Here is a 57,125-nt window from a genome sequence, read left to right as displayed (position 1 = left end):
TCTCCCGGACCGCCGGGTACGGCTTCACCACCCAGCAGGTCCACGGCGGTGACGAGGGACTCCACGGGTCCAGCCCCCACGGAGACCGCGTCGCCCCGATCCACGTCTCCGCCGGGTTCCGCTTCGAGGACTCCGCGGCCGCCGCGGCCCGCTTCACCGGCGAGGAGGACGGGTTCGTCTACTCCCGCATCGCCAACCCGACGACGGCGGCCCTGGAGCGGCGGCTCGCCGTGCTCGAAGGCGGAGCGGAGGCACTCGTGGTCGGCTCGGGGCAGGCCGCCATCACCACCGCGCTGCTCGGCCTACTGCAGGCCGGAGACCACCTGCTCGCCTCCGACCACCTCTACGAGGGCTCGCGCGGCCTGTTCGCGGAGAACTTCGCGCGGTTCGGTATCGCGGTGGACTTCGTCCACGACCACGCCGACCCGGCCGCCTGGCAGCGCCTGCTGCGCCCCACCACCCGGGCGCTGTTCGCGGAGTCGCTGTCCAACCCGCGCAACGAGGTGCTCGACGTCGCGGCCGTCGCAGAGGTGGCGCACGCCCACGGCGTGCCGCTCGTCGTCGACAACACCCTCGCCACGCCGTACCTCATGCGCCCGCTCGAGCACGGCGCCGACGTCGTCGTCCACTCGGCCAGCAAGTTCCTCTCCGGCCACGGCACCGCCCTCGGTGGGGCCGTCGTCGGCGGCCGGGGCTTCGCCTGGGACCGGCTCGACGCCGCCGGCGCCCCACTGTTCCCGCAGCTCGCCGGGGCGAGCGCGGTGCTTGGCGGTCGGAGCTGGGTGGACCTGCACGGCGAGCGCGCCTACGTCGAGCACGCCCGCCACGGCATCGCCGCACGGTTCGGACCGACCCTGTCGCCGTTCAACGCCTTCCTCGTGCAGCAGGGCGTGGAGACCCTCTCGTTGCGGATGGCGCAGCACTCCCGCAGCGCGGCGCTGCTGGCCGGCTGGCTCGAACGTCAGCCGGCGGTGCTGCGCGTCGACCATGCCAGCCTCGCCTCCAGCCCCTCCGCCGAGCGGGCCCGCCGGTACCTGCCGCGGGGCTCCGGGGCGGTGCTGGCGGTGACCCTGCGCGGTGGCGCCCCGGCGGCGCGGCGCTTCATCGAGGCGCTGCAGCTGTTCAGCCACATGACCCACCTCGGCGACGTGCGCTCGCTCGTGGTCCACCCCGCCTCGACCACGCACGCCCACCGCACCGAGGCCGAGCGCGAGCGGGCCGGCATCGGCCCTGGCACGGTGCGCCTGTCCGTCGGCATCGAGGACGTCGAGGACCTGCAAGCCGACCTGCGCCGCGCCCTGGTGGCCGCGGAGCTGGCCACCCCGCACGACGCGAGCCTCGAAGGTTCGCGTGTGGACGGTGCCGCGTGAGCCGTCTGCAGCACGTGGGGTACTTCTTCTCCCGCGGCTTCGGGCCGCAGGGCTGGGGCCGCCCCGACTGGGCGTGGGGCTGGGACTGGCGCCGTCCCGACGTCTACCAGCAGGCGGTGCGCGAGCTGGAGCGGGCCGGCGTCGACCTGGTGGTCATGGAGGACGCGGTGTCCCTCGGCAACCCCGAGACCCTCGACCTGCGGGTGCGCGGCGCCTACGGCGGACCCAAGCACGACCCGCTGCTGCTGGCGCCGTACCTGTTCGCCGCGACATCGAGGATCGGGCTGGCCCCCACGGTCAACGCCGGCATCACCCCGCCCTACCTCGCCGCCCGGCAGGCAGCCACGCTGCAGCACCTCTCCGGGGGCCGCTTCGGTCTCAACGTGGTCACCGACACCGGCAGTGCCCGGCACGTGAGCGGTGCACCTGCGCTCGATCATGACGCCGCGTACGACCGCGCCGACGAGTGGACCTCGCTGGTCAAGGACCTGTGGCGCTCCTGGGAGGACGGTGCCCTGGTCGCGGCCGACGGCCGATACGCCGACGGCACCCGTATCCGCGCTCAGCGCCACCAGGGTCGCTACTTCGACGTCACCGGTCCCCTCAACGCCGCTCCCTTCGACGACGGGCGGGACGGCGAACCGCTCGTGATCTCACCCGGCGGATCCCCGCGCGGCCTCGCCTTCGCCGGGGCGTACTCCGACGTCCAGCTGGCGTACGCCCCCCTCGACGTCGCGAGCATCCGGGCCTACCGCGCCCGCGTGCACGAGGCGGCTCGCGCCGCCGGCCGCCGGCCCGAGAACGTACGGGTGCTGTTCTGGGTCAAGGCCGAGGTGGCGGCCTCCCGCGAGGAGGCCGAGCGCGTGGTGGCGGCGTCCCTGCACCCCACCGACGCGGACCTGCTCACCATCGCGGCGCACTGGTCCAGCGACCTCGAGACCGACCTCACCGCCCACGATCTGGACGCGCCGCTGCCGCCGGACGCCTTCGGCCAGCACGTCTCGCGGGGCACCCTCAAGGGTCTGTTCGCCGGCATCGACGATCCCGCCAGCACCCCGCTGCGCGACGTGCTGGGCCGCCGGGCCCGCAAGGGCCTGGTCGCGAAGCGCGAGGGCCTGGTCGGCACCGCCGAGGAGATCGCGGACCTGATCGAGGAGTTAGGGGAGGAGGCCGACAACGACGGGGTGCTGCTCTCCGGTGACCTGCACCCGGTGACGCTGCACCGTCTCTTCGACGAGCTGGTGCCCGTGCTGCGCCGTCGCGGCGTGCTGCGGCACGAGTTCGGTGACGGCGGAGCCCGCGCGAACCTCTTCGATTTCTAGGTCGACTTCTAGGTCGACGTCCAGCGCGCTCAGGTTCTCGCCCCCTTGAGCCGATGGAGTGAGGACAGCCGAGCCGCGACGCGGCCCCGGTGAACGCAGGAGCCGGAGGTGTCCGTGGTCACCGTTCTCGTGGTGGAGGACGACGACGTCACGCGGGAGCTCATCGCCTCGCGTCTGGAGTTGGCGGGCCACGACGTCGTGGCTGTCGCGTCCGCGCCTGACGCGCGCGAGCAGCTCGGCGAGGATCTCCCCGACGTCATGGTCAGCGACATGTTCATGCCCGGCGGGAGCGCGCTGGCGCTCGTCGCCGAGCTGCGCGGCAACCCGGAGACGACACAGGTGCCTGTCGTGCTCCTGTCCGGGCGGGCGTTGCCTGCCGACGCCGAGGCTGGCCGCGCCCTCGGGTGCAGCTACCTCAGCAAGCCGTTCGCCCCCAAGGCGCTGCTGCGGGCCGTCGGTGAGGCCGCCGAGGCCCCCACCCGCATGGTGGCCAGCTCGGTGCGGGACCGTCTCGCCGAACTTGGCGACGTCGGCGACCCCGCCGAGCGCGCGCTCTTCTCCCGTCTCCTGCTCTCCTTCGCCGCGCAGGCGCCGGTGTCCCTGGTCGAGCTGACCTCCGCAGCAGCCTGCGGAGACGACAGGGCCACGCGCGCCGTCGCGCACAAGCTGGCCGGGAGCGCCGCCAACCTGGGGGTGCTGCAGCTGGCCGACGGGCTCCGGGAGGTGGAGCAGGTCGCGGAGCACGGTGACGTGCAGGCCCTCGATCTGCGGAAGCTGCGGCACGAGGGAGCCATCGCCCGTCGTGCGGTGACCACCGTCGCCCACGAGCTGCACGAGGCCGCCTCGGACGAGGCCGACGGCGCCTGACGAAGAGCTCGGGGACGGCGATGTGCGCGAGGCGGTGACCGTGCGCGACGATCGTCGGGTGAGTCCCGACCGCGCTCGTGAGGCCGGCGACGGCGTGACCGCCGTCGCCGAGGACTACCTCAAGACCATCTGGTCGGCCCAGGAGTGGGACGACGCTCCCGTCACCACCTCCGCTCTGGCCGCCCGCCTGGGGCTGGCCCCGTCCACGGTGTCCGAGCAGGTCAAACGCCTCGTCGACGCTGGGCTCGTGGTGCCCGCGCCGTACCGCCCGGTGGAGCTCACCGAGGCGGGGCGGACCCGCGCTCTGCGTGTGGTGCGCCGCCATCGCCTGCTCGAGACCTACCTGGTGGAGCACCTCGGCTATGGCTGGGACCAGGTGCACGAGGAAGCGGAGGTGCTGGAGCACGTGGTGTCGGAGCTCTTCCTCGAGCGCATCGACGGACTGCTCGGCCACCCCTCGCGCGATCCCCACGGCGACCCGATCCCCGCCGCCGACGGCGCCTACTCCCGCCCCGCGGCCGTGCTGCTCACCGGCTGCGGCGAGGGCGTCCGGGTGCGCGTGGCGCGGATCTCCGACGACGACCCCGCGGTGCTCCGTTGGCTGGCGGACTCCGGAGTGGTGCTTGACGCCGTCCTCGTGCTGGTGCGCGCCTCGTCCGACGACGGTGACCTGCTCGTGCTGACCGAGAGCCGCACCGAGCTCCTGCTGCCGCGCGCGGCCGCGGCGGCCTTGCGTGTCGTGCTCGAGGCGGGCGCGTGACCGAGTTGTCGCCAGGTCCAGGCATCACCGGGGAGACCGGCGCGGCGGAGTCGGGGACGCGGGAGCTCCCCATCACCTACCGTGGGCGACTCAGCCGACCCGACCCCCCGAGGCAGGCAGAGCAGCAGATGGGCGACGACAGCGCCGCCGTGCGGGCGTGGGAGCAGGACGCGCACGTCGTCTCACCTCCCTACCCCGCGCAGCTCGAGGCCGTCCGCCTGGCGCGGCGCTTCGTCATGTCCGTGCTGGACGCCGTCGAACTCGGCGGCTGTGCCGACGACGCCGGCCTGCTGGTCTCCGAACTGGCAGCCAACGCCGTCCTCCACGCTCGCAGCGGCTTCTCCGTGCACCTGCGCCCCACCCTTGAGGGTGGGGTGCGCGTCGAGGTGGAGGACGCCTCGCCGTTGCCCCCCGTGCACACGCCCCACTCGGCCAGCGCCATGAGCGGGCGGGGCCTCGACCTCGTCGCCTGCACTGCCGTGCGCTGGGGCAGCCACCCGCACGGGCAGGGGAAGGCCGTGTGGTTCGAGGTGGAGGCCACCGCGCCGGTGGCCCCGCCCGACCTGGATACCGCGCAGCTGCTGGCCCTTTGGAGCGACGACGACGCCGGCCCCGACCTGCCGGCTGGACACCCCTCCGCCCCCGTACGTGGTCTGCCCGGGGGCCCGTCGGGCGCCCGCGGCACGGCGGCGCCCCACACCCCGACGGCGGGCATCATCACCTCCTCGATGGTCGCCGTCGAGGTGACGCGCGCCATCGAGCTGAGGGCCCTTCCCGTCGCCGCGATGATCGCCGCCGAGGAAGCTATGGACGACTTGCTGCGCGAGCTGCAGCTGGTGCTGCTCGCCACGCCCGCGGCAGGTATCGCGGCCTCCCAGCTTGGAGGGGCGTCGGCGCTGGAGCACAACCGACCGCAGCACCAGGCAGAGCTGGAGCTGGCCGCGCGGCTCGACGCCGCCGCGAGAGGCTTCGAGGCCGGCAGGCGGCAGCTGCGGGAGCAGGTGACGGCCGCGGCGGTCCGCGGTGAGCGCGAGGTCACGGTGCGTCTCAACCTTCCCGCCTCGGCGCGGCGAGCTGCGGTGGCCTACCGCGACGCCGTCGAGCAGACCGCCCAGCTGGACGGCACGGACCAGCTGCTGGCCACCGCCGACGGGCTCGGTCAGCACGCCGCCCTGCGCCGGGCCTACCTCAACGAGGTCGTGCAGCAGCTCAGCAGCTCCTGAGCCCGCTGTTCTCCAGGTAGGTCCGGGAGACGTTTTCCCGGTCTGTTGCTGGAGAGACGCGAGGGGCCTGTCGGCGCACTGGAGGGAGTTCCGGGCGGGGGAGCCACCGTGCGGTCCACCCTGCCCTGCGCGTCACCCCCACCAGGTGCTGGGCTCGTCGCAGCCGAGTTGGACGGGCCGGTCGGGCTTCGACGGGTCCGCGGACGGTTCGGGCAGTTCGGCTTCGGTGGCTGGGGCCGGGGCGGTGGGGGCCACGGGGGCGGCTGCGCCTCGCAGGTCGACGACGTCGGCGCGCAGGTCCACCTCGGGGACGACGGCGAGGTCGTGCCGATCAACGGGGTGCCGATCAACGGGGTGCTGGTCAACGGGACGCCGCGGGGAGGGCACGTCAGCGGTGCGCAGCACCGTGTCGCCGGGAGCGAGTCGCGGGTCGCCCGCATGCCAGTGGTCCTCCGGCAGCGGACCGGGGGAGGTTTCCAGCACGAGGTCCGGAGCGGCCCCAAGGAGGGCTGACCTGTCGCTGCGGCGTGAGCGGGAGCGGAGCCTGTCGATGAAGGACGGCGTGGACACGGCGCACCTGGCTCTCTCAGGGTCGACGACGAGGTCGACAACGGGGGCGATGACGACGTTGATGCGGGAGAGGCTTATGGGGCCTCCGTGAATGAAGATACGAGTGAGGGAGGAGTGATTGGGGCGCGACGCGCCGAGCGACGATCACGGGAGTGCGGTTAGCGTCGAGCGCGTGAGCACGCCGTCGTCCGCCGTTGTCCCCTCGTCGCTCCCGACCTCCTCCCCGTCGGCGCAGGGCGTCGACGCTCGGGGCGTGCTGGCGTTCCTGGACGCCGTGGAGGCGCACCCCCTCATCGACCCGCACAGCGTCGTCCTCGTGCGCCATGGCCACGTCGTGGCCAGAGGCTGGTGGGCGCCCTACGCGCCTGAACAGCCACACCTGCTGTACTCGCTGAGCAAGAGCTTCACCGCGACCGCGCTGGGCATGGCCGTGGCCGACGGGGTGCTCTCACTGGACGACCGGCTCGTGGACGTCCTTCCCGGCCTCGCCGACGCCGCGACGAGCGAGCGGGCGCGCTCGCTGACGCTGCGGCACCTCGTCGGCATGGGAAGCGGCCACCTCAGCGAGACGTGGGACCGCGCTCAGGCGGCCGACCCCGACGAGCCGCTGCGCGGCTTCCTCGGCATCGAGCCGGAGCGCGAGCCGGGGACGGTCTTCGCGTACAACCAGCCGTGCACGTACGCGGTGGGCGCCGCAGTCCAGCACGCCCGCGGCGAGACACTGCTCGACCACCTGCACTCACGCGTGTTCGAGCCGCTCGGCGTCACCGGCACCGAGTGCTTCGGCTGGCAGCAGCACCCCGCGGGCCGCGACCTCGGCTTCACCGGGCTGCACGCCACCACCGACGCGGTCGCGGCACTCGGTGTGCTCCTCCTGCAGCGCGGCCGCTGGGGAGGAGAGCAGTTGCTGCCGGCCGCCTGGGTGGACGAGGCATCCCGCGCCCACCTGCCCACCCCGCACCAGCCCGAGGTCGACTGGCGCCAGGGCTACGGCTTCCAGCTGTGGCGCCAGCGGCACGGTTACCGCGGGGACGGGGCCTTCGGGCAGTTCATGCTCGTGCTGCCCGAGCACGACGCCGTCGTCGCCATCACGAGTGACACTCCGGACATGCAGGCGGTCCTCGACGCCGTGTGGACCCACCTGCTGCCCGCTCTCGACGACGACGAGCGCGCCCGGTCGGCCAGTAGCGCGGACGCGGACGACGAGCTCGCGCAGCGGCTCGTCGCGCTGGCGTTGCCGCCGGCTGACGGCGCCGCCGAACCGTCCGACGAGCTGGCCTGGGACGGGCTGTTGCTCACCCCGTCCGCCCTGCTCCAGCCCGGCGACGCTGCGCTGAGCGACGTCCGCGTGGAGCGGCGCGCCAGCGGCTGGTGGTTGGTAGTGCAGGAGTCCGCAGTACCCGAGGGCTGGCGGTTCGAGGTCCCCGTGGCCGCGGGGGAGTGGCGCTTGCACGATGCACCGGTGCCGGAGGATCTCGGCCGGACCGGCGGCGGGGTGGTGCCGCTGGCGGTGAGCGGCGGCTGGGTCAGGGCCGTGGGCGGGACGGAGTCGCTGCAGGTGGAGGTCCGCTTCCTGCAGACGCCGCACCGCCTGGTGATCAGCGGCGAGGCCGCCTCGGCGAGCCTGCGCGCCCGCTGGGTGACCCCACCGCTGCGGGCCGGGTCCCTCGCCGAGCTGCGCAGCCCCGCGCTCGCCCGCCCGTCGACGCCCTGACGCCGAGGTGGCGGAAGCCCATGATCACGAACGGTGGGTCGTGATCATGGGCTTCCGCCACCGGCGGTGGCTCAGGTGTAGAGCGTGAACTCCGGGTGGGTGCCGTTGAGGAAGTGGTCACCCACCTCGCGCGCCTTGTACTGCACCGGGTCGTGGAGGGTGTGCGTGCGCACGTTGCGCCAGAACCGGTCCAGGCCCACGCGGTTGCTCGTGGCCCGGGCGCCCGTCACCTCGAACACCGCCGACGTCGCCTCGACCGCCAGGTCGGAGGAGACCACCTTGAGCGCCGCGACGAGTTCGGCCAGCTCGCCGCGCTCGTCCCAGGTCAGCGCGTCACCGGCGGCGTCGGCGGCGGTGAGCGCCTCACCCGCGGAGTCCGCCAGCGCCTCGGCGGCACGCAGCCGCGCCACGAGCCGCCCGTAGGTGGCCAGCACGTACGGGTCCTGCGCAGCGCTGGGCGAGTCCGACAGCAGCCACGCCCTCGACGTCGTCCTCGTGTACTCCGCCGCGGTCTGCAGTGCACCGCGCACCACGCCGACGTAGAAGTTGCCGAACACCGCCTGGATCGCCGGGGTCACCAGGGAGGCGCGCGGGGTGGCGGCGTCGCCGTCGAGGAAGCCCAGTACGTTCTCGGCCGGTACCTCGACGTCGGTGAAGGTGACGCTGCCGGAGGCCGAGAGGCGCTGCCCGAGGTTGTCCCAGTCGCCGCCGGGCTGCACGCCGGCAGCGCCGCGCTCGACGACGACGAGCACGTGGCGCCCGGTCGCCGAGTCCTGGCCGGACACCACGGACACGTCACCGCTGCTGACGCCGGTGGCGAAGCTCTTGCGGCCGTTGAGGCGGTAACCGCCCTGACCCGCCGGGGTGAGCGTGAGGTCGGGGTCGACGGGGTTGACCGCGTCACCCCACAGCCACTGCGCGGCGCCGGAGCGCCGCTGCCAGCGCTCGCGGGTCGCCGCGTCGGCCACCCAGTCGAGGTTGGCCTGGTTGACGTAGTGGTAACCCAGAAGCTGCGCGATGGAGCCGTCGGCCACGGCCACCTCGCGCACGGCCCGCAGTGCGTCGGCCCACGTCCCGCCGCCACCGCCGACCTCGACGGGCAGCAGCAGGCCCGGCAGGCGGTGCTCGCGCAGTAGCTGGGCCTCCGCGAGGGGTTCAGCGTTGGCGCGGTCTCGCTCGAGGGCGTCGACCGCGAGCTTCGCGGCGGCGTCGCGGGCGGCCAGGGTCCAGTCGGTGGTGCTCATCGGGGCGCAACTTCCTTGAACGTCGCGGACGGGGGAGTGGCGGTGGTGGTGGGGTCCTCCGCAGCCGCGCGGGCCGCGGCCTTGGCCTGCAGGGCGCGGCGGTGCACGGCCGCGGGGTGGTCCTCGGCGATGCGGCGCCTGCCCACGCCGTAGATCGCCTCACGCAGCGTGGTCCCGGCGGGCAGCGCGTCGCGCTCGTCCTGGGTGGGGATCAGCCCGCGGCGGCGCAGCTCGGGCACGACGTGCTCGACGATGTCCTCGAAGGTGCCCGGCGTCGTCGCGTACGCGAGGTTGAAGCCGTCGACGTCGGCGTCACGCACCCACCGCTCCAGCTCGTCGGCGACGGTCTGCGGACCCCCGACGACGACAACACCCATGCCGCCGATGCCCACCCACGCGGCGATGTCGCGCGGAGTCCACTGCCGGTCGGGATCGGCGGTGGAGAACGCGGCCACCGCGGAGCGCACGGCCTGCGTCTCGGCGTACTCCAGCGGCTCGTCCGGCGGGTACGTCGACAGGTCCAGCCCGCTCCAGCCGGCGTAGAGGGTCAGCGCGCCGTCGTAGGAGACGTAGCTCTTCAGCTGCTCGTACTTCGCCCACGCCTCCTCGTCGGTGGCGGCCGTCACCACGGTGAGCAGCGAGAACACCTTGATGCTGCGCGGGTCACGACCGGCCTTCGCCGCCTCGGCGCGCAGCGCGTCGACCTGGGGCCGCATGACCTCGGTGCGGCTGGCGGTGTTGAACACGGCCTCGGCGTGCCGCGCGGCGAACCGCACGCCCCGCGGGGAGGCGCCGGCCTGGAAGACGAACGGCGTGCGCTGCGGGCTCGGCTCCGTCAGCGCGATGCCCGGCACGTCGTAGTAGCGGCCGTGGTGCTCGATCGGGTGCACGCGCGCCGGATCGGTGTAGACGCCGCGCGCGGCGTCGCGCACCACGGCGCCGTCCTCCCAGGAGCCCTCCCACAGCTGGTAGGTGACGTCGAGGAACTCCTCGGCGACCTCGTAGCGCTGGTCGTGCTCGACCTGCGTGTCGAGGCCGAGGTTCTTCGCCGCGCTCTCCAGGTAGGACGTCACGACGTTCCAGCCGACGCGGCCCTTCGTGTAGTGGTCGAGGGTGGCGAAGTCTCGGGCGAGCGCGTAGGGCTTCTCGTACGTCAGCGACACCGTGAGGGCGAAGCCGAGGCGTTCGGTGACCGCGGCCATCGCCGAGACGGCGAGCAGCGGGTCACCGACGGGCACCTGCGTGCCCTCGGTGAGCGCTGTCTCCGGGCCGCCCTTGTAGACGTCGTAGATGCCGAGCACGTCGGCGATGAACAGCACGTCGAAGCCACCACGGTCGAGCAGCTTCGCCAGGTCGGTCCAGTAGGACAGGTCGTTGTAGCGGTGGCTCTGGTCACCGGGCACCCGCCACAGGCCCGGCGACTGGTGCGCCACGCACGTCATGTCGAAGGCGTTGAGGAAGATCCTGTCCTTGGGGCGGGGCTCTGGGCTGGACGAGGTCACTTGAGGGCTCCTTGCGACAGGCCGCCGACCAGCCAGCGCTGGGCGACGACGGCGAGCACGTACACGGGGACGACGCCCACCAGCGCGGCGGCGGCCTGCTGGCCGAACTGCACGGTGCGGTCGCCCTGGAAGAGCGACAGGCCCACGGTCAGCGGCTGGCTGGCGGTGGTCTGCGCGAAGGAGACGGCGAAGAGGAACTCCCCGTACGCGAGGAACGTGCACACCAGCAGCGCCGCCACGAGGCCGGGCGCGATGAGCGGGAGCACGATGCGGCGCAGCCCGCCGGCCACGGACAGCCCGTCCAGCCAGGCGGCCTCCTCCAGCTCCACCGGCACGCGGCGAACGAAGGAGTCGAGCAGCCACACGGCCACCGGCGCGTTGGCCAGGCCGTTGACGAGCGCCAGACCCACCACGCTGTTGGTGAGGCCGACCTCCTTGAGGAGGAAGAACAGCGGGAGGACGGCGACGACGGGCGGCGCGCAGTACCCCGCGAGCAGCGCAGCACTCAGGCGCGCACCGCGCTTGCCGGCGCGGGCGGTGACGTAAGCGCCCGGCACCGCGACGACGGCCGTGACCAGCGCTGACCCGAGCGCCACGAGCCAGGAGTTGGCGAGCATGTGCGCCAGTGGGATGGTCCGGAAGGCCGCGCTCCAGTTGCCCCAGGCGAGTTCACCGAACCCTCCGGGCAGCCAGGAGCCGGTGAGGACGTCGTCGGTGGAGCGCACCGACAGCGATACGAGGAACGCGACCGGTGCAAGCGCGACGACGGCGACGAGCGCCAGCGCCAGGCGCACACCGACCTGCGCCAGCGGCGAGCGGCGGTGCGGCCCGCGAGGCCGCGCTCGGCGCAGCTGCTCGAGCTCGGCGGCGCTCGTCGTCGTCGAGCTGCTGTTCACGGCGGGATCCACGGCGGCCTCCTGCGCTGCAGCGATCGGGCGCTGGTCGGCGAGCTGCGTCATGCGTCGGCCCCCGCGGCGCGGGTGCGCAGCGCCGAGACACCAGCGGTCACAGCCCCGACGAGCAGGCCCAGCACGAGGGTCATGGCGGCGGCGGTGCCGACGTCGTAGTCGCCGCGCAGGCCGGTGCGGAACACCTCGAAGCTCGCCACGACCGTCGACAGGCCGGGTCCGCCGGAGGTGACCACGGCGACCAGGTCGAACACCTTGAAGCCGACCACCAGCTCCAGGAACAGCACCGACAGGACCGTCGGGGCGACGACGGGCCAGGTCACCGCGGTGAAGGTGTGCAGCGCGCCGGCGCCGTCGAGGGACGCCGCCTCGAGCAGCTCGTCGGGCACGCCGAGCAGAGCGGCGAAGACGAGTAGCACCACGAGCGGCGTCCACTGCCACACGTGGATGAGCACGAGAGTGCCCAACGCCGTGCTCGACGAGCCGAGCGGGTTCACCGGGGACCCGACGAGGGAGCTGAAGGTGCTGGTCAGCGCGCCGCCCGCGGGTGCGAGCAGCAGCTTCCACGCGACGCCCACCATGACCGGCGGCGTGACCAGCGGCAGCAGCAGGAGCGTGCCGAGCACGCCGAAGCCGCCCTCTCCTCGACCCGTCCGAGCCCGCAGCAGCAGCGCCACCGCCGTACCGATGGCCGTCGCGAGGACGGCGGCGCTCACCGCGAACACCAGCGTGCGCACGAGAGAGCCCGCGAACGCCTCGGTCTGCAGCGCCGACGTGAGGTTGGCGAAGCCGGTCCACTCCTGCAGCGGGCGGGCCAGCGTCGTCCTCGTGAAGCTCGCCGCGACGACGAACACCGTGGGGTAGACCAGCAGGACGACGATCGCCACCAGCGGCGGCAGCGACAGCCACCGCGGGACGTGGCGCACGGCCGGCGTCGTCGTGCTCATGCGCTCTTCTCCCAGGCCTCCTGCGCCTTGGACAGCGAGGTCTCGACGTCCTGGGAGCCGGACAGGGCCAGCGCCAGCTGGTCGACGAGGTCCTGCAGGCGCTTGGGCGACTGGGCGTCGGTGGGCCACGGCAGGGGGTTGCCGCGCAGGCCGGTGGCGATGACCTCGGTGGCCGGCGCGCTGGCCTTGGCGTAGCCGGGGGAGTCGAGCACGCTGGTGCGGTTGGGGTCGATGCCCGAGCCGCCGTAGCTGGCCAGGAGCAGGTTGCGGGTGCTGTCAGTCGCCCACGCCACGAACGCCGCCGCGGCCTCCCGCTCCTTGCTCGCGGTCGACACGCCCAGGCCGAAGCCCGCGTTGAGCGCCGTGCGCGGCGTGGTGTTCGACCCGCCGACGGGCAGCGGGACGACGCCCCAGCCGTTGACGATCTTCGAGTTTGCCGGGTCGTTGGCGCGCAGGCCCAGGTCGGTCCAGGTGTCGATCATCGCCGCGGTGCCCTGGAGGAAGGCGCTGTTGGACTCGTCGAAGCCCACCTGCAGCGGCGTCGGCAGCGCGTAGGGCTGCACGTCGATGAGGTGCTGCAGGGACGCCTTGGCCGCGTCGGTGGTCAGGGTGGGGTTGCCCCCGGCGTCGACCAGGGTGCCGCCGTAGCCGGCGAGGCGGTTGATGAAGGAGCAGCCGAGGATCATCGGCACCTGCTGGCCGAGCACCGCGGCGCCGTAGACCTTCCCGCCGCCGGCCTCGGTGATGGCCTTGGCCACGGCGTCGTACTCGTCCCAGGTCTTCGGCGGCTGCTGGCCGTACTGCTCCAGCAGCGCGACGTTGTAGTAGAGGACGTGGGTGTCGCCGTCGAACGGCAGGCCGTACCGCTTGCCGTCGATCTGGGTGTAGACGTCGTAGATCGACGGCAGGAAGTCGTCGGTCTTGATGTTCGCGTCGCCGCCGATGTAGTCGGTGAGGTCGACGAGGGCACCGGCGTCGACGAGGGCACCGAGGCCGAAGTAGAAGTAGTCGAAGACGTCGAACTCTCCCGCGCCGCCCTGGACGTCGAGGATCTGCTTGCTGGTCAGCTGGTCGTAGGGGATGGCGGTGACCTCGAGCTTCCCGCCGAACTGCTTGGCGAACTCCGGCGCCAGCAGGTCGCGGAAGGCCACCACGTGCGGCTGGTTGACCATGAGCTTGAGTGTCTTGCCCTGCAGCGCGCTGGTCGGGTCGCCACTGGGGGCTGCGAGCGCCTCCCCGCCGCCGCCGGAGCCGCAGGCAGCCAGGGATCCGGCGGTGGCGGCGGCCCCGCCGAGCAGCACGCCGGCGCGCAGCAGCTGGCGACGTGACAGCGCCGCGGCTTCCGCGAGGGAGGACGACGAAGGGGAGCGGCGGAGCAGGGACACGGGACTCTCCAGGCAGACGAAGGCGAGCGAGGGCGCGGGTGAGTTACTGCCGCCCATCAGCGGGCGTGAGGCAGCGGCCCGGTGATCCGGGGCGCGGTGGTGCGAGGGGGAGCGCTGGCGGTGGCGCTGCGCGGGTAGCGCCGACGGCTCAGCGCTGGGGCATACAGGCAGACACGGTGACCTCCATCGGTCCCGGCGGTAGCACCTGCCCTGCGAGGGGTGGTTGCTGTGGCGTCAACGAGCCGGGTCTCTCAGCCACTCTGGATGGTGTGGCGGGAGACTAGCGCACCGGTCCCGCTGTCTACAGGCGCGAGATCGTCGCGTCGTCCGGATGGCCGCCGTACCAGTGGTCGAGCACGGCGGTGAAGACCTGCTCCTGAGGTGCCGCCGCGGCGAACAGCGTGGCGCTGGAGCGGACCTTGACCGCGTCGATGGAACCCAGTACGCGCACCGGGTCGGTCTCGGGCAGACCGGCAAGCACCTCGAAGCACTCGCGCAGCCGCGGTCCGAGGACGGGGTGGGCAAGGTAGGCGCGGGCCTCGGCGAGCCCGGTGACGCCGTAGTGCTGGCTGGTGGCACTCAGCCCGAGGCCGCGCATCTGCGGGAGCACGAACCAGATCCAGTGGCCTCGTTTGCGCCCGGCGCGCAGTTCCGCCAGGGCGGCCTCGTAGGTACCGCCCGCCTGGGCGTCGAGGAAGCGCTGCAGGTCGAAGGGATCGCTCTCAGAGGCAGTGGTCATGCCGTCCCCTTCCCCGCAGGCACGTCCGCCACGCGGTGGCTGTTCTGGAAGTCCATGATCACGGGGAGAGGTGGGTGAACGCCTCCTGCAGCGCCGCGAGCACGAGCCGCACCGACTCCCGCTCAGCCGCCGTCGCCCTGACGAGGGCAACCACGCGACGCTGGGCGCCGCCGCCGGCGGGATCGGGCAGTGGCGCGGTGTCGCAGCGCGTGGGGCGCAGCGCCAGCATGAGGGGCGTCGCCAGCGTCAGGCCCGCCCCCGACTCGGCCAGGGCCAGCGACACCGCGGTGTCGGTCACCGTGTGCCGCACCGACGGGGCGATCCCAGCCCGCGCGCACGCGGTGCGCGCCGCCCGCCCGAAGGCGGTGTCGAGGGGTGGCAGCACCCAGTCCGCCTGCTGCAGCACCCCGCGGAGTGCCTCGGTCCCCACCGGGAGGGACCCGACCGCCCCGACCACGGCGTACTGCTCGACCAGCAGCGGCACCGCGGTGACCCCCGCCACCGGTGGTGACGGGGAGTCGGGGTGCTCCAGGCCGAGCGCCACGTCGAGCGCGGAGCTTCCTGGTCCTGGCACCACCGCGTCGATCGCTCGCTCGACGTCGACCTCCACCGCCCGCACGTCCACCCATGGCGCCCGCTGCCGCAGCAGCGCCGTCGTCGGCCCGAACGCTGCGCTTGCGGCGGACCCGAAGACTCCCAGGGTGACGACGGCGCGCCGGTCGGCCCGGGGCGCGGCAAGGGCCGAGCGGGCGCGTTCGTCGGCAGCCAGCACCTCCCGTGCGCCCGCGAGCAGCAGCAGCCCGTCATCGGTGAGCTCTACCCGCCGGCCGACCCGCACGAGGAGCGGACGGCCCGCCGCCGCGGCCAGCGTGGCCATCTGCTGGGAGACCGCCCCCGGGGTGTAGCCCAGCTCAGCCGCGGCGGCGGCCATGGTGCCGGCGTCGGCGAGGGCCGCGAGCGTGCGCAGCTGCTCCAGCGTCCAACCCATTAGCACTCCTGACGACAGAACCGTGACTCTGTCGATAGTGCCTGACGGCTACTGTCAGGTGGCGTGGGACGGCGTTCTCTTCGGAATTGAGCCCGCCAGGTGGTGTGCAGGAGCCTCGTTTGCTGTCACACTGGTCTGTGGTGCACCAGGTCATGACCTGAGCGCCGGATACGTACACGAAGATGACGGAGACTGTGGGATGCCCCAGGGCGTAGTGAAGTGGTTCAACGCAGAGAAGGGTTTCGGCTTCATCGAGCCGGACGACGGCGGGCCTGACCTGTTCGTCCACTTCTCGGCCATCGCGAGCAGCGGATACCGCTCGCTCGACGAGGGGCAGCCGGTCGAGTACTCCGAGGGTCGTGGCCAGCGCGGGCCGCAGGCCGAGGACGTCACCCCCGTGGGTTCCGCTCCGGCGGCTCCCCGCGGCGGCGGCCGTGACAGCGGTGGTTTCGGTGGCGGTCGCGGCGGCCGTGACAGCGGTGGTTTCGGTGGCGGCGGTGGCTACGGCCGCCAGGCCGCTCCGGCCCCGCAGCGCGGCGGCGGCGCTGCTGGCGAGGGCACCGTCAAGTGGTTCAACGCGGAGAAGGGCTTCGGTTTCATCGAGCCCTCCGACGGTGGCCCGGACGTGTTCGTGCACTTCTCGGCCATCGCCGACCAGGGCGGCTACCGCGAGCTGGCCGAGGGCCAGCCCGTGGAGTTCGAGGCCAGCCCGGGCCAGCGCGGCCCGCAGGCCGACTGGGTCCAGGCCCTCGGCCCGGCCCCGGCGGCTCCTGCTCGCGCTCCGCGTGAGCCCCGCGCCGCTGCCGGCGGCGGTCGTGGCGCCGAGCGCCCCCGCGGCGGTGGCGGCCCGATCATCGCTGAGGGCCAGGCGACCGTGAAGTGGTTCAACGCCGAGAAGGGCTTCGGCTTTCTCGAGCCCGACGACGGCGGCCCGGACGTCTTCGTCCACTACTCGGCCATCGCCGACCAGGGCGGCTACCGCGAGCTGACCGAGGGTCAGCGCGTGGAGTTCCAGGCCAGCCAGGGCCAGCGCGGCCCGCAGGCCGACACGGTTCAGCCCATCTGAGCTGACCGCTCGCACTGACAGGAGCCCCCGACCGCACCAGCGGTCGGGGGCTCCTGCGTGTCAGTGCGAGTCACGAGCGCTCGACGGACTCCTCCAGGACGGTGCGGCCCAGCGCCGCGTACGTCTCCGGCCGCACGCTGCGCAGCCACAGCGCTCCCAGCGCCGGCAGCACGAAGCACGCCCCGACGATGTACGGGATGGCCGTGAAGAACGGCGACACCGACGCCGGCCCTCCGGCGAAGCTGATGTTGGAGAAGAGCAGGTAGACGACGTAGAGCATGCCGATGCCACCGAGGGCCGGGATGATGCCGGTGGTCCACAGGCCGCCCGGGTGCGCCTTCTTGACGTGGAAGTAGACGATCACCGCGAACGAGCAGATGGCCTGCACGATGAGGATCGCCATGGTGCCCATCAGTGCCAGCAGGCTGTACAGGTAGTAGTACGCACCCTGGCTCACGTCGCTGCCGTGGGTGGTGAGCACGTAGAAGCCGATGACGAACAGCGCTGTGATGGCCGTCTGCACCAGCGAGGCGATGTGCGGTGAGCCGTGCTTGGCGTGCACCGCGCCGAGCGACCCCCGCAGCGCCGGCAGGTCACGCCCCATGGCGAACAGGTACCGCGACGCCGCGTTGTGGAAGGCCTGGGCGCAGGCGAAGGACCCGGCGACGATGAGGAACAGGTAGACGTCCGCCACCCACTCTCCACCGAGGTTGGCGGCGGCGAGGCCGGTGAACATCGACGTCGGGTCCGTCGCGGACAGGGTGATGGCCTGCTGGGCACCGTTGCCGGCGATGACCAGCCAGGAGACCAGCACGTAGAAGACGCCCAGGCCGACCACGGCCAGGAGCGTGGCCCGCGGCACCATGCGCCGCGGGTTCTTGGACTCCTCGCCGTACACCGCGGTGGTCTCGAAGCCCACCCACGACCAGAACGCGAAGAACAGGCCGATCGCGCCGCTGCCGGCCGCCAGCAGGGCGGGCGGGTCGCCCGAGGTGATGTCGAAGCCGCCGCCCTCCGGCAGACCGGTGAACGCCCCGATCGGGTCGAGGGAGCCGAGCTGCCATCCGTCGGCCGGCCCGCGGACCACGACGGACACCGCGAGCGCCGTGAGCAGCACGACCTCGCACACGAGGAAGAAGCCCATGACGACGGCGGCCAGGCTGATGTCGAAGTAGCCGAGCACTCCCACGATGAGCACGCAGGCCGCGGCGAGGACGAGCCAGTTCACCCCCACCCCGAACCACTGGTCCAGAGCATCGGAGGCGAAGTAGCTGAAGATGCCCACCAGCGACGCCTCGAAGACGACGTAGGCCATGGTGGCCAGCGCCCCCGAGGCGGTGCCCCAGATGGTGCCCAGGCCGTGCGTGATGAAGCCATAGAAGGCGCCGGCGGTAGTGATGTGCCTGGCCATCGAGACGAACCCGATGGCGAACAGGGTGAGGATCACCGTGGCGACGGCGAAACCCGCCGGAGCCTGCAGCCCGTTGCCGTAGGCGATGGCGATCGGGACGTTGGCGGTGATGGCGGTGATGGGAGCCGCGTTGGCCACCGCCATGAACAGGACGGCGACCAGGCCCAGCGAGCCGGCCTTGAGGGCCGCCGGCGGCGAGTTGGTCGTGGAGCTCGTTGTCGACGAGCCCCGCTGCGGCGGGACGGTGGGTGTCGTGCCGGTGGTCTCGGTGGCCACGTCAGGCCTCCTGGGAGGAGTGGATAGGGGGCGCCCCCGTGGTGGGCACGCTCGGTGCGCGAGATTCCTCCGGTTGCACGGCACGGGCGTCACCGGCATGTGACCAGCGTGTTTCATGTTCCCCGCGGGCGGGAGCAGTGCGCTGGGGTGCACGCATGAGCACCTCGTTCTCCTCCTTCGACGGCGTGCGCGTCGCCGTCACCGGCGCCAGCCGCGGCATCGGCCTGGGCATCGCGCGCGGATTCGCGCGGGCGGGAGCGCGCGTGCTGCTCACCGCCCGTGGGGAGCAGCACCTCGCCGAGGTCGCCCATGCCCTGCGCGCCGAAGGGGGCGACGTGCAGCACGCGGCGCTCGACGTCTCCACGGGCGCCGGCTGCGCCGCCCTGGCGGCGGCCGTGGCCGATCAGCTGGGCGGCCTCGACGTGCTGTGCGCCAACGCCGGCATCTTTCCCAAGGCAGAGCTGACCGCCATGACGGAGGCAGACCTCGACGAGGTGCTCTCGGTCAACGTCAAGGGCACCGTCCTGGCCGTCGCGGCGTGCGCACCGCTGCTCAGCGCCTCCCCCCGCGGTCGTGTGGTGCTCACCTCCTCGATCACCGGCCCGATCACCGGCGACGCCGGCTGGTCGCACTACGGCGCATCCAAGGCCGCCCAGCTCGGCTTCATGAGGACGGCGGCGATCGAGCTGGCACCCCACGGGGTGACGGTGAACGCGGTGCTCCCCGGGAACGTGCTCACCGAGGGCCTGCACGAGCTGGGCGCCGAGTACCTGCAGACGATGGCCGACGCCGTGCCGCTGGGCCGGCTCGGCACCGTCGACGACATCGCCGCTGCGGCTCTCTTCTTCGCCAGCGAGCAGGCGGGGTACGTCACCGGCCAGAGCCTCGTCGTGGACGGCGGGCAGGTGCTCCCCGAGGGGTAGCTGGCAGGCTGCGCGTCGTGCCCAGCAGCGCCGCGCAGCCGTCGTCGTCGTCCTCGTCCTTGGCCGTGGGGGTGGTCGTTCGCCCGCAGCAGCCACCGGAGGTGCTGCGCGAGCACGCCACCGCCGCAGAGCAGGCAGGTGCGCACGAGCTGTGGCTGTGGGAGGACTGCTTCTGGGCCGGTGGGCTCACCTCGTCCGCGCTCGCGCTGGCGTGGACCTCGACGATCCACGTGGGCCTGGGGCTCATGCCCGTGCCGCTGCGGAACCCGGCGCTGACGGCCATGGAGGTCGCCGCGTTGGCTCGGGCCTTCCCCGGGCGGTTCCTGCCCGGTGTCGGGCACGGCGTGCTCGACTGGATGGGGCAGGTCGGCGCCCGGGAGGCCTCCCCGATGACGCTGCTGCGCGAGCACCTCGAGGTGTTGGCGCCGCTGCTGCGCGGTGAGCGCGTCGGCGCTGACGGCCGTTACGTCCACCTCGACGACGTGCGGCTCGACCACCCGCCGCACGTGGTGCCGCCCCTGCTGGTGGGCGCCCGCGGGCCGAAGACGCTGGCGCTGGCGGGGGAGCGGTCCGACGGCGTCATCCTCGACGCCGGGCCGTCGCCGGAGCAGGTCGCCGCTTCCGTCCGGCACACGGGGCGTGTCGGCGACCCGACGTTCCACGTGGTGGTCTTTGTGCCGTCGGCGGTGGGAGAGCGGGCGCGCGAGCGCATCGACGTCGAGGCCGACGGCTGGGGCAACGCCCGCCCGGCCACGCCGCTCGTGGGGACGCCCGAGGAGGTCGCAGCCCTGGTCCGCGCCTACGGCGAGGCTGGCGCGACGTCGGTGGTGCTCCAGCCGGTCGGCGACGGCGACGACGCGCTCGACGTCGTGCGGCTCGCGGGGGCCGTCGCGGGCCTGGTCTGAGCCGGCGCTTGTCGACGGCAGGTGTAGACCGGCCACAGCGGGGTAACGCTCAGGTCGTGAGCGAGACGACGCAGAAAACTGTCCCGACGATCACCCTCAACGACGGGCGCACCATCCCGCAGCTCGGCTTCGGGGTGTTCCAGGTGCCGCCGGAGGACACCGCGGAGGTGACCGGGCGCGCCATCGAGATCGGCTACCGGCACATCGACACCGCGCAGATGTACGGCAACGAGAAGGGCGTCGGTGAGGCGGTCCGCGCGTCCGGCCTCGACCGCGACGACTTCTTCATCACGAGCAAGCTCAACAACGGCTTCCACCGCCCCGACGACGCGCGGCGGGCCTTCGACGGCACGCTCGAGGCGCTCGGGATGGAGCAGGTGGACCTGTTCCTCATCCACTGGCCGCTGCCGACCCTGTACGACGGCGACTTCTCCGCCACCTGGCGGGTGCTAGAGGAGTTCTACCGCGACGGGCGCGCCCGCTCGATCGGCGTCTCGAACTTCACGCCGTCCCACCTGCGCCGCCTGGCCGCCGAGACCGAGATCACCCCCGCGGTGAACCAGATCGAGGTGCACCCCTACTTCACCAACGACGCCACCCGTGCCTACGGAGCGGAGCACCAGATCGCCACCGAGGCGTGGTCGCCGATCGCCCAGGGCCGCGTCCTGGACGACCCGACCATCAGCGAGATCGCCGAGCGAGTCGGAAAGTCGACCGCCCAGGTCACCCTGCGCTGGCACATCGAGCGCGGCGACATCGTCTTCCCCAAGTCGGTGACCACCGAGCGCATGCAGGCCAACTTCGAGATCTTCGACTTCGAGCTGGCCGACTCCGATGTCGCCGCCATCACCGCCCTCGACAAGGGCGAGCAGGGGCGCACCGGTCCGAACCCCGAGACGTTCGACTACGTGCCCGGCTGACCTTCAAGGCGTGCGCACCGCCAGCACGACGACGTCGTCGGCGGGGCGCACGGGCAGGGCCTGGGCGAGCAGCGCGTCGAGCATGGCCTCCAGCGGGCGGTCGGCGTACGCGGCGGCCAGCGGCCCCAGCAGCGCCGCCAGCTCGGCGGTGCCGTCGTCCAGGTCGCGGTCGCGCCGCTCCACCAAGCCATCGGAGTGCAGCAGGAGCACCGACCCCGAGGGCACCGTCACCACATGGTCGGTGCGCTCGGTGGTCGGGTCGATGCCGATGAGAAGTTCCGGGCGCCGCGCCAGCACCCGCGCCCGGCCGCCCGCCGTCGCCAGCAGGGGCGGGGGATGACCGGCATTCGCCCAGCGCCAGCTGCGCGCGCCGCCCGCCCCGGGGGGTGTCAGAACCCCCGCCACCACGGTCGCGGGGGCCGGCACGTCGAGGCGGAAGAACGCGTCGTCGATGGCGGTGAGCGCGCGCGACGGCAACCCGTCGACGGCCAGGAGGAACGACCGCAGGGAGCTGCTGGCGCGCCCCATCACCGCGGCGGCCTCGATGTCATGGCCCGCGACGTCTCCCACGACGAGGGCGAGGCGGTCTCCGTCGAGGGGGACGGCGTCGTGCCAGTCGCCCCCGACGTGGTCGCGGTGACCCGCAGGCAGGTAGCGCGCGGCGACCTCGACGTCGAGCCCTTTCGGCAGTGGTGCGAGCAGCGCGCGCTGCAGCACCTCCGCCGCGCTGGCCCGGTCTGCCAGGAGCAGCGCCCGCCGCACCGCCTGCCCGGCCGCCACGGCGCTGGCGCGCACGACGTCGAGAACGCCGGCGGTGGCCTGTCCCTCGGCCACGAAGCCGACGGTGAGCGCTCCGACCACGGTGTCTTCGGTCACCAGCGGCACCACGACACCAGACCGCAGCCCCGACCTGCGGATGCGCTGCTCGACGGCGGGGAAGCGCGCCTCGATCTCCTCCAGGGAGCTGAAGACGAGCTCCTCGCCGGTGCGGCAGACATAGGGGGCGGGACCCTCGTGCTCAAGGGGCAGGTCGGCCCAGACCTCCTCGACCTCGGGGTCGATCTGGGCCCGGGAGGCGGTCCGCACACGACCGGCGGTCCTGTCGACCACCGACAGGCCGCCGTAGTCGGCCTTGAGCTGCTCGGTGGCCACCGCGACCACGGCGGCGGCCACCTCGTCGAGGGTGCGTGCGGCGCCCAGCTGCGTGGACACCTCCAGCACGAGACGGGTGCGCTCCAGCATCGCGGCGAGCTCCGCCGCAGCCGCCCGCCGCTCGTCGGAACTGCGCGCCACCACGAGCAGCAACCCGTCCAGGGGCACCGCCTGCAGCTCGTACCAGTGGGGCCCCCCGATGCGGGCCTCCCACGTGGTGGTGGTGCCGGTGCGGGCGGCCCGACGCAGCGGCTCCTCGCTCGTGGCCGTGCCAGGCACCACGTCCCACAGCACACGGCCCAGCACTGTCGCCGGATCGAGGCCGCTGGCGGTGGACGCCATGGGGCTCACCCAGAGCACTTCCCAGTCGGGCCCGAGCACGGCCACGGGATCGGGGAAGCTCGCGAGGGCCCGCTGCCACCAGCCGGGCGGCACCGCAGCGCCAGCGCTGCCGGCACCGGCGCCGTCGTCGTGCACCGACCGATAGAACACCGACCGATAGAACCACGCGGGGAAGCCGGCCGTCACAGCGTCAGGGGCGCCGGGAGCGAGACCGTTCCGTACGGGACACGACGGCGAGCGCGATGATCGCCAGCGCCGCCCCGAGGGACGCACCGGCCCATGCCGAAGCGGTGAGGAAGGCCCCACTGCCGCCCTTGGGACCGACGAAGTAGCCTGAGAAACCACCGGCGAACGCCAGCGCGACTCCCAGCAGCACGGCCGTCGACCCCGCGGGGCGGCGCCGACGAGATGCCAGGAGGAGGCCTGCGACACCCGCGACCGCGCCGAGGACGACGAGGGTCGCAACGCCGATCACCACGCGCTCCACACGGCCACGCTAGACGGTGGCTCGGGTGAGCCGCGTTGACAGGCGGCTGTCGGGCGGGAGACGATCTGAGACGCCCATCCAGAGCGGCCGAGAGATCTGGCTCGTCGACGCCGCAGCAACCAGCCCGTCCGCGGACGAGGCAGGTGCTCCCGCCAGGACCGATGGAGGAGATCCCGCCATGACCTGCACCGCCGCTGCCACCGCGCCCGTCGTCGACCTGCCCGGCGCCTTCCGGACCGTCGCGTCCAGCGCCTGGGTGGTCACCACCCGCTCCGGAGACCGTCCCGTCGGCTTCACCGCCATCTCGGTGGCCTCGGTGTCCCTGCAGCCGCCGCTCCTGTCGTTCAACGTCTCACGCAGCTCCTCGAGCATCGACGCGCTGCTGTCCGAGCGCCGTGCCGCCGTCCACCTGCTCGCGGACGGCCAGGAGCACCTCGCGCGGCGCTTCGCTGCCTCCGCGGCGGGACGGTTCCCCGAGGACGGGTCATGGACCTGGGACGAGACCGGCCTACCCGAGCTGCCAGGTGTGGTCGCGCGACTGGCCGGGCCCGTCCACGAGGTGATCGAGGCCGGTGACAGCGTGGTGCTGCTCGTGCGCCCCGAGGTCACCGCCGTGGCGGGTGGCACGCCGCTGGTGCACCACGCTCGCGCGTACCACCGCCTCGAAGCGCTCTAGCGCTGCCCGCTACCGCCGCGGGGCTGTGCGGGTCGCGTCGTCGCGGAGGTCGATGACCGCGCCGTCGTCCAGGCCCGTCACCGGGGTGGAGCCTGCCGGGGCTGACGAGCCACCCGACAGCGTCGCCAGCATCTGGCGCACGTTGGCCAGCTGAGCGTTGATGCTGTCGCGGCGTGCCGTGGCGGCCGCCAGCTCACGCTGCGACTCCGAGCGGACCTCGTCGGCGCGGCGGCGTGCCTCCTCCAGGAGGGCAGCGGCCTGCTGGCGGGCGGAGGAGAGCAGCTCCTCGGTGCGGTCGGCGACCTCCTGCTCGATGGCGTCGGCCCGGTCCCGGGCCTGAGCCACCAGGCGCTCGGCGTGCTCCAGCTCCTCCGCCTGCTCGCGGGCACGCTCCGAGGCCTCCACCTCGGTGCGGTGCCGCCGCGTCGCGAGCGCGAGCTCGAAGTCGGCCGCGGCCTGCGCGGCCCTCGACCGCGCCTCCTCCCAGGCAGCCTCCGCCTCCTCGCGGCGAGCCGCGGCGTGGCGCTCCGCGGCGTCGAGCACGTCATCGGCCCGGCGCTGAGCATCGGCGAGCACCCGCTGCGCCTCCACGGCGGCGTCGGCGCGCACCGCGGTGTCGTATCGATCGGCGTCCGCGCGGACCAGCCGCGCGTGCGCCTCAGCTTCGCTGCGTAGCGCCTCGGCGTCCGCCTCGGCGCGCGCGACCACCTCCAGCGCCTCCTCCTCGGAGAGCGCGAGGATCTGCGCGACACGCGCGCCCAGGTCGGCGTGAGACAGACGCAGCGCGTCGGGGCGCACCACCTCGGCGGCGTCCTCCGCGGCGCGCTCGGTCAGACGCCGCTCGAGCGCCTGCACCTGCTCCGCCAGCTCGGCGCACACCTCGCGCGACTCCGCGAGAGCTCCTTCGACGTGCTGGAGGTGCTGGTCGACCTGGAGAGGGTCGTACCCACGCAGGACGGTGCGGAACGCGCCGGTGTCAGACATCGTGCCTCCGGGGAGTCATCAGCGGTCGACGCGACCGAGGCGGCCGCCCCTACCGTGGCAGGGAGGATCGCGGGCCGCTCGCCGAAGTGGCGTCGACAGGGTCAGGGAAGTGCGCGGAGCCGCTGCGACGCCTCGCGGCGAGCGCCTCGATGATGCCCGACAGCTGCCCGAGCTCCGCAGCCGCCGACTCACGCAGGCGCGTGAGGTCGGCCACCTCCGCGGCCAGGCGGTCGCGCTCGGCGACGGCGGCAGCGCGCTCACGGTCGGCCTCGCTGCGGGCGTCGAGTACGAGGCGCAGAGCCTCTGAGCGGGCCTCGCGGCGGGCGTCCTGAGCCTCGCGCTGCGCCCGGGCGACCTCCTCGGCCACACGGGCGCGCAGTGCGCGCGCACCGTTCTCGGCCTCCTCGACACGGCGCAGGGAGCGGTCGCGCGCCGTGGACTCGGCAGCACCGGCGGCCGTGAGCACGCGGTCGGCGTCCTCACGGGCGGCGCGCACGAGGCGCACGGCCTCGCCGCGGGCCCGCTCCAGCTCTGCAGCGGCGGCCAGGCGCAGCACCTGCGCCTCCTCTTCGAGACCGCCCAGGCGCGCACGCACCCGCCGGCTCGCGGAGCCCAAGACGCCCTGGAGCTGCTGACGCGCCTTGCGGACCACCTGTGCCGCCTCGGCGTGCCCGCGGCTGCGGACGGCGCGGGCCTCTTCCTGTGCAGCAGCGAGCAGCGCTTCCACCGTGCTGGCGGTCCAGGCCGTCTGCTCGGCGGACGCGGTGAGCTCCTTCTCGGCCTGGGCCCGGGCCTGGGCTCGCACCTGGCGCGCCTCCTGCTCGGCGGCCTCGCGAGCGCGGGAGGCCTCCCGGCGCGCCTCGGCCAGCAGCTCCTCGGAGGTGCGGCGGCACGTGGCGGCGTCTTCCGTGGCGGCGGCCAGCAGACGCTCGGCCTGGGCGTACGCCTCGGCGGTGGCGCGCTGTGCCTCCAGGTGACCGGTCTCGCGCACCGTGTCGGCCTCGGCCATGGCCTCGGAACGCTCGCGCCCCGCGGCCTCCCGTGCCGCGGCGAGCAGCTGGTCGGCCTCGGCGCGTCGCCCGGCGAGCAGGCGGTCGCCCTCCTCGACGGCGCGCTGGCGGGCGTTGCGGGCCAGCTCCTCGGCGTCAGCCCGCTCGGCCATCGCCTGCGCGACCATGACGTCGGCGGTCTCCGCCGCAGCGTGCACCACCATGGAGGCCTGCTCGGCGGCGTCCTCGACGATCTGCTGTGCCTCGGCCTGTGCCTCGGCCATCACCGTGGCGGACCGCTCGCGCAGGCTGGCGACGACGGCACTGACCTCGGTGTGCTCGCTGCGCAGCGAGGTCACCGCCGCCGACAGGTCGGTGGCTTCGCGACGCAGGCGCGTCGCCTCCTCGTGGAGCGACGTGGCCCGACGCTCCGCCTCTTCCAGCGACTCGCGGGAGGCGGCGTCGGCGCCGCGTCGGACCTGCGCGGCGTGGGCCTCGGCGGCAGCCCGAACGGCGTCGGCGTCGCGGCGGGCGCGTTCGGCGAGCTCGTCGGCTTCCCGCAGCGCCTGCTCCGGGAGCTCGCGGCTGCGGCGCTCGGCCTCGGCGCGCAGTTCGGCGGCCTCCGCGCGGGCTCGTGACAGCAGAGCCGCGGCCTCCCGCTGGGCCTCGAGGCGCAGCTTCTCGGCCTCCGCGGCGGTGGAGCGGCGCAGAGCGGCGGCATCGGCCTCAGCGGCTGCACGCACCCGCTCGGCATGGTCCTGCGCGAGGCCGAGGAGGTGGACGGCGCGTTCAGGAGCCTCGGGTCTCACGGCCGGCGCCTGGCCCGCAGGCGGCAGCACGACGGGGGAGGCCAGGGGGCGGCCAGCCTGACGAGCACGCAGTGCCCGCTCGGACACGGCGGGCCGCTCGACGGGCCCGCTGAGCGCCGCGTGAGGGATGCCGGAGGGCGAGGCGGAGCTCAGGAGGACGCCGTCGGCGACATCCGGCGTCGCGGCTGCCGTGCTCCCGGGGTGGCCGGAGAGCTGCTGCAGCCGGTCGGTCGTCATAGCAGCGATGGTGGCACGCAGACCCCCTTCGAGAGGCCGATTGCCCTGCGATCGGCAGGGTGTGTCGCACCCGCCCGAGCGCGGTCGTCTGGCGGTCGTCCCCTCCGAATGTCACCCGTCCAACGGCAGCGGTTCGGGCCGCTTCGCGGTCACACCGTCACCGCTGGAACGCCCCTCGATCCTGCGCCGCACCCACGGCGCCAGATAGGTGCGCGCCCACTGCGCGTCGGCGCGCGCCCGCGCGACCCGGCCGGGCGCCGGGTGCGGAGGCAGCGGCGCCGCCCACTCGCGCTCCGCTGCGCCCAACGCCCCGCCGTGCAGGCCCCGGACGGTCGCGGCGGCGAGCAGCGCCACCCGCGCGTGGCCCTCCGGCGCCAGGTGGATCCGGTCCGGCGCCCAGAGCCTGGCGTCGTACAGCGCCCGCATCGACCACAGGTCGAGCACCAGGGCGTCGTGGCGCTGGGCGATGGACCACACGTGCAGGTTGAACGCGGCGACCCGGCCCCGCGTCCAGCGCACCACCGGGAGGCCGCCGGGGTCGAAGCCGGTAGCCAGGAGCACGTCGGCGCCGACGGCGCGAAGGCGGGCGACGGCGTTGTCCAGGTCCGTCGCGAGCGCGTCGACGTCCGTCCCCGGGCGCAGGATGTCGTTGCCTCCGGCGCAGAAGCTCACCAGGTCGGGGTGCAGCGACACCGCGGTGTCGAGCTGCTCGGCGACGACCTGGCCGAGCTTGCGCCCGCGGACGGCGAGGTTGGCGTACTCCAGCCGCCCACCGGCGGCGCGGGCGTCGGCGTCGAGCACCTCCGCGAGGCGGTCCGCCCAGCCGCGGTGCCGCCCGGGGGTCGCGGGGTCGGGGTCGTCGATGCCTTCGGTGAAGGAGTCTCCGACGGCGACGTAGCGGCGGAAGACGCGCCGCGGTTCCCCAGACACCCGGGCACGCTAACTCGGTCGCTCCGCAGGCAGCGACCAGTCGAGTGGGTCGCTGCCCTGCTCGGCGAGGGCGGCGTTGACGGCGCTGAAGGGGCGCGAGCCGTGGAAGCCGCGCGCCGCGGACAGCGGGCTCGGATGCACGCCGGTGATGACCGCGGTGCCGGCCAGCAGCGGTGCGGCGGTCTGGGCGTCCCTGCCCCACAGCACGGACACCAGTGGGCCTCCCCGCTGGGCGAGGGCCCGCACGGCGGCGTCGGTGACGCGCTCCCATCCCAGGCGCCGGTGGGAGCCCGAGGCTCCGGCACGCACCGTCAGCACGCGGTTGAGGAGCAGCACCCCGCGCTCGCTCCATGGCGAGAGGTCCCCCGAGGCGGGCGCGGGAACCCCTGTGTCGGCGACGAGCTCGCGCAGGAGGTTGCGCAGCGTCGGGGGCAACGGGCGCACGTCGGGGGCCACGGAGAACGCCAGCCCCACGGCGTGCCCGGGGCGGGGGTAGGGGTCCTGACCGAGCAGCAGCACCCGCACCGCGTCGAGCGGCTGCTCGAAGGCCCGAAGAACCTTCTCGGGTGCCGGCAGCACCTCCTCGCCAGCGGATCGCCGCGCCGTCAGCTCGGTGTCCAACCGGGCGAGGTCGTCCGCCACCGGGGCGAGGGCTTCCTGCCAGGACGGGTGGACGGCGGCGAGCGGCGAGGCGGTCACGGCCCCACGCTGCCCTGCCCGGCCGGGCCGCGCTCTGGCAGGGTGGGCCGGTGGCGCTGTCGCAGCGGGACCTGGCGGTGCTCGCCCTGGAGCGGCGGACCTTCCGCCGACGCGGTGAGAAGGAGCAGGCGGTCCGGGACGAGCTCGACATGTCCGCCGTCCGCTACTACCAGCGTCTCAACGCTCTTCTCGACGATCCCGAGGCGCTTGCCGCCGACCCCGCCTTGGTCCACCGGTTGCGGCGCCTGCGGGCCGAGCGCACCGCTGCCTGGAACGGCGACGACGACTGACGGGCGGACGCGGCGCGTCCTCCGTTCTCCCCTCGCCGCGAGGCCTTAGCACGTACCGTCGGAGCGTGAGCTCGCCGTACCCGCGTGACGACTTCGACGCCGTCACCCCGCCCCGCGACGGACGTCGGGGCGCGCACCGCGCGGCCCCCCGCCGCAGCGGGGGCGCGCTCGCGCCGGTCGTCATCGTCCTCGTCGTCGCGGCGGCCCTCGGAGCCGGCTGGATGGCCTGGACCACCACGAGCAACCCCGCCTCGGCGGGTCCCAAGGTGGAGGCCTCTGCCGCACCCGCCGCGGGCGCGGACCAGCCAGCCGACGATGCGTCGGCGCCAAGCACTGCGAGCTCACCGAGCGATCCCAGTGCGCCGAGCGACGCTGCGACGCCCGACCGCAGCACCCCCGTCGTCGTCCTCAACGGCACCGGGACCCAGGGCCTCGCGGCGAAGCGGGCCGAGGCGCTGAAGGCCGACGGCTGGACGGTCGCGAGCACCGGCAACGCCACCGCGGCGCAGCGATCGGCGCACCAGGGCATCACCGTGCTGCACCCCACCGAGGAACTCCAGGGCGCTGCGGAAGCCCTCGCGGCCGAGATCGGCGGCACCGCGGTGCTCGACCCCAAAGCCGAGGCGCGCTCACTCACTGTCGTCCTTCGATAACCCAGATCGACACGCGGTGTCCACCTCCGGGGGGACACCCAACTGTGGGGCATCGAGGGCTTCGTGGCGCCCTGTATGTGTGACCCCGCAGGTCGGGCCTGATCACGCGTCCCCAGAAGGGGGGCGCCTGGCCCCGCGGAAGCCATTCCATGGCGCTGACCTGGCCTTGAGCCTCGCTCGCCGTGCTCACTGACCGCTACCCTGCGGCTCGGTCGATCAGTTCAGTGACGGTCAGTTCAGCGACACAGGGCTCCCCGCTCGTCGAGGACGCCGATCGGGGCCGCCAGGCCCACGGACTCCAGACCCGGGGTCGGGCGCCACTGCCCTTCCTCGACCACCGCACTGCAGGAGCACGCACCATGGCACTAGGAACCGTGAAGTGGTTCAACGCTGAGAAGGGCTACGGGTTCATCACCGTCGACGGTGGGCCCGACGTCTTCGTCCACTGGTCCGCGATCCAGATGGACGGCTACCGCTCCCTCGAGGAGGGGCAGGCCGTCGAGTTCGAGGTCGGCACCGGCCAGAAGGGCCCCCAGGCCGAGGCTGTCCGCCTCGCCTGAGGTCCACCCCCACGCGCCTGACGGCGCCGCCCCCTCGGGGCGGCGCCGTCGTTGCGTTGGGGGAGGGCGTCCGGGAGGGTGTTTGAGGCGCAGCGTGTTTGCACTCGGCGGGCGAGAGTGCCAATCTGGTACCTGGCACTCGGTGACCCCGAGTGCCAGCACAGGACCTGGGAGCCCCGCGCTCCCCGGCCGTGCTGGGCGAGTCGCAGGCCCCGGGTGCAGGCCCGGTGCGCCGGCGGCGTCCGTCGCGGGCGCCCGGCCGGTCGGCAGCACCATCCGATACGTCTGATCCGCCACCCGTTCCGGAGGAGCACCGCTCATGGCGAAGACCATTTCCTTCAACGAGGAGGCCCGCCGCGGTCTCGAGCGGGGCATGAACACCCTCGCCGACGCCGTCAAGGTCACCCTCGGGCCCAAGGGCCGCAACGTCGTGCTGGAGAAGAAGTGGGGCGCCCCCACGATCACCAACGACGGCGTCTCGATCGCCAAGGAGATCGAGCTCGAGGACCCGTACGAGAAGATCGGGGCCGAGCTCGTCAAGGAGGTCGCCAAGAAGACCGACGACGTCGCCGGTGACGGGACGACGACCGCCACCGTGCTTGCTCAGGCGATGGTCCGCGAGGGCCTGCGCAACGTGGCCGCCGGTGCCAACCCGATGGCCCTCAAGCGCGGCATCGAGGCGGCCGTCGCCGCCGTGTCCGCGCAGCTGCTGGCCAACGCCGTCGACGTGGAGACCCGCGAGCAGATCGCGGCCACCGCCTCCATCTCCGCCGCCGACCCCGCCATTGGCGAGCTCATCGCCGAGGCGATGGACAAGGTCGGCAAGGAGGGCGTCATCACGGTCGAGGAGAGCAACACCTTCGGCCTGGAGCTCGAGCTCACCGAGGGCATGCGCTTCGACAAGGGCTACATCTCGCCCTACTTCGTCACCGACGGTGAGCGCATGGAGGCGGTGCTGGAGGACCCGTACATCCTCATCGCCAACTCCAAGATCTCCTCGATCAAGGACCTGCTGCCCCTGCTGGAGAAGGTCACCCAGTCGGGCAAGCCCCTGGTGATCATCGCTGAGGACGTCGAGGGCGAGGCCCTGGCCACGCTCGTCGTCAACAAGATCCGCGGCATCTTCCGCTCCGCCGCCGTCAAGGCGCCGGGCTTCGGCGACCGCCGCAAGGCGATGCTGCAGGACATCGCGATCCTGTCCGGTGGCCAGGTCATCTCCGAGGAGGTCGGCCTCAAGCTCGACACCGCGGGCCTGGACCTGCTGGGCCGCGCCCGCAAGGTCGTCATCACCAAGGACGAGACCACCATCGTCGAGGGCGCTGGCGACGCCGACCAGATCGCTGGTCGCGTCAACCAGATCCGCACCGAGATCGAGCGGTCCGACTCCGACTACGACCGCGAGAAGCTCCAGGAGCGCCTGGCCAAGCTCGCCGGCGGCGTGGCCGTCATCAAGGCGGGTGCGGCCACCGAGGTCGAGCTCAAGGAGCGCAAGCACCGCATCGAGGACGCCGTCCGCAACGCGAAGGCTGCCGTCGAGGAGGGCATCGTCGCCGGTGGTGGCGTGGCCCTCATCCAGGCCGGCTCCAAGGCCTTCACCGACCTGCAGCTCTCGGGTGACGAGGCGACCGGCGCGAACATCGTCAAGGTCGCCATCGAGGCCCCGCTGAAGCAGATCGCGATCAACGCCGGCCTCGAGGGCGGCGTCGTGGCGGAGAAGGTGCGCAACCTCCCCGTCGGCCAGGGCCTCAACGCCGCGACCAACGAGTACGTCGACATGGTCGCCACCGGCATCATCGACCCGGCCAAGGTGACCCGCTCGGCGCTGCAGAACGCAGCCTCGATCGCGGCCCTGTTCCTCACCACTGAGGCCGTCATCGCCGACAAGCCGGAGAAGGCCCCCGCGGCCCCGGCCGGTGGCGACGGCGGCATGGGCGGCATGGACTTCTGATCCCGCCGCTCAGCCGCCTCGGCTGAGAGCACGAAGGGCGGTACCCCCTCGGGGGTGCCGCCCTTCGTCGTCCCGTAGCTCCGGCAGAGTGAGCGGGTGAGACCCCACTGGTTCGAGCAGCACAACCCCGCCCAGGGGGTGCTCCCCGCACGCGCTGCCCTGCGCTCGGACGCCCCCGAGCTCGACCTGGCCGGCGACTGGCGCTTCCGCTGGAGCCCGCGCGCCGATGTCGAGGAGTCCTTCGCGCAGCCCGGCTTCGACGACTCCGCCTGGGACCTGTTGACCGTCCCCGGCCACTGGCAGCTCGCGCCCCACAACACCGACGGCCGCTACGGCCGGCCGGCGTACACCAACCTGCAGTACCCGTTTCCCGTCGATCCGCCCTTCGTGCCGGACGAGAACCCGACAGGCGACCACCGGCTCGCCGTCGTCGTCCCCGATGACCTCGCCGCCGTCGTCGCCGCCGGAGGCCGCGCGGTGCTGCGCTTCGAGGGCGTCGACTCCGCCTTCCGGGTCTGGGTGGATGGCGCGGACGTGGGGAGGTCGGTCGGCTCTCGGCTCGCGTCCGAGTTCGACGTCACCGATCACCTCCCCGCCGCGGGCGAGCAGGTGGTCGTTGCGGTGCGGGTGCACCAATGGTCTTCGGGCTCCTACCTGGAGGACCAGGACATGTGGTGGCTGTCGGGGATCTTCCGCGACGTGCGGCTGCTCGGACGTCCCGCGGGTGGGGTCGACGATGTGCACGTCCACGCCGGCTACGACCACGCCGCCGGCACCGGGTCCCTGCGCGTCGAGGTGGACAGCACGGCGGCAGCCCGCGTGCTCGTGCCCGAGCTCGGCCTCGACCTCGCACCGGGCGAGGAAGCGGTGGTCCCGGTCGACCCGTGGAGCGCGGAGTCCCCGCGCCTGTACGACGCCGAGGTGGCCACCGCCACCGAGCGCGTGCGCCTGCGGATCGGCTTCCGGACCGTCGCGATCGTCCCCTCCACCACGGGCGACTGGGACGTCTTCACCGTCAACGGTGCCCGGACACTGATGCGCGGCGTCAACCGCCACGAGGTCTCCGCCGACCGCGGCCGCTCCACCACGCCCGCCGAGGACCTCGCCGATGTGCTGCTCATGAAGCAGCACGGCATCAACGCCGTCCGCACCAGCCACTACCCGCCGCACCCACGGTTCCTCGACCTGTGTGACGAGTACGGGCTCTACGTCGTCGACGAGTGCGACCTGGAAACGCACGGCTTCTACTTCAACGGGTGGCGCCGCAACCCCTCCGACGACCCGGCATGGGAGGCGCCCATGGTCGACCGGATGGTCCGCACGGTGCACCGCGACAAGAACCATGCCAGCGTCATCATGTGGTCCCTCGGCAACGAGAGCGGCGTCGGGCGCAACCTGTCCGCCATGGCCCGCGCCGCCCGCGAGGTCGGCACGGGACTGCCCCTGCACTACGAGCACGACTGGGGCTACCACGACGTCGACGTCTACAGCCGCATGTACGCCTCCCACGCCGAGGTCGAGCGCATCGCCCGCGGCGCGGAGGCGCACCTCGGCAGTGACGAGGCCCTCGAGGACGACGGGCAGACCGCCGGCCCCCGTGACGACGCCGCCGACGCGCGCCGTCGTCGTCTGCCCTTCGTGCAGTGCGAGTACGTGCACGCCATGGGCCTGGGCCCGGGCGGCGTGGCCGAGTACCAAGACCTGTTCGAGTCCTCCGACCGCGTCATGGGCGGGTTCGTGTGGGAGTGGATCGACCACGGCCTACGCCAGGTCGTTGATGGCCGGGAGCGGTGGGCGTACGGCGGCGACTTTGGCGAGGTCGTCCACGATGGCAACTTCGTGGCCGACGGGCTCGTCTTCCCCGACCGCACGCCGTCGCCCGGGCTGCTCGACGTCGCGGTCGCCTACGCCCCGGTGAAGATCGTTCCGGTGGGTGGCGGCGGCGCGCCCGCGGTGAGGATCACCAACCGCTATGACGTGCGAGACCTGTCCGACGTCTCCCTGCGGTGGGTGAGGGAGGACGACGGCGAGCCGGTGGCCAGCGGCGAGCTCGCCACGCCGGCGCTCGGGCCCTGGGAGTCCGCTGACGTCGTGCTCCCGGCCGCGGCCCTGGTACCCGCACGCGGTGGTGCGTCGGAGCGGTGGGTCACGGTCACCGCCGTCTCGCGCAAGGACGAGCCGTGGGCGCCCGCCGGGCACGCGCTCGGCTCCGGGCAGGTCGCGCTGGACCCGTTGCCGTCGTCGTCGTTGTCCAGCCCCCACATCGCGCCGGTGCGTCGCGGAGCCGACCTGCTCCTCGGCGGCGCGGCCTTCGACGCGTGCACCGGTGCGCTGCACCGCCTGGGCGGATTGCCGGTGCACGGACTCCGTCTCGACCTGTGGCGTGCACCCACCGACAACGACGAGGGCGACAACGGCAACCTCGCCGAGGCGTGGCGCGAGGCGAAGCTGCACCAGCTCACCCACCAGGTCCGCGACGTGCGGGTCGAGGGGGGCATGCTCCTGGTGACGACGAGGGTCGCGCCGCCGCTGCACGACCACGGCGTCCTGACCACCTTTCGGTGGACCGCCCTCGAGCCCGACGCCGCCGGAGGTGCCGCCGTGCGCCTCGACGTGCACGTGCAGCCCCAGGGGGAGCAGCCCCTGCCGTGGCCGCGCCTCGGGGTGCGCCTGCACCTGCCGCGCGCCCTCGACCGGGTTGCGTGGTTCGGCCGCGGACCCGGCGAGGCCTACCCGGACACGGGCCTTGCCGCGCGTGTCGGGCGGTTCAGCGCCACCGTGGCGGAGCTGCAGACGCCGTACGTCATGCCGCAGGAGAACGGCCACCGCGCCGACGTTCGCTGGCTGGAGCTGACCGGCGGCCAGCAGCTCGGGGTGCCTCGCACGCCGGGGCTGCGCGTGGAGGGGGCGCCGACCACGGGCTTCACCGCCCGCCGGTGGACCACCGAGCAGCTGGCCGCGGCCCGCCACGACGCCGAGCTCGTGCCCGGGCCCGACCTCGTGGTGACCCTCGACGCCGCGCTGCACGGCACCGGCACCGCTTCGTGCGGACCGGCCGTGCTCCCGCAGTACGTGCTGCACCCGGAGGCGCGGTCGTTCTCCGTCACGCTGCGGGAGCTGCCAGCCTGAGAAACAGCGGGGCCGGTGGCGGCAAGGAGTGAGGTGTGAGCCCACCCCAAACCCCAGACGACGCCGAGCAGCGCTTCCGCGCGCTGTACGCGGACGTTCACGCCGACGTCCTCAGGTTCGTGCGGCGCCGATCGCCCGCCGAGGCGGTGAGCAGCGCGGAGGACGTCGTCGCCGACGCGATGCTCGTCGCGTGGCGCCGCTTCGACGACGCCCCGCGACGCCTCGACGCCCAGCGCGCCTGGGTGTTCGGCATCGCCCGCAACTGCCTGCTGACTGCCCGGCGCGGGAGCGGGCGGCGGGAAGCGCTCGCGGTGCGCGTCAGCGACGCCACCGAGGCTGGCGGCGCCGCGGCGACGACGGACCCGCACGACGACGTCGTCGCGGGGCTCGACCTTGCGGCCGCCTGGCGACGCCTCTCGCCGGCCGAGCAGGAGGTGCTAGCCCTCACGGTCTTCGAGGACCTCACCTCCGTGCAGGCGGCGCTGGTGCTCGGCACGACCCCCACCGGCTACCGGCTGCGCCTCATGCGTGCCCGCCGCGCGCTGCGCTCCCACCTGTCCGACGACGACGCCGCGGAGCCCGCTCCCCGCCCGAACCCCCACGCCCTGGAGGCGACCCGATGAGCCAGACCCGCATCCCCGACGCCCGCCTCGACGCCGCGCTGCGCTCGCTCGACGCCGCACCGGCCGTAACCCTCGACGATGTCGCCCGCGTCCGCGCCGCCGCGGCACTGGAGCAGACGCTCATCATCGGCCGCTTCCCCGACGAGCGGGCCTCCCTGCGCCGTGATCCCCTCGTGCCCCGTCGCAGGCGCACGGGCATGCGCGTGGCGATGCTCGGCGCGGCGGCGGCCGCCGTCGCGGTGGGCATCGGCGTGACCCAGGTGCTCGGAGGCGGCACGACCGCCTACGCCGACTCCTGGGAGCCGGTGCCGGTGCCTGCCAGCGCCGCCGACATCGCCGCCGCCCAGACAGCGTGTGCCGACTCTGCCTCTCACATGGGGGGCATCAAAATTTCTGCGCTGCTGCCTCAGCTGGCTGAGCGTCGCGGCGACCTCGTGCTCCTGGTCATGGATGACGGCACTGCGGAGCCGGTGTCATTGACGTGCATGGTCGCGCTACCTCCAGGGGAGGACCGCGCGCACTGGATCGCCGCGAGCGGAGGTGGCGGAGGGCCCCGTCCCGCCCCCGGGGAGATCCTTCCTGGGGGTGAGTTCGAGCAGGCGACTCCCGGCGATGAGCTGTCTGTCGTCGATGGTGATGTGGGGGACGGAGTCACGGCGGTGACGGTCCACACCGAGGAGGGGCTGACAGTGCAGGCAACGGTGCAGAACGGACACTTCGCGGCGTGGTGGCCGGGCCGCCTCATGCGGATGACCTCCGAGCCGTACCCGTCAGGTCAGTCCGGAGGGTGCGCCGGGAACTGCGACGGCGGTCGTCCGGTGTCGACGTACACGCTGGACTTCACCCGTGCTGACGGCACCGTGGTGACGGGCATCGCTCCGAACCGCTGAACCAGGAACTCTCCCCTCCGTTGGCGCACTTTCCGCGGCAAGTGCGCCAACGGAGGGCGTCTTTTCCGCACTTGCCGCGGAAAGTTCGGGATAGAGGGCGGTCAGGTGGTCCAGGCCTCGAGGTGCGCGAGCGCTGAGCGGCCAGGGGAGTCCAGTTGCCCCCACCACGCGCGCAGGTCCGCGCGGGTGGGGGCGCTGCTGGCCCCACCGGCGCGTCGCACGGACAGCGCCGAGCACACCACCGCAGCCTGGAGCTGCTCCCGCATGGACCAGTCCTCGAGCCCTGCGGCCATGAAGGTGGCCACGAACACGTCGCCGGCGCCGGTCGTGTCGACGACGGGTTCGTCGAACAGGCCACCCAGTTCCGTCCGTCCGGCGCCGCCGACCTCGACGCGTGTACCGCCGTCGCAGGCGACCACGCCGCGCGCGCCGCGCGTCACTACCGCCAGCGCCACCTGCTCCGCCAGCGCCGCTGCCGCAGCCTCCGCTCCGTCCGCGCCAGTGGCGCGCTGCGCCTCGTCGTCGTTGGGGACGAAGACGTCGACGTCGGCGAGGTGGGACCGCACCTGCGCGCCCCAGCCGGGGGTGTCGACGTAGCCGATGCCTCCGACCACGGTGCAGCCGCGCTGGCGCAGGCCCCCGACCCACAGCGGGACCGGCGCGGCGACGTCCACGTGCAGGGCGCGCGGCAGGTAGCGCCGCCCTGGCTGCTGGGTGAGCTGGCGCCACCGGGGCACCTCGTGGGTGACGAACGTGCGGTCTCCACCGGCGACGACGGCGACCGACACCGGCGTCCCGACGGCCTCGCTGCGCTCCGCGCCGTCGAGCACCAGGCCGGGCTCGGCGCTCAGCGCCGCGACCAACCGGTCGCCCCACTCGTCGGTGCCGAACCGGGTGAGCAGTGCCGTGCGCGCACCGACGCGCGCCGCAGCGACGGCGCGGGTGGCGGTGCCGCCGGGGCTGACGTCGAGGGAGGTCGCGTAGACCTCGCTGCCCAGCGTCGGCAGGGCGTTCACCCCGCCCATGACGAGGTCGAGGTAGACGGGGCCGAGGAAGGCCAGGTCGACGTCGTCGGTCTGCGTCATGACGCGCGATCCTGGCACACCTGCGCACTTTCGCGCATCAGGCATCCCCGTCACGATCGATTGACTGAAAACGCGCACTACGGTTGACTGGATCCGTGCAGACGCGCCAGCGCCACGAGCAGATCCTCGAACGGCTCGACGCCGACCGCTTCGCCTCCGTCAACGACCTCGCCGAGGCCCTGCAGGTCAGCCCCTCCACCGTGCGGCGCGACCTCCAGCAGCTCGGCGCCAGCGGCGAGCTGCGCCGCACGCACGGCGGCGCCGTCGTCCTCGATCGACCGGCAGACCGCACGTCCGACGGCGCGCTCGAGCACCCCTACGCCACCACTGCCCAGGCCGACGCCGACCTCAAGGCCGCCATGGGCCGCGCCGCGGCCGACCTCGTGCCCGACGGCGCCGTCGTCGCCCTCGACATCGGCACGACGACGCCGCTGGTCGCGCGCCACCTCGCGGGCCGACCCGTCACCGTCATCACGAGCAACCTCGCCGTGCTCGACGAGCTCCGCGACGACCCCGCCGTCGACCTCGTCCTCCTCGGCGGCAGCGTCCGCCGCAACTTCCAGACCCTGGTCGGCGCGCTGACCCTGCAGGCGCTCGCCAGCATCAGCTGCGACGTCGCCGTCCTGTCCTGCACCGGAGTGCGACCCGATGGCCGGGTCGTCGACGACATGTCGGTCGAGGCACCGACGAAGGAGGGCCTCTTGGCCGCTGCAACGCAGACCGTGCTGCTGGCGTCGCACGCGAAGTTCCCGGGGACGGGCTCGCTGCAGACGACGTCGCTGGAGGCCGTCGACGTGCTCGTCACCACGACTGGAGCCCCGCAGGAGGCCCTCGACAGGGTCGCCGCGGCCGGCGGACGGGTGGTCGTGGCGTGAAGCTCACCATCATCGGCGGCGGCGGGTTCCGCGTGCCCGACGTCTACCGCGCGCTCCTGGCCGATACCGGCAGCCCCCGCATCACCGAGGTGTGGCTCTACGACGTCGGCGCCGACCGCCTCGAGGCCGTACGCACCATCCTGGCCTCGGCGGCGCGCCGGGCCCAGCTCCACGGCACCGACGCCGCCTCCATCCCGGTGGTGCACGCCACCACCGACCTCGACGTCGCCCTGGCCGACGCCGACTTCGTCTTCTCCGCGATCCGCGTCGGTGGGTTGGCCGGCCGTGTGGCCGACGAGCGCGTGGCGCTCTCCCTGGGCGTGCTCGGCCAGGAGACCGTCGGCCCCGGCGGCATCTCCTACGGCCTGCGCACCGTGCCGGTGATGACCGCCGTCGCCGAGCGCATTGCCGCTGTGGCGCCGCGCGCCGTCCTTATCAACTTCACCAACCCGGCCGGCATGATCACCGAGGCGCTGCAGCGGGTGCTCGGTGACCGCGCCGTCGGTATCTGCGACACCCCGTCCGGCCTCGGCCGACGCATCGCCGCTGGTCTCGGCATCGATCCCCGCGAGGTGCAGCTCGACTACGCGGGCCTCAACCACCTCGGCTGGCTGCGCCGCGTGCTGCACCGCGGTGAGGACGTGCTGCCGCGCGTGCTCGCCGACGACGTCCTGCTCGGCTCCCTCGAGGAGGGCGCCGTCTTCGGCGTGGACGCGCTGCGCACGCTAGGGAACATCCCCAACGAGTACCTCTACTACTACTACTGCAACCGCGACGCCGTGCCCGCCATCCTCGAGCGGCCCCGCACCCGCGGTGAGCAGCTGGTGGTGGACCAGGCCGACTTCTTCGCACGCGTCCGCACCGCCGAGGACCCGTGGCAGCTGTGGCAGGACACCTCCGCCGCCCGCAGCGCCACGTACATGGCCGAGGCCAAGCCCGACGACCACGTCGCCGATGCCGAGGACAGCCCCTTCCAGGGCGACGACGGCTACGCCGGCGTGGCGCTGTCGGTGATGCGGGCCGTGGCGCGCGACGAGCCGGCCACGCTCATCCTCAACGTCCGCAACGGCGACACGATCCCGGGCATGCCTGCGGACGCCGTCGTCGAGGTCCCCGTGCGTGTGTCGGCGGCGGGCATGGTCAGGCAGCAGGTCACGCAGCCCGACCTGCACCAGCTGGGCCTCATGCAGCAGCTGAAGGCCTGCGAGCGCTACACGATCGACGCCGCGCTGTCCGGCTCGCGCGCGGCAGCGGAGAAGGCGTTCGCGCTGCACCCGCTGGTGCAGTCGCTGCCGCGGGCGAAGGCCCTGCTCGACGGCTACACCCGGGAGATCCCCGAGGTGGCGGCGGCACTGGCGGCTGCACACACCTGCTGAGGCGTCAGGGGTGGCGGCGGGGGAGCTCCACGACGAGGGGCCCCGCCGCCTCCGCCACCACGGGGAGGTCGACGACGACGCCGCCGTCCACGGCCTGTGCCGCCACGGGCCCACCGCCCAGCACACGGGCAGCGTCGATCTGCAGCGCATCGGCCCGCGCTGCGAGCGCCACCTGCCCCGCCGGACCGTCGACGACGGCGAACGCGTGCGCGCCGTCGCGGCTCGCCGTCCACCGGACCCAGCGCCCGTCGTCGTCCCCGTCGGAACCGGCCGCGACGTCAGCCGGCAACGGCCGCGTGTCGTGCACGGCGGGGCTGTTCACCGCCATCCACGCCGCCAGCCCCTCCAGGCACCGCAGCTGCAGCTCCGGGATCCGCCCCGCGGCGTCCGGACCGACGTTGAGCAGCAGGTTGCCGCCGCGCGAGACGACGTCCACGAGGTGGCGGACCGCTGCCGGCCCGTCGAGGTGGTGCTCCGGGCCCTCGTTCCGGTTGTACCCGAACGACAGCCCGATCCCGCGGCAGTTCTCCCACGCCTGGTCGCCCTCGAGGGCGGTCCCGGCCTGGTACTCGCTGGTGCGGAAGTCCCAGTGGGTCAGGCCCCACCGGTCGTTGACGACCCCCTCGGGGCACCTCGCGTAGAAGGCGTCGAGCAGGTGCGTGAAGGACAGCGGGCCCTCGGGCTTGCCGGCGTCGGGCCAGTCGATGTCACCCCAGAGCACATCGGGGGCGTAGCGCTCGATGAGGTCGCGCACCTGGGCGGAGGCGTAGGCGGCGTACGCGGCGTCCAGCGGACGGGCGCCGGAGTCGTCGTCGGCGTCCCAGATGGGCCCGGTGTCGGCGGCGTGCCAGTCGAGGCCGCCGGAGTAGTACACGCCGAACCGCAGCCCGGCCGCCCGCGTCGCCCGCTCGAACTCGCGCACCAGGTCGCGGCGCGGGCCACGGGCCACGGTGTTGCGCGTGCCCGTGCCGGGCGCGTCCCAGAGGGTGATGCCGTCGTGGTGCTTGGTGGTGGGCACCACGTAGCGGGCGCCGACGCGCGCGAACAGGGCCACGAGCGCGTCGGCGTCGAAGGCCTCCGCGTGCCAGGCGTCGAGGAAGTCGTCGTAGGGCGCGTCGCCGTAGACCTCGCGGTGGTGCTGCGCCGCGGGGGAGCCCGGGATGCGGATGGTGTTGGCGTACCACTCGGCGTAGGGGTTCCCCAGGAACCAGTCGTCGTGGCTGCCGCCGTGCTCGCCGAGCGGCACCGCCCACGCCGGCACGGAGTAGGCGCCCCAGTGGACGAAGATCCCGAGCTTGGCGTCGGTGAACCACTTCGGCACCGGGCGGACGAACCGCCGGTACGCGGCAGGACGCTGGGCGGTGGGGTCGAACATGGCCACGAGGTGCCTCCACGGGAAGGGCCTCCGCCACCGCGGGGGTGGCGGAGGCCCATGATCACGGACGGGGAGCGGGAGTCAGGCGCGCGAGACCCGGAGGGTGAGCACCTGGAACGGGCGCAGCAGCAGCTGCACGTCACCGGCTTCGGAGATCTCGAGTTCCTCCGCCGTGGCCCCCTGCAGCGCGGTGCCGTGCAGGTCCGCGACGTGCGCGGACGCCGCAGCAAACCCCAGGTGGAGCGTGCTCGCCCCCCGGGCGCCGGTCGGCTCGTAGACGCGCAGCAGCACGTCACCGGAGCCGTCGTCGGCCAGGCGCACGGACTCGACCAGCGCGTCGCCGCTCGTCGTCGTCGCCACGGACGGCACGGACACCGACCCGGCCACGGCACGCAGCGGCAGGTTCAGCTCGTACCCGTGGCGCAGCGCCTCGCGCGGCGTGGCGGCGGGCGCCACCGCGTAGGTGAAGCGGTGGCTGCCCTGGTCGGCCTCGGGGTCGGGCACGCGGGGCGCGCGCAGCAGCGACAGGCGCACGGTGGTGCACGTGCTCGCCGGCTCCCCGGCGCCGCCGCCCACCGCGGAGCGGGTGACGTCGTGGCCGTAGGTGGAGTCGTTGGCGACGACGACGCCGAAGCCCGGCTCGCCCACGTGCACCCAGCGGTGCGCGGCCACCTCGAAGCGGGCGGCGTCCCAGCTGGTGTTGGTGTGCGTGGGCCGCACGACGTGCCCGAACTGGATCTCGGAGGAGAAGCGCTCGGCGTGCACGTCCAGCGGGAAGGCGGCCTTGAGCATCTTCTCGCGCTCGTGCCAGTCGACGTCGGTCTCGACCTCGAGGCGGTCCGAGCCGGCGCGCAGCACGAGCAGCTGCTCCAGGCGGCTCGCCCCGAAGGTGCGGACCACCCTGACCGACGCCACGAGCGGGCCGGAGTCGACCACCTCGACGGACTCCGCTGCCACCAGGTCGGTGACCTGGCGGCGGTAGTGGGCGTCGACGTCCCAGGCGTCCCAGTACTTGGGGAAGTCGGTGTGCAGCTGCAGGAGGTTCGCCCGGTGCCCCGACGCCACGAGCTCGCGGCCGGTCGTGACGTCGCGCACGGACGGCAGCAGCCCGTCGGTGTCGACGACGACGCGTAGCACCCCGTTGTCGAGCACGAGGCCGCCGTCGCCCTGCTCGACGCTCACCCCGAGGACGGCGACGTCACCCGCGCCCAGCGGTGAGGCCGCCTGCGCGTCGACCGCCGCCAGCACAGCGGTGCGCCCGTCGGCCAGGCGCTGGCCGCGCTCGTCGTCGTCGAGCTCTGTGGTCCCGGACGGGAGCAGAGCGACACCGCGGAACGGCAGCGGCGAGGTGTTGAGCAGCGACACCGCCGAGGCACCGCTGCCCGAGGACGGTGACGCCAGCGAAGCAGCGGCGCCCTCCACGAGCGCGCCCAGCTCGGCGGCCACGCGGGCGTAGGTCTCCTCGGCCTGGCGGTGCACCCAGGCGATGGAGGAGCCGGGGAGGATGTCGTGGAACTGGTGCAGCAGCACCGTCTTCCACAGGGCGTCCAGCTCGATCTCCGGGTAGGCGGCGCCCGAGCCGAGGACAGCGGCGGTGGCCCACAGCTCGGCCTCGCGCAGCAGGTGCTCGCTGCGGCGGTTGCCGCGCTTGGTCTTCGCCTGCGACGTGTACGTGCCGCGGTGCAGCTCGAGGTACAGCTCACCGGACCAGACGGGCGCGTCGGCGTACTCGGCCCGCGCGCGGGCGAAGAACGCGTCGGGGTGCTCGATGACCACGCGGGGGCTGCCCTCGAGGTCGGCGGTGCGCCGCGCCTTCTCCACCATCTCGCGGGTGGGGCCGCCGCCGCCGTCGCCGTGGCCGAACGGGTACAGCGACGTCGTCGCGCGGCCCTTGTCCTGGAAGTTCCGCACCACGTGCGCCAGCTCGGCGCCGTCGAAGTTGCCGTTGTAGGTGTCGGCGGGCGGGAAGTGCGTGAAGATCCGCGACCCGTCGATGCCCTCCCACCAGAAGGAGTGGTGGGGGAACTTGTTGGTCTCGTTCCAGGAGATCTTCTGGGTGAGGAACCAGTCGAACCCGGCCAGGCGCGCCAGCTGCGGGTAGGCGGCGGTGTAGCCGAAGGAGTCGGGCAGCCACACGCCGTGGGGCTCCACGCCGAGCTGCTCGCGGAAGTACTTCGTCCCGACGACGATCTGCCGGGCGAGGGCCTCGCCGCCGGGCAGGTTGCCGTCCGCCTCGACCCACTGGCCGCCCACGGGCGCCCAGGTGCCAGCCTTGATCGCCTCCTTGATCCGCTCGAAGACGACGGGGTAGCGCTCCTGCGTCCACGCGTACTGCTGCGCGGAGGAGCACGCGAAGACGAGGTCGGGGTACTCCTGCGCGAGCGCCGCGACGTTGGAGAAGGTGCGGCTGTTCTTGCGCATCGTCTCGCGCAGCGGCCACAGCCACGCGGAGTCGATGTGGGCGTGACCAGCGGCGGAGACCACGTGGGCGCTGGCGGTGGCGGGCTTGGCCAGCGCCGGGGCGAGCGCTGCGCGCGCGGCGGCGGCGGTGCCGGACACGTCGGCGAGGTCGAGCGCGTCGACGCAGCGCTCGAGGGCGAAGAGCAGCTCCGCGCGGCGCGGGTCTCCCACGCTCAGCTCCTCGGCCAGCTCGCGCGCCACCTCGACATCGAGCTGGAGGGCGTAGACCTCCTCGTCCAGGACGGCGAGGTCGGCCCGTTCGAACCTGTAGATCGGGTCCGTTCCCGCCGTGTCGGGGTGGCCCAGCGGCGTCGGGACCATGCCCTTCGCGAGGATGTCGGGGTTCGCGGCGGCCTCGAGCAGCAGGTCGACGCGCTCCCCGCCGGCGGCGGGACGCGCGATCGGCACGTACTGGTTGCGCGGGGCCACGCCCTTGACCGGCACACCGTCGGCGGTGTGGACGAGGCCCTCGGCCTGGTTGCCCGGCCAGTCGCCCACGAAGCCGAGGTCGATGACCGCCTCGACGCGCTGCCCGGCCCACGCCTCCGGCACGGTCCCACGCAGCCTGAACCAGCTGGTCGACCACGGACGTCCCCAGCGGGTCCCCGCAGCGAACGGCTCGTAGGTGGCGGTCAGCGCGTCGGAGACCGGGACGGGCTCGCCGGGGACGTGCCAGACCTCCAGCTGCAGCGGGGTGGTCTCGCGGTAGACCGCCGGGACGATGCGCTCGAGCAGGATGCGCTCGACGCGCTTCGCGACGTGGCGGGTGTCGTCGTGCACGGGACTCCTCAGGTCTTCGGAACAGGTCAGACGGCGGTGAGGCGGCTGGGCGTCGACGGAGCGGGCACCGGCACCCGCCGGACGTCGACGCCGGCCGCTTCGAGGGCGGCGCAGCTGGTGGGGTCGGCGTCGGCTCCCGTGACGACGACGTCGAGGGCGCTCGCTTCGCACACCCTCGCGACACCGGAGCCGGGAAACTTCGAGGCGTCGGCCGCGAGGATGACCCGCTCCGAAGCGGCGATCATGGCCCGCTTGATGGGCACCTCGACGATGGTCGTGTCCATCACGGAGCCGTCGGGGGCGATGCCGCTGGTGCCGAGCACCAGCACATCTGCACGGACTTGGCGCAGAGCGTCCTCAGCAAGGAATCCCACGAGTGAGCGGTACTGGCGCCGGTGGACCCCGCCGAGGACGACGAGCTCGACGGCGTCGTCGTCGCGAAGTTCGTCAAAGACGGCCATGTTCGTCGTGACGACCGTGATCTGCCGGCCGTGCAAGAGAGACGCCACCTGGTGCGCCGTGGTGCCGATGTCGAGCAGCACCGTCTGACCGTCTCGGACAAGCTCGGCGCACGCGGCGGCCACGGCTCGCTTCTCGGGCACGTGCACATCGGCGACCTGGGCGAACGGCTCGTCGCGCTCGTCCGGCAGCGGAGCGGCGCCGCCGTAGACGCGTTTGAGCAGGCCCTCTTCGTCAAGGGCGATGAGGTCGCGACGGATGGTCGCGGCGCTCTGGCCGAGCCTGTTGACGAGCGTGGTGATCGACACCGGCCCGTCGGAACGGACGATGCTGAGGATCAGCTGCTGGCGGCGCTCGGCGAGCATGTTCTGGACACTACCTTGCGAACTTCTTCAGGTGAAGGCTAACTTCCCCCCACGGATCGCCAAACTCGTTCAGAATCCTTCACAGAACGACGCGGCGATCAGCCAGCGCCGGCTCACCCCAGGAGCGTCCCGTGAACGTGTCCCGCAGGTCCTTCCTCCTCACGTCCGGCCTCCTCGGCCTGGCCGGTACCGGGGCGCTCAGCGCCTGCGGCTCGGGCGGCTCCGGTGGGTCCGGTGACGGCAAAGAGCTCGCCTTCTGGATCTGGGCGGGCGCCATCTCCGAGAAGGTCGTCGACGATGTCGCGGCGTCCGTGGCGAGCAGCGTGAAGATCACCAAGTCGATCATCGGTGGCGACTTCAAGCAGCGCCTCACCACCACGCTCTCCTCGGGCCAGTCCGTGCCCGACATCACCGGGATCAAGGGCGAAGACATGCCCTCCTTCCTCACCCAGGCCGGTGCCTTCCTCGACCTCAACGAGCTCGGCGCGAAGGACATCGCCTCCTCCTTCGCGGCCGCCAAGTACGCCGCGGCCACCACGGCCGACGGCAAGCAGATCGGCCTGCCGATCGACCTCGGCCCCACCGCCACCTACTACCGCGAGGACGCCTGGGCCAAGGCCGGTCTGCCGACGGACCCGACGGCCGCCGGCCAGCTCGTGGCCACCTGGGACGGCTGGTTCCAGGCCGCCAAGACCGTCAAGGCCGCCACCGGCGCCACCTCGGTGCGCAACACCACAGACGTCTTCGCTGCGGCGCTGGCGCAGCAGCCGGAGACGTTCGTGACCAAGGCCGGCGCGTGGGCCGGTGACGGCACCGCCGTCAAGAAGGCCTGGGACCTCGCCGTGCAGAGCCACACCGACGGTGTCTCCGCCGGCATCTACGACAGCACCGGCTACAACCAGGCCCTCGCCGCGAGCAGCATCGTCGGGCACGTCGGCCCGGCCTGGTTCGGGCTGGACATCGCCAGCGGAGCCCCCGACACCTCGGGGAAGTGGCGGGTCACGGGAACTCCGGGCGGCCCCGCCAACATCGGTGGATCTTTCCTCGCACTGACGACCGCGTGCCGCAACCCGCAGGCGGCCTTCGACTACATCAAGACTCTCCTCACCCCCGAGAACGCGGCGAAGAGCTTCACGGACGCCAGCGTCTTCCCGGCCACCACGGCCGCCTACGCACTCCCAGCGCTCACCGCCGGCCAGGACTTCTACGGCGGGCAGGCCACGATCGAGGTCTTCGGACCGGCCGCACAGGCGCTGCCGACCGTCTACGACGACCCCAACAACGCTGCCATCGCGGCGCCCTACTACACCGAGCTCTCCAATGTCGAAGGTGGCAAGGACCCGGCTGCCGCCTGGACCGACGCGGTGGCCGCCGCGAAGCAGGTCGCCGACCGCGCCGGCGTGAAGTGAGAGCGGGCAGGCCCTGCCCGCCAGGCGGGCGCCGGGGCGGGTCGCGGCAGAGGCTCGGCCCGGTGTACCTGGCCATCGCGCCGTTCTTCGTGCTCTTCGGCGTCTTCGTCCTCATCCCGGTGTGCTTCTCGGTGTGGCTGTCCTTCCAGAAGTACAGCGTGCTGGGCGGCATCGGAGCCTCGGAGTTCGTCGGCCTGCGCCAGTTCGAGTTCCTCGTGCAGGACGCGACGTTCCGCAGGGCGCTCTTCAACACCCTCGTCATCTGGGTGCTGGGGACGTTCCCCATGCTCGCGATGGCGCTGGTCCTCGCGGCGCTCATCAACAACGTCACGCGCCTCAAGGCGTTCTACCGGCTGGCGTTCTTCCTGCCCAACGTCACCTCGATCGTGGCGGTCACGCTGTTCTTCGGTGCGCTGTTCAGCGAGCAGTTCGGCCTCGTCAACCAGCTGCTGGAAGCCGTCGGGCTGACCGGGGTCCCGTGGCTGAGCGACCCGTGGGCCATGAAGGTGGTCGTGGCGGTGCTCATCACCTGGCAGTGGTGCGGCTACAACGCGATCCTCTACCTGGCGGGCATGCAGGCCATCCCCGGTGACGTCTACGAGGCGGCCCAGCTCGACGGCGCCGGCCCGGTGCGAGCCTTCTTCTCCATCACCGTGCCGCTGCTGCGGCCCGTCATCCTCTTCACCACGGTGATCTCCACCATCACGACCCTGCAGACCTTCACCGAGCCGCAGGTGCTCTTCGGGTCCAACACGGCAGTGAACCCCAACTCCGGTGGTCCGGGGCAGGGCGCGCTGACGATGGTCTTGTACTTCTACCAGCAGGCCTTCAACAACAACGACTACGGCTACGGCGCAGCCATCGCCCTCGGTGTCTTTGCCGTGGTGCTCGTGTTCGTGGTCATCAACTTCCGTCTGGCCCGTGCCGGAGAGGACTCCTGATGCGTGCTGCGCGCCCCCTCCGCCGTCACTGGCGCTCGCTCGTGCCGCACCTCGTGCTGTGGGTCGGCGTCGTCGTCGCCCTGTTTCCCTTCTACTGGTCGGTGGTCATGGCCACCAACACCACGCGGGACATCTTCTCCACACCGCCGAAGCTCGTTCCGGGGACTCACCTGCTCGAGAACCTGCAGAACGTCTTCGCCCGGATCGACTTCTGGGGCGCGCTCGGCAACACCGCGCTCGTAGCCGTCGTGACGACGGGCGCCGTCCTGACCCTCGACTCGCTGGCGGCGTTCGCGTTCTCCAAGTTCGAGTTCCCGGGGCGACGCGCGCTGTTCGGCCTGCTCCTGCTGCTGTTCATGCTGCCCGCGCAGCTGTCGCTGATCCCGCAGTTCATCATCATGCGCGAGCTCGGCTTCGTCGGGCAGCTGCAGGCGCTCGTGCTGCCGGCAGCGGCCAACGCGTTCGGGGTGTTCTGGATGCGTCAGTACATGTCGACGTCGGTGCCCGACGAGGTGCTCGACGCCGCCCGCATGGACGGCTGCGGCTTCTTCCGGCAGTGGTGGCACGTCGCTCTGCCGACGACGAGGCCCGGCCTGGCCTTCCTGGCGATCTTCACGTTCGTCGCTGCCTGGAACGACTACGTCTGGCCGCTCATCGTGCTGGTCAACCCCAACGTCCAGACGCTGCAGACATCGCTGGCGCAGCTCAACGTCAGCTTCGGCACCGACTACTCGATGGTCATGGCGGGTGCGCTGCTCGCAGTCATCCCGATCATGGTCGCGTTCCTCTTCCTCTCCCGGTGGTTCGTCGCCGACGGTGTCGCAGGAGCCCTCAAGTGAGGAGCGCCGCGGCGGTGCGGGTGCTCGTCGTCCCCGAGGAGCAGGCCGCCCACCTGGCGGCCGACGCCGTCACGGCCGCCCTGCAGCGCGCGGTGGCCGAGCGGGGGCGCGCCGTCCTCGGTATCGCCACCGGTGGCAGCCCGCTCCGCCTGTACCGGGCCCTCGGCGAGCGGGTACGCGCAGGTGAGGTGGATGCCAGCCTGCTGCAGGGGTTCCTCCTCGACGAGTACGTCGGGCTCCCCGCCGGCCACGCCGAGTCCTACCGCGAGGTGGTGCGGCGCGACCTGCAGGTGCATGTGCCCCTGGCCGACCACGCCGTGCTCGGGCCGGACCCGCACACCGGTGACCACGCGGCTGCGGCCCTCGCCTACGAGGAGGCGATCGCCGCAGCTGGCGGGGTGGACGTGCAGGTGCTCGGCATCGGCGGCAACGGGCACCTGGCCTTCAACGAGCCGGGCTCACCCTTCGACAGCCGCACCCGTCTCGTGGAGCTGGCGCCGCGCACCCGCGAGGACAACGCCCGCTACTTCGGTGGCGACGTCTCGGCGGTGCCCGTAGCCGCCCTCACCCAGGGCCTGGCCACCATCGCGGCTGCCCGCGAGCTCGTCCTCGTCGCGAGCGGCGCCGCGAAGGCGCAGGCGCTGGCTGCGGCGCTCGAGGGACCCGTCGACGTCGCCTGCCCGGCGTCGCTGCTCCAGCTGCACCCTCGCGCGACGGTGGTGCTCGACCCCGCCGCCGCCTCGCTGCTCGCGTAGCCTCGCCCGGTGGCGGTGCTGGTCGACGACGCGCGCTGGCCCGCGCACGGCCGCCTGTGGGCGCACCTCGTCAGCGACACCTCCCTCGACGAGCTGCACGCCTTCGCCCGAGCCGCCGGCGTGCCCGCGCGCAGTTTCGACGCCGACCACTACGACGTCCCCGACGTCCTGGTCCCCGCCCTCGTCGCCGCAGGTGCCCAGCCCGTGGGAGGCCGCGAGCTCACGCGCCGACTCGTGGCCTCCGGCCTCCGCGTCACCCAGCGCGCCAAGCGGGAGGGCGTCCGCCGGCGCCGGCCGAACTGGCCCGATCCGGCCGGCACCACCGGTCTGCTGCTGGCCGCCGGCGCAGGTACCCGCTTCGGCGGACCCAAGGCGCTGGCTCACGACGACGACGGCGAGCCGTGGCTGGTCCAGCGTGTCCGCGCGCTGCGCGACGGCGGCTGCGACCGGGTGCTCGTGGTGCTCGGTGCGCAGGCCGAGCGCGCGCGCGAGCTGGTGCCCGTCGACAGCGAGGTCGCCGTCGTCGTCGCCGAGCACTGGGAGGAGGGCATGAGCGCGTCCCTGCGCGCGGGCCTGCTCGCCCTCGCAGCTCACGAGCCGCCGTCGGCCACCGCGCTCGTGGCGCTCGTCGACACACCGGGCCTGCACCCCGCCGTGGTGCGCAGGGTGCTGAGCGCCAGTTCCTCCACCGGCCGCCCCGTCTCCGCGCTGGCGCGGGCCACCTACGCCGGGCGGCCCGGGCACCCCGTCCTCATCGGGCGTGCGCACTGGTCGGCAGCGGCCGCCGCGGCCCGGGGGGACCGTGGTGCAGGCCCCTACCTGCGCAGCGCCGGCGCCCGACTGGTCGAGTGCGCTGACCTCGACGACGGGGCCGACGTCGACACCAGACCTACCCTGGCCCCGTGACAGCTCCCACCGGCGCCCCCGACCGCCTCGACGAGCCCGCCCGCCGCGTGGCGCTGGCCGTGGTCACCGAGTCTCCGCTCGACGTCGCGGAGCATGCCGACCTCGTCCAGACCCGCGCCGCGGGCGCCGTCGTGACCTTCGCGGGCATCGTGCGCGACCACGACCACGGCGCCGCGGTGGACCGCCTCGTCTACGTGGCCCACCCCACCGCCGCCCGCACGCTGGCCGAGGTGGTCGCCGACGTCACGGCGGCCCACCCCGTCGATGCCGTCGCGGTCTCCCACCGGATCGGACCGCTGGCGGTCGGCGAGGTAGCACTGGCCGTGGCGGTCTCCGCGGCGCACCGCAGGGAGGCGTTCGCCGCGGCCGCCGTCCTGGTCGACGAGGTGAAGGAACGCCTGCCGGTGTGGAAGCACCAGTTCCTCGCCGATGGCACCGACGAGTGGGTCGCCTGCCCCTGATCTTTCGTTGCGGCGCGCCTCCGTGACCTGATCGCCGTCCCTCCCTACCGTCACCTGTGACTGGTGTGGCGGATGCGCCTCAAGGGGTGGAGGGGAATCGTGGAGGGTCCGATGTACTGCGGCCCCGATCGCCGGGCTGCCGTGCCCGAGAAGCCCGTTCCTGCCCGACAGCTCGCTCAGAGCGCCGCAGCGGGGGCTGTCGGCGCGACGGGCATCGCCGCCGTGGCGCCAGATCCGCCGGTGGCCGCTGCGGTGGCCGTCGCACCCCTCGTGATCGCCACGGTCCTGCTGCTGTGCGCCTGGCGCGTCGGCGGGCGCAGCAGACCCGCGCACGCCGCGCTGGCCCTGGCCCTCGCCGGTGGGGTCGGTCCCCTCACCGCGTGGCTCAGCAGCGGTGTCGCCGCGCCGGAGGCCACAGCACCGGTCACGGCCGTTGCGCTGGCAGCGGGCCTGCTGGCCGCCGCCCCCCACGCCCGCGCCGCGCGCCGCGCTGCTGCCGTCCGCACCGACCTGCGGCCGGGCGCAGCGCTGCTCGGCAGTAGCGGGCTCGTGCTCGCCGCCGGCGCGGGAGCCGCTCTGCTCACGGGCGCCGGATGGTCTCCCTGGCCGGCGCCCGACGGGCTGGCCGCTGCGCCCTGGCCGCTGCTGTGGCCGGCCGCCCTGGGCGCCACCGGCGGGGCTGCGCTGTGCGGTGCCCTGGCCAGCCTGCGGGCCGCGCTGCGCGCCCAGCAGGTGAGGGGGTTGCGGGCCGTCGCCGGGCAGCAACGGTGGGCCGCCGACCTCGCAGAGGACCGCCTGCGCCGTCACGACGCCCGCAGCGCGCTCGCCGCGGTCCGCGCAGCCAGCGCCGTCCTCACGGGGGAGCAGCCCGCGGTGCTGCCCGGCGCCACCCGCCGCGACCTCGTGGTAGCCGTCCACGAGGAGCTCCACCGCGTGGAGCGCCTCCTCGCCGACGCAGCCCCGCCGCCCACAGGAACGCCCGGCGTCGTCGACCTGCGCTCCGCCGCTGATCCGGTGGTCACGGCCTGGCGGGCCCGCGGTCTGCGGGTCACTGGCCCCCAGCCCGGACCGCCGGTGCTCGCGCTCGGCAGTGAAGACGCCGTGCGCCGCGTCGTCGCCAACCTCCTCGACAACGCCCAGCGCCACGCGCCCGGGGCGGCCGTGCACCTGAGCGTCGCCGTCAGCACCGAGCCCGGTGGGCAGTCCGCGGTGCTCACCGTCACCGACGACGGCCCCGGCGTGCCCGCCCCCCTGCACACCAGCCTCTTCACCGCCGGCGTCACCGCCGACCCCACCAGCACGGGGCTCGGCCTGGCCTCCGCGCAGCTCCTCGCCGAGGCCGACGGGGGCTCGCTGCGCTTGCTCGAGTCCGACCGCGGGGCGACCTTCGAACTCCGCCTGCCCGCCGGCGCCGCCACGGCACCCCGACCCGAGCGGACGCTCGCCCGGTGAGCGGCCTGCGCGTCGCGCTGCTCGACGACCACCAGCTGCTCTCCCAGGCGCTTGCCGCCGCTCTCGCGGCCGTCGGCCACCGCCCCGAGCTGCCGGCGCTGTCCACGTCACCGGACGACGCTGCGCTCGTGGCAGAGCTCGCCTCACAGCCGCCCGACGTCGTCGTCCTCGACCTCCACCTTGGCGCGCGCGACCCGGCCGGTGGCGATCGACTGCTACGCCGCCTCGCTCCCGCCGTCCCCGTCCTGGTGCTCACTGCCGAGGAAGACCCTGCCCGGTGGGGCCGCTGCCTGCGTGCCGGCGCCCGCGGGGTGGTCTCGAAGCAGCGGCCCTTGCCCGACGTCGTGAGCGCTGTAGAACGCGCCGCCGCGGGGGCCGACCTGCACACCCCCGCACAGAGGGCCGCCCTGCTGCACGCCGCTGCCGCCGCCGACCGCGCACTGGCCCCGTTCCGCTCCCTCACCCCGCGCGAGCAGGCGGTGCTCGACGCCCTCGTCGACGGCGTGCCCGCCGCGGATATCGCCCGCGACGCCTGCGTGTCCGAGGCGACCGTGCGCACCCAGATCCGTGCCGTGCTCACCAAGCTCGGCGTGCGCTCTCAGCTGGCCGCCGCCGCGGCCGCCCGCCGGGCGGGTTTCATCGATTTCGACGATGACCGGATGCGCCGCCGCGCCTGACGCTGGCGGTACTGCGCGGGAACGACCCGCGCCGCCCGATCGGGCGCACACCAGGAGGCCCGATGAACGGCCGCATCCTCAAGGCGTCCCTGGCCGGAGCTGGCGCGCTCGCGCTGCTCGGCGCAGGCACCACGTACGCCGCCTTCTCCTCGACCAGCACCGTCGAGGCGTCCCGCGTCTCCGCCGCCAGCTTCTCCGTGGGCGTGGCCAGCGCCGGCTCCGCCAGCAGCGGCTCGCTCGTGCCCGGCGGCGCCGGCGTCTCCCAGACCTTCCTCGTGGAGAACAAGAGCGCCACCCCCGCCTCCCTCGGCGCGGAGCTGGCCAACCTCGTGGACCGCGAGAACGGCTGCAGCGGCGACGAGAAGCAGTTCGACGACGACTGCGACAGCAACTCCGGCAAGTTCGGAGACCTGTCCAACCAGGCGCTGATCTCCGCGGTCGCGTTCCCCGCCGTCGCCGGCAAGAACGTCGACGCACGCTGCCCGGCCGCCACCGCCGGAGGCCCCGGTGTGCTCGTCGGTCCCCTGCCGACCGCCCCCGTGACCACCACCAAGATCGTCACGAAGCCTGGCTCGACGACCACCTCCACCGTGGTCGAGACCTACCTGCCGGCCCCCGACTCGCTGGCGGCCGTGGTGAACGGGCCCCGCTACTTCGACTTCTCCGGTCTGGCCCCGGTGCCCCCGGCGACGGCGGCCTGCGTTCGCCTCACGCTCACGCTGCCGCTGCGCGACGACAACAACGCCGTGCAGTCGGACACCTCCAGCTTCGACGTCCGCCTGCGGCTCGCGCAGGTCGTGGCGGCGGCGCCGTCTCCCGCGGCCAGCACCGCCACGTCTCCCGCGACGAGCAGCGCTTCCCCGACGGCCTGACCGATGGCGCCGGCCACGCCCGCGCGCACCGGGCGCCACTGCGCGGTGCCCGCCGCGTCCCGGCGGCCCGCGGCAGCACGCCGACCCGCCCGCGCGGCTGCCACCGCGCTCGCGGTCGGCGTGCTGCTGTGCGTGCTCGCGGCGCTCGCCGCCGTCGTCGTCGTGCCCCGTCTGACGGGGGCGACATCGCTCGTGGTGCTCACCGGCAGCATGGCGCCGGGGATGCCCGCGGGGTCGGTGGCGGTGGTGCGGCCCGTCGAGGCGGGCGCGCTGCACATCGGCGACGTGGTCACGTACGAGGTGGCCGGTGGCGGATCGCTCATCACCCACCGTGTCGTGGCGATCGGTCACGACGCCTCCGGGGCAGTGGAACTCACCACCCGGGGCGACGCGAACGACGACGACGACCAGCCCGTGCCGGCCAGCGCCGTCCGAGGCCGACTCTGGTACTCCGTGCCGTGGGTCGGCTGGGTGAGCAACCTGCTGAGCGGCAGCGCCGGCGGTGTGCCCCAGCGGGGGCTCGCCCTGCTCCTGGCCGGCGCCGGGCTGCTCGTCTACGCCGTGTGCCAGGTGGCCGGTGTCGCCCGCGAGCGGCGTCGCGCCCGCCTGGCCTCGGCGGCTACCGAGCCCATCCCGGGGTGGACCGGTCGCACGGCCAGCCGCGAGTTGGCCGTGGTGACGCTGCACGTCGCCGGGGGACTCGACGCGGACGCCCTGGAGCACGTGCTCGAGGAACACGCCGGCACCGTCATCGCCAGCACCGACAGCACGGTCAGCGTGGCGGTCACCGCGGCACCCGCCGTCGTCCACGAGGCGGTGTCGCAGCTGCGCGCCCTCGCCCCGGTGGACGTGCAGCGCAGCGGCCCTCTCGCCGCGCCGCTGGGGCCCGGTTCACCATGACGTTCCGTCGCCGGACTGCGGTACCCGGGGTGCTGGCGGTGGCTGCCCTGGGGGTGGTCGCCACCGCCGCGGGGTCCGGGACCACCGGGGCGACCCTCAGCGCCACGGCGGTGGAACGAGTGACCGTCACCGCGGGCACCTGGGGCGAGGTGGAACGCCCGAGCGCGAGCCCGACAGTGACGGCGACAGCTGTCGCAACGCAGTCCGCGACGCAGTCCGCGGCGCCCACCCCGACCGCTACTGCTCCGACCGCTACTGCCCCGGCCACGGCAGCCACCTCGGCCAGCGCGACCACCTCAACCACTGCGACCAGCGAGCCGAGCCCGCTGCAGGAGACGTCAGCCAGCGCGACCGACTCACCCTCCTCGTGAGGCGACGTCAGCCGCCGGCGAAGGGCGGCAGCACGTCGACCTGCAGCCGCCGTCCGGCTGTGGTCGCCAGCGCCGCTGTGCGGTCGCGGACCACGAGCTCGTCAGCGAGCAGGCTGGCGACCTCGAGCACCGGGACCAGACGCGGATGCCGTCCGGCCAGTACGGCGAGGAGGTCCTCAGCGGTGGCACCCACAGCAATCTGCACCACTTCCTCGTCGGTGCCCGCTGCAGCCGCGGCGCCGGCGAAGTAGCGCACCAGCAGTTCCACCTCAGCCACCGATCGCGCTCATCGGGCGCGTCGGCTGGGGAGCCTGCTGGTCGAACCCGACGGCGGCGGGGTCATCGCTGCCGTGCCCGGCGACCTTGCCCCACATCGCCGCACGCCAGACGTCAGCTAGCTGGGCGTCAGTGGCGCCGCAGCGCAGCAGGGAGCGCAGGTCGTGCTCGCGGGAACCGAACAGACACTCGCGGACCTGCCCGTCGGCGGTCAGGCGGGTGCGGTCGCAGTCGGCGCAGAACGGGCGCGTCACCGAGGCGATGACGCCGACGGTGCCGCGCGGCTCGTCGTCGTCCTCATCTTGGACGGCTCCCAGGGGTCGTACGTGCCACAGCTCCGCCGGGGAGGAGCCGCGTACGGAGCTCGGCTCGGGGGTCAGGTCGAAGCGGGCGGCCAGGGAGGTGAGGATCTGGTCGGCGTCGATCATCTGGGAGCGGTCCCAGGCGCCGTGCGGGTCCAGGGGCATCTGCTCGATGAACCGCAGCTGGTAGCCCTCGCGCAGCGCCCAGGTGAGCAGGTCGGGGGCTTCGTCGTCGTTGATGCCGCGCAACAGCACCGCGTTGACCTTGATCGGGCCGAGGCCGGCGTCGGCGGCGGCGCGCAGGCCGGCGAGGACGTCGGGGAGGCGGTCGCGGTGGGTGATCCGCGCGAAGCGCTCGGGTTGGAGGGTGTCCAGGGAGGCGTTGACGCGGGTCAGACCTGCCTGCGCCAAGCCAGCGGCGCGGCGGGTGAGTCCGAGGGCGTTGGTGGTCAGGGAGGTTTCCGGGGCGGAGCCGTGTGCTGTGCGCAGGGCTGACGTCGCCGCGACGATGCTCTCGAGGCCTCTGCGCAGCAGTGGCTCGCCGCCGGTGAAGCGGACTTCGGTGATGCCGAGGTGGGTCACGGCGATGGTGATGAGGCGGATGACTTCCTCGTCGCTGAGGAGCTGGCTGGCGGGGGTCCAGTCCAGGCCTTCGGGGGGCATGCAGTAGGTGCAGCGCAGGTTGCAGCGGTCGGTGAGGCTGACGCGCAGGTCTGTGGCGGTGCGACCGTGCCGGTCCAGCAACCCGGGGACGGCGGCGACCGGCGGGCGGTCCGCGGGCAGCATCGGCATGCTCGCGGTCCCAGGCTCCGCGGGCGCCGTGGTGCGGCGACGGGGGATTCCCAGCGCGACGGTCACCCCCTCACAGTAAGTGCGTCCGCGCTAGGCGGCCGTCCGCCGGCTTGGGCGGCGTTGGAGACAGCAGGGTTCACGGCCACCCCCCGAGGGCTGCGCGTCCGCGCCTGAAACCACATCAGCCCAGGTCACAGCCCCACTGGGGGTTGTCTGATCGAACACCTGTGCGATAGGCTTGCCGGCATGGACGGCGCAGAACCGAGTAGCGGGCAGGAGGAAACAGCCCCCGCCGACTCCTCTGCTGAGCCGTCCGGTGAGCTGTCGGAGCTGCCTGCGCGCCCACCGCGGCGCACCCACCGCCGCGTCCGCATCCCCGGAGTGCTGAACCGGCCACCGATGCGCGGTCCCCGCACCGAACGTCACCACCACGCCCGCCGCGCCACCGCAGCCGCCGGTGGCCTGCCCGGCCCGGCGGGCCTGACCCAGACCGAACTGGCCGCGGTCTATGACCACCTCGATGAGCACCTGCGTGCCCTGCCCGGTCCCGATGAGGTCACCGACACCGCCGTCGCCGCCTTCTGCACCTGGCTGAGCACGTGCGAGCCCGCGACCTGGGCGGCGGTGGCGGCGGTACGCGCTGAACGGGAAGAGGTCGCGGCCGCGGCCCTGCTGCTGACGCGGATGCGCGCCGGGCAAGAGATCATCGGCGCTGCCCACGCCAACCGGATCCGTGACCTGGCCGCCCTGGCCCCGATCTACCGCCGCGCCCGCCGCGGCCCCACCCCGATCCCCGACAGCGACAGCGACAACGACAACGAGGGTGAGGGTGTGGGTGAGGGGGTGGGTGCGGCGTTCCAGCGCCACGCCGACGCTGTGGCTGCTGCGGGGTTGGAGGACTTGGTCGCCGAACTGGCTCCCGCGCTGGGGTGGACGGCGTGGTCGACGCAAGCGCAGGT

General features: G+C 73.4%; 53 protein-coding genes and 2 riboswitches (1 of these 55 running past the window's edge). Of the genes, 32 read left to right on the top strand and 21 right to left on the bottom strand.

What is annotated here, in order from left to right:
• The 5 genes from BXY45_RS17965 to BXY45_RS17945 form a co-directional block, all read left to right on the top strand.
• On the top strand, nucleotides 1–1,370 hold the 3' portion of the coding sequence (locus BXY45_RS17965; RefSeq protein WP_109775902.1) for an O-acetylhomoserine aminocarboxypropyltransferase/cysteine synthase family protein. The gene continues 55 nt to the left of window position 1, outside the view; 1,370 of the gene's 1,425 nt are visible here — the last part of the coding sequence; its start codon lies off the left edge, out of view; the stop codon is at nucleotides 1,368–1,370.
• Complete coding sequence (locus tag BXY45_RS17960; protein ID WP_109775901.1) at nucleotides 1,367–2,692, top strand: LLM class flavin-dependent oxidoreductase; 1,326 nt, start codon at nucleotides 1,367–1,369, stop codon at nucleotides 2,690–2,692. The genes BXY45_RS17965 and BXY45_RS17960 overlap by 4 nt, the downstream gene beginning before the upstream one ends.
• 108 nt (nucleotides 2,693–2,800) lie before the next feature.
• Nucleotides 2,801–3,559, top strand: a complete 759-nt coding sequence (locus tag BXY45_RS17955) for an Hpt domain-containing response regulator (RefSeq protein WP_109775900.1) — start codon at nucleotides 2,801–2,803, stop codon at nucleotides 3,557–3,559.
• A gap of 58 nt (nucleotides 3,560–3,617) precedes the next feature.
• Nucleotides 3,618–4,319: a metal-dependent transcriptional regulator gene (locus BXY45_RS17950; RefSeq protein ID WP_109775916.1), complete on the top strand. Its 702-nt coding sequence runs from the start codon at nucleotides 3,618–3,620 to the stop codon at nucleotides 4,317–4,319.
• Entirely contained in the window at nucleotides 4,316–5,542 is a 1,227-nt protein-coding gene (locus tag BXY45_RS17945; protein ID WP_146211258.1) for an ATP-binding protein, read from the top strand. The genes BXY45_RS17950 and BXY45_RS17945 overlap by 4 nt, the downstream gene beginning before the upstream one ends.
• Nucleotides 5,543–5,674: 132 nt before the next feature.
• Here BXY45_RS17945 and BXY45_RS17940 read toward each other — a convergent pair whose 3' ends face one another.
• On the bottom strand, nucleotides 5,675–6,112 hold the full coding sequence (locus tag BXY45_RS17940; protein ID WP_109775898.1) for a hypothetical protein: 438 nt from the start codon (nucleotides 6,110–6,112) through the stop codon (nucleotides 5,675–5,677).
• 172 nt (nucleotides 6,113–6,284) lie between these two features.
• Here BXY45_RS17940 and BXY45_RS17935 point away from each other — a divergent pair, with 172 nt between their 5' ends.
• Nucleotides 6,285–7,826, top strand: a complete 1,542-nt coding sequence (locus BXY45_RS17935) for a serine hydrolase domain-containing protein (protein ID WP_109775897.1) — start codon at nucleotides 6,285–6,287, stop codon at nucleotides 7,824–7,826.
• Between the two features lie 71 nt (nucleotides 7,827–7,897).
• Here the strand turns inward: BXY45_RS17935 and BXY45_RS17930 are convergent, their stop codons facing one another.
• The 7 genes from BXY45_RS17930 to BXY45_RS17900 all read right to left on the bottom strand — a co-directional run bounded on the left by BXY45_RS17930 (nucleotide 7,898) and on the right by BXY45_RS17900 (nucleotide 15,539).
• Nucleotides 7,898–9,070: an acyl-CoA dehydrogenase family protein gene (locus tag BXY45_RS17930; protein ID WP_109775896.1), complete on the bottom strand. Its 1,173-nt coding sequence runs from the start codon at nucleotides 9,068–9,070 to the stop codon at nucleotides 7,898–7,900.
• A complete protein-coding gene (locus BXY45_RS17925) occupies nucleotides 9,067–10,512 on the bottom strand; it encodes an LLM class flavin-dependent oxidoreductase (protein WP_109775915.1) in 1,446 nt (481 codons plus the stop codon). Before BXY45_RS17925 ends, BXY45_RS17930 begins: the two co-directional genes overlap by 4 nt.
• Nucleotides 10,513–10,568: 56 nt before the next feature.
• Complete coding sequence (locus BXY45_RS17920; protein ID WP_109775895.1) at nucleotides 10,569–11,531, bottom strand: carbohydrate ABC transporter permease; 963 nt, start codon at nucleotides 11,529–11,531, stop codon at nucleotides 10,569–10,571.
• Complete coding sequence (locus tag BXY45_RS17915) at nucleotides 11,528–12,427, bottom strand: carbohydrate ABC transporter permease (RefSeq protein ID WP_109775894.1); 900 nt, start codon at nucleotides 12,425–12,427, stop codon at nucleotides 11,528–11,530. Before BXY45_RS17915 ends, BXY45_RS17920 begins: the two co-directional genes overlap by 4 nt.
• Complete coding sequence (locus tag BXY45_RS17910) at nucleotides 12,424–13,812, bottom strand: ABC transporter substrate-binding protein (RefSeq protein ID WP_211319717.1); 1,389 nt, start codon at nucleotides 13,810–13,812, stop codon at nucleotides 12,424–12,426. Before BXY45_RS17910 ends, BXY45_RS17915 begins: the two co-directional genes overlap by 4 nt.
• A 180-nt stretch (nucleotides 13,813–13,992) precedes the next feature.
• A riboswitch (SAM riboswitch) is annotated at nucleotides 13,993–14,083 on the bottom strand.
• Between the two features lie 30 nt (nucleotides 14,084–14,113).
• A complete protein-coding gene (locus BXY45_RS17905; RefSeq protein ID WP_109775892.1) occupies nucleotides 14,114–14,551 on the bottom strand; it encodes a DUF1810 domain-containing protein in 438 nt (145 codons plus the stop codon).
• Between the two features lie 58 nt (nucleotides 14,552–14,609).
• Nucleotides 14,610–15,539: a LysR family transcriptional regulator gene (locus BXY45_RS17900; RefSeq protein WP_109775891.1), complete on the bottom strand. Its 930-nt coding sequence runs from the start codon at nucleotides 15,537–15,539 to the stop codon at nucleotides 14,610–14,612.
• 199 nt (nucleotides 15,540–15,738) lie between these two features.
• Here BXY45_RS17900 and BXY45_RS24770 point away from each other — a divergent pair, with 199 nt between their 5' ends.
• Entirely contained in the window at nucleotides 15,739–16,605 is an 867-nt protein-coding gene (locus tag BXY45_RS24770) for a cold-shock protein (protein WP_109775890.1), read from the top strand.
• A 70-nt stretch (nucleotides 16,606–16,675) separates the two neighbouring features.
• Here BXY45_RS24770 and BXY45_RS17890 read toward each other — a convergent pair whose 3' ends face one another.
• On the bottom strand, nucleotides 16,676–18,292 hold the full coding sequence (locus BXY45_RS17890) for an APC family permease (RefSeq protein ID WP_211319716.1): 1,617 nt from the start codon (nucleotides 18,290–18,292) through the stop codon (nucleotides 16,676–16,678).
• Between the two features lie 155 nt (nucleotides 18,293–18,447).
• Here BXY45_RS17890 and fabG point away from each other — a divergent pair, with 155 nt between their 5' ends.
• Genes fabG through BXY45_RS17875 form a run of 3 tightly spaced genes read left to right on the top strand, consistent with a single transcriptional unit; the run spans nucleotide 18,448 to nucleotide 21,040 of the window.
• Nucleotides 18,448–19,215, top strand: coding sequence for a 3-oxoacyl-ACP reductase FabG (gene fabG, locus BXY45_RS17885; protein WP_109775888.1), 768 nt, complete (start codon nucleotides 18,448–18,450; stop codon nucleotides 19,213–19,215).
• Between the two features lie 17 nt (nucleotides 19,216–19,232).
• Entirely contained in the window at nucleotides 19,233–20,120 is an 888-nt protein-coding gene (locus BXY45_RS17880; RefSeq protein ID WP_109775887.1) for an LLM class flavin-dependent oxidoreductase, read from the top strand.
• Nucleotides 20,121–20,176: 56 nt separating this feature from the next.
• Entirely contained in the window at nucleotides 20,177–21,040 is an 864-nt protein-coding gene (locus BXY45_RS17875) for an aldo/keto reductase (protein WP_109775886.1), read from the top strand.
• 3 nt (nucleotides 21,041–21,043) lie between these two features.
• On the opposite strand, the gene BXY45_RS17870 is transcribed toward BXY45_RS17875, so the two are convergent.
• Together BXY45_RS17870 and BXY45_RS23455 are read right to left on the bottom strand one after the other, a co-directional pair.
• Entirely contained in the window at nucleotides 21,044–22,720 is a 1,677-nt protein-coding gene (locus BXY45_RS17870; RefSeq protein WP_170131588.1) for a SpoIIE family protein phosphatase, read from the bottom strand.
• A gap of 4 nt (nucleotides 22,721–22,724) precedes the next feature.
• Nucleotides 22,725–23,021: a hypothetical protein gene (locus BXY45_RS23455; protein ID WP_170131587.1), complete on the bottom strand. Its 297-nt coding sequence runs from the start codon at nucleotides 23,019–23,021 to the stop codon at nucleotides 22,725–22,727.
• 71 nt (nucleotides 23,022–23,092) lie between these two features.
• A riboswitch (SAM riboswitch) is annotated at nucleotides 23,093–23,189 on the top strand.
• Nucleotides 23,190–23,199: 10 nt separating this feature from the next.
• Between BXY45_RS23455 and BXY45_RS17865 the strand changes: the two genes are divergently transcribed.
• Nucleotides 23,200–23,697 carry a flavin reductase family protein gene (locus tag BXY45_RS17865; protein WP_109775884.1) on the top strand — a complete coding sequence of 166 codons (498 nt, stop codon included), beginning with the start codon at nucleotides 23,200–23,202 and terminating at the stop codon, nucleotides 23,695–23,697.
• A 9-nt stretch (nucleotides 23,698–23,706) separates the two neighbouring features.
• On the opposite strand, the gene BXY45_RS17860 is transcribed toward BXY45_RS17865, so the two are convergent.
• From BXY45_RS17860 to BXY45_RS17845, 4 genes are all read right to left on the bottom strand, one after another.
• Nucleotides 23,707–24,681, bottom strand: coding sequence for a coiled-coil domain-containing protein (locus BXY45_RS17860; protein ID WP_109775883.1), 975 nt, complete (start codon nucleotides 24,679–24,681; stop codon nucleotides 23,707–23,709).
• 49 nt (nucleotides 24,682–24,730) lie between these two features.
• The gene (locus BXY45_RS17855; RefSeq protein ID WP_109775882.1) at nucleotides 24,731–26,716 is read right to left on the bottom strand and encodes a coiled-coil domain-containing protein; all 1,986 of its coding nucleotides are present in this window, start codon (nucleotides 26,714–26,716) and stop codon (nucleotides 24,731–24,733) included.
• Between the two features lie 111 nt (nucleotides 26,717–26,827).
• A complete protein-coding gene (locus BXY45_RS17850; protein WP_109775881.1) occupies nucleotides 26,828–27,646 on the bottom strand; it encodes an SGNH/GDSL hydrolase family protein in 819 nt (272 codons plus the stop codon).
• A gap of 9 nt (nucleotides 27,647–27,655) precedes the next feature.
• Nucleotides 27,656–28,345 carry a uracil-DNA glycosylase gene (locus BXY45_RS17845; RefSeq protein WP_109775880.1) on the bottom strand — a complete coding sequence of 230 codons (690 nt, stop codon included), beginning with the start codon at nucleotides 28,343–28,345 and terminating at the stop codon, nucleotides 27,656–27,658.
• Nucleotides 28,346–28,395: 50 nt separating this feature from the next.
• Between BXY45_RS17845 and BXY45_RS17840 the strand changes: the two genes are divergently transcribed.
• The 7 genes from BXY45_RS17840 to BXY45_RS17810 all read left to right on the top strand — a co-directional run bounded on the left by BXY45_RS17840 (nucleotide 28,396) and on the right by BXY45_RS17810 (nucleotide 36,438).
• Nucleotides 28,396–28,635, top strand: a complete 240-nt coding sequence (locus BXY45_RS17840) for a DUF3263 domain-containing protein (protein ID WP_245961907.1) — start codon at nucleotides 28,396–28,398, stop codon at nucleotides 28,633–28,635.
• A gap of 65 nt (nucleotides 28,636–28,700) precedes the next feature.
• A complete protein-coding gene (locus BXY45_RS17835; RefSeq protein WP_109775879.1) occupies nucleotides 28,701–29,288 on the top strand; it encodes a LytR C-terminal domain-containing protein in 588 nt (195 codons plus the stop codon).
• Between the two features lie 359 nt (nucleotides 29,289–29,647).
• Complete coding sequence (locus tag BXY45_RS17830) at nucleotides 29,648–29,848, top strand: cold-shock protein (protein ID WP_109775913.1); 201 nt, start codon at nucleotides 29,648–29,650, stop codon at nucleotides 29,846–29,848.
• A 319-nt stretch (nucleotides 29,849–30,167) separates the two neighbouring features.
• Nucleotides 30,168–31,796, top strand: a complete 1,629-nt coding sequence (groL, locus tag BXY45_RS17825; protein ID WP_109775878.1) for a chaperonin GroEL — start codon at nucleotides 30,168–30,170, stop codon at nucleotides 31,794–31,796.
• A 96-nt stretch (nucleotides 31,797–31,892) separates the two neighbouring features.
• Nucleotides 31,893–34,925: a glycoside hydrolase family 2 TIM barrel-domain containing protein gene (locus BXY45_RS17820; RefSeq protein ID WP_109775877.1), complete on the top strand. Its 3,033-nt coding sequence runs from the start codon at nucleotides 31,893–31,895 to the stop codon at nucleotides 34,923–34,925.
• Nucleotides 34,926–34,960: 35 nt separating this feature from the next.
• Complete coding sequence (locus BXY45_RS17815; RefSeq protein ID WP_109775876.1) at nucleotides 34,961–35,548, top strand: RNA polymerase sigma factor; 588 nt, start codon at nucleotides 34,961–34,963, stop codon at nucleotides 35,546–35,548.
• Complete coding sequence (locus BXY45_RS17810) at nucleotides 35,545–36,438, top strand: hypothetical protein (protein ID WP_109775875.1); 894 nt, start codon at nucleotides 35,545–35,547, stop codon at nucleotides 36,436–36,438. Before BXY45_RS17815 ends, BXY45_RS17810 begins: the two co-directional genes overlap by 4 nt.
• A gap of 101 nt (nucleotides 36,439–36,539) precedes the next feature.
• Here BXY45_RS17810 and BXY45_RS17805 read toward each other — a convergent pair whose 3' ends face one another.
• On the bottom strand, nucleotides 36,540–37,523 hold the full coding sequence (locus BXY45_RS17805; protein ID WP_170131586.1) for a carbohydrate kinase family protein: 984 nt from the start codon (nucleotides 37,521–37,523) through the stop codon (nucleotides 36,540–36,542).
• A gap of 95 nt (nucleotides 37,524–37,618) precedes the next feature.
• On the opposite strand from BXY45_RS17805, the gene BXY45_RS17800 reads away from it, so the two are divergent.
• Entirely contained in the window at nucleotides 37,619–38,398 is a 780-nt protein-coding gene (locus BXY45_RS17800) for a DeoR/GlpR family DNA-binding transcription regulator (RefSeq protein ID WP_109775873.1), read from the top strand.
• Nucleotides 38,395–39,774, top strand: coding sequence for a 6-phospho-beta-glucosidase (locus BXY45_RS17795; RefSeq protein ID WP_109775872.1), 1,380 nt, complete (start codon nucleotides 38,395–38,397; stop codon nucleotides 39,772–39,774). Before BXY45_RS17800 ends, BXY45_RS17795 begins: the two co-directional genes overlap by 4 nt.
• Before the next feature lie 4 nt (nucleotides 39,775–39,778).
• Here the strand turns inward: BXY45_RS17795 and BXY45_RS17790 are convergent, their stop codons facing one another.
• From BXY45_RS17790 to BXY45_RS17780, 3 genes are all read right to left on the bottom strand, one after another.
• Nucleotides 39,779–41,155, bottom strand: coding sequence for an alpha-L-fucosidase (locus BXY45_RS17790; RefSeq protein WP_211319715.1), 1,377 nt, complete (start codon nucleotides 41,153–41,155; stop codon nucleotides 39,779–39,781).
• Between the two features lie 75 nt (nucleotides 41,156–41,230).
• Entirely contained in the window at nucleotides 41,231–44,389 is a 3,159-nt protein-coding gene (locus BXY45_RS17785; protein WP_109775871.1) for an alpha-mannosidase, read from the bottom strand.
• Nucleotides 44,390–44,415: 26 nt separating this feature from the next.
• On the bottom strand, nucleotides 44,416–45,213 hold the full coding sequence (locus tag BXY45_RS17780; protein ID WP_109775870.1) for a DeoR/GlpR family DNA-binding transcription regulator: 798 nt from the start codon (nucleotides 45,211–45,213) through the stop codon (nucleotides 44,416–44,418).
• Nucleotides 45,214–45,344: 131 nt separating this feature from the next.
• On the opposite strand from BXY45_RS17780, the gene BXY45_RS17775 reads away from it, so the two are divergent.
• The 11 genes from BXY45_RS17775 to BXY45_RS17725 all read left to right on the top strand — a co-directional run bounded on the left by BXY45_RS17775 (nucleotide 45,345) and on the right by BXY45_RS17725 (nucleotide 54,796).
• Nucleotides 45,345–46,622 carry an ABC transporter substrate-binding protein gene (locus tag BXY45_RS17775; protein ID WP_109775869.1) on the top strand — a complete coding sequence of 426 codons (1,278 nt, stop codon included), beginning with the start codon at nucleotides 45,345–45,347 and terminating at the stop codon, nucleotides 46,620–46,622.
• A gap of 62 nt (nucleotides 46,623–46,684) precedes the next feature.
• Nucleotides 46,685–47,563, top strand: coding sequence for a carbohydrate ABC transporter permease (locus BXY45_RS17770; RefSeq protein ID WP_109775868.1), 879 nt, complete (start codon nucleotides 46,685–46,687; stop codon nucleotides 47,561–47,563).
• Nucleotides 47,563–48,402: a carbohydrate ABC transporter permease gene (locus BXY45_RS17765; protein ID WP_109775867.1), complete on the top strand. Its 840-nt coding sequence runs from the start codon at nucleotides 47,563–47,565 to the stop codon at nucleotides 48,400–48,402. Before BXY45_RS17770 ends, BXY45_RS17765 begins: the two co-directional genes overlap by 1 nt.
• A 14-nt stretch (nucleotides 48,403–48,416) precedes the next feature.
• Entirely contained in the window at nucleotides 48,417–49,157 is a 741-nt protein-coding gene (locus BXY45_RS17760; protein ID WP_109775911.1) for a glucosamine-6-phosphate deaminase, read from the top strand.
• Nucleotides 49,158–49,166: 9 nt separating this feature from the next.
• Nucleotides 49,167–50,063 carry a DUF4031 domain-containing protein gene (locus BXY45_RS23915; protein ID WP_109775866.1) on the top strand — a complete coding sequence of 299 codons (897 nt, stop codon included), beginning with the start codon at nucleotides 49,167–49,169 and terminating at the stop codon, nucleotides 50,061–50,063.
• Nucleotides 50,060–50,524: a molybdenum cofactor biosynthesis protein MoaE gene (locus BXY45_RS17750; protein ID WP_211319714.1), complete on the top strand. Its 465-nt coding sequence runs from the start codon at nucleotides 50,060–50,062 to the stop codon at nucleotides 50,522–50,524. The genes BXY45_RS23915 and BXY45_RS17750 overlap by 4 nt, the downstream gene beginning before the upstream one ends.
• A gap of 99 nt (nucleotides 50,525–50,623) precedes the next feature.
• Entirely contained in the window at nucleotides 50,624–51,976 is a 1,353-nt protein-coding gene (locus BXY45_RS17745) for a sensor histidine kinase (protein WP_170131585.1), read from the top strand.
• Nucleotides 51,973–52,653, top strand: a complete 681-nt coding sequence (locus BXY45_RS17740; RefSeq protein WP_109775864.1) for a response regulator — start codon at nucleotides 51,973–51,975, stop codon at nucleotides 52,651–52,653. Before BXY45_RS17745 ends, BXY45_RS17740 begins: the two co-directional genes overlap by 4 nt.
• A gap of 62 nt (nucleotides 52,654–52,715) precedes the next feature.
• A complete protein-coding gene (locus tag BXY45_RS17735; protein ID WP_109775863.1) occupies nucleotides 52,716–53,525 on the top strand; it encodes a SipW-dependent-type signal peptide-containing protein in 810 nt (269 codons plus the stop codon).
• Between the two features lie 3 nt (nucleotides 53,526–53,528).
• Nucleotides 53,529–54,425 carry a signal peptidase I gene (locus BXY45_RS17730; RefSeq protein WP_109775862.1) on the top strand — a complete coding sequence of 299 codons (897 nt, stop codon included), beginning with the start codon at nucleotides 53,529–53,531 and terminating at the stop codon, nucleotides 54,423–54,425.
• A 38-nt stretch (nucleotides 54,426–54,463) separates the two neighbouring features.
• Nucleotides 54,464–54,796 carry a hypothetical protein gene (locus BXY45_RS17725; protein ID WP_170131584.1) on the top strand — a complete coding sequence of 111 codons (333 nt, stop codon included), beginning with the start codon at nucleotides 54,464–54,466 and terminating at the stop codon, nucleotides 54,794–54,796.
• Nucleotides 54,797–54,803: 7 nt separating this feature from the next.
• On the opposite strand, the gene BXY45_RS17720 is transcribed toward BXY45_RS17725, so the two are convergent.
• Together BXY45_RS17720 and moaA are read right to left on the bottom strand one after the other, a co-directional pair.
• A complete protein-coding gene (locus BXY45_RS17720) occupies nucleotides 54,804–55,073 on the bottom strand; it encodes a MoaD/ThiS family protein (protein ID WP_211319713.1) in 270 nt (89 codons plus the stop codon).
• Nucleotides 55,066–56,166, bottom strand: coding sequence for a GTP 3',8-cyclase MoaA (moaA, locus tag BXY45_RS17715; RefSeq protein WP_170131590.1), 1,101 nt, complete (start codon nucleotides 56,164–56,166; stop codon nucleotides 55,066–55,068). The genes BXY45_RS17720 and moaA overlap by 8 nt, the downstream gene beginning before the upstream one ends.
• Nucleotides 56,167–56,412: 246 nt before the next feature.
• On the opposite strand from moaA, the gene BXY45_RS17710 reads away from it, so the two are divergent.
• On the top strand, nucleotides 56,413–57,125 hold a 713-nt coding region (locus BXY45_RS17710), incomplete at its 3' end, for a hypothetical protein (RefSeq protein ID WP_146211255.1).

Source organism: Quadrisphaera granulorum (assembly GCF_003149145.1).
Classification (GTDB): Bacteria; Actinomycetota; Actinomycetes; order Actinomycetales; family Quadrisphaeraceae; genus Quadrisphaera; species Quadrisphaera granulorum.
The sequence above is the reverse complement of the archived record's forward strand: the minus strand, read 5'-3'. Positions and strand labels throughout refer to the sequence as shown.

What these genes read in the sequence shown, in the direction of transcription:
- BXY45_RS17930 (WP_109775896.1), bottom strand. Translation starts at nt 9,070, where the DNA reads ATGAGCACCACCGACTGGACCCTGGCCGCCCGCGACGCCGCCGCGAAG.
- BXY45_RS17925 (WP_109775915.1), bottom strand. Translation starts at nt 10,512, where the DNA reads ATGACGTGCGTGGCGCACCAGTCGCCGGGCCTGTGGCGGGTGCCCGGT.
- BXY45_RS17920 (WP_109775895.1), bottom strand. Translation starts at nt 11,531, where the DNA reads ATGACGCAGCTCGCCGACCAGCGCCCGATCGCTGCAGCGCAGGAGGCC.
- BXY45_RS17915 (WP_109775894.1), bottom strand. Translation starts at nt 12,427, where the DNA reads ATGAGCACGACGACGCCGGCCGTGCGCCACGTCCCGCGGTGGCTGTCG.
- BXY45_RS17905 (WP_109775892.1), bottom strand. Translation starts at nt 14,551, where the DNA reads ATGACCACTGCCTCTGAGAGCGATCCCTTCGACCTGCAGCGCTTCCTC.
- BXY45_RS17900 (WP_109775891.1), bottom strand. Translation starts at nt 15,539, where the DNA reads ATGGGTTGGACGCTGGAGCAGCTGCGCACGCTCGCGGCCCTCGCCGAC.
- BXY45_RS24770 (WP_109775890.1), top strand. Translation starts at nt 15,739, where the DNA reads ATGCCCCAGGGCGTAGTGAAGTGGTTCAACGCAGAGAAGGGTTTCGGC.
- fabG (WP_109775888.1), top strand. Translation starts at nt 18,448, where the DNA reads ATGAGCACCTCGTTCTCCTCCTTCGACGGCGTGCGCGTCGCCGTCACC.
- BXY45_RS17865 (WP_109775884.1), top strand. Translation starts at nt 23,200, where the DNA reads ATGACCTGCACCGCCGCTGCCACCGCGCCCGTCGTCGACCTGCCCGGC.
- BXY45_RS17860 (WP_109775883.1), bottom strand. Translation starts at nt 24,681, where the DNA reads ATGTCTGACACCGGCGCGTTCCGCACCGTCCTGCGTGGGTACGACCCT.
- BXY45_RS17855 (WP_109775882.1), bottom strand. Translation starts at nt 26,716, where the DNA reads ATGACGACCGACCGGCTGCAGCAGCTCTCCGGCCACCCCGGGAGCACG.
- BXY45_RS17830 (WP_109775913.1), top strand. Translation starts at nt 29,648, where the DNA reads ATGGCACTAGGAACCGTGAAGTGGTTCAACGCTGAGAAGGGCTACGGG.
- groL (WP_109775878.1), top strand. Translation starts at nt 30,168, where the DNA reads ATGGCGAAGACCATTTCCTTCAACGAGGAGGCCCGCCGCGGTCTCGAG.
- BXY45_RS17810 (WP_109775875.1), top strand. Translation starts at nt 35,545, where the DNA reads ATGAGCCAGACCCGCATCCCCGACGCCCGCCTCGACGCCGCGCTGCGC.
- BXY45_RS17805 (WP_170131586.1), bottom strand. Translation starts at nt 37,523, where the DNA reads ATGACGCAGACCGACGACGTCGACCTGGCCTTCCTCGGCCCCGTCTAC.
- BXY45_RS17780 (WP_109775870.1), bottom strand. Translation starts at nt 45,213, where the DNA reads ATGCTCGCCGAGCGCCGCCAGCAGCTGATCCTCAGCATCGTCCGTTCC.
- BXY45_RS17765 (WP_109775867.1), top strand. Translation starts at nt 47,563, where the DNA reads ATGCGTGCTGCGCGCCCCCTCCGCCGTCACTGGCGCTCGCTCGTGCCG.
- BXY45_RS17735 (WP_109775863.1), top strand. Translation starts at nt 52,716, where the DNA reads ATGAACGGCCGCATCCTCAAGGCGTCCCTGGCCGGAGCTGGCGCGCTC.
- BXY45_RS17730 (WP_109775862.1), top strand. Translation starts at nt 53,529, where the DNA reads ATGGCGCCGGCCACGCCCGCGCGCACCGGGCGCCACTGCGCGGTGCCC.
- moaA (WP_170131590.1), bottom strand. Translation starts at nt 56,166, where the DNA reads ATGCCGATGCTGCCCGCGGACCGCCCGCCGGTCGCCGCCGTCCCCGGG.